Origin of the sequence: Vreelandella glaciei (assembly GCF_013415125.1) — a bacterium.
GTDB lineage: Bacteria > Pseudomonadota > Gammaproteobacteria > Pseudomonadales > Halomonadaceae > Vreelandella > Vreelandella glaciei.
Genome location: NZ_JACCDE010000009.1, coordinates 1 through 57,671, shown reverse-complemented (window position 1 = coordinate 57,671; position 57,671 = coordinate 1). Strand labels below are relative to the sequence as shown.

Below are 57,671 nucleotides of genomic sequence, written 5' to 3'. Positions count from 1 at the left end.
TTCTTTAGTTGCCTATGCCATGCTGATTTCACTGCAACAACTCTTCTCACCAGTCGCAATGGAAAAAGCATATGGCACAGGTCAAAAAGCTAGACCTCGCATTACAAGGTGGTGGCGCTCACGGGGCGTATACCTGGGGCGTGATTGATCGCCTATTAGCGGATGAACGCATTGAAATTGAAGGGATCAGCGGTACCAGCGCCGGGGCGATGAACGGTGTCGTCATGGCCGATGCATTAACACGCGGTGATAAAGAGACGGCTCGCCAGGCGCTGTACGACTTTTGGAAAGCCGTCAGTCGAGCGGGTATGACAAGCCCAATCCGTCGTACGCCCCTGGATATATTGACCGGCAATTGGAGCCTGGATCACTCACCCGGTTTTATTGCTATGGATCTGTTAAGCCGCGTGGCCTCGCCCTATCAGCTCAATCCGCTCAACATTAACCCGTTACGCGATATCGTGGCTGAGCATATTGATTTTGAACGGGTCCGAAAATGCGAACAGCTAAAGCTGTTTGTAGCGGCTACCAACGTGCGCACAGGAAAGCAGCGCGTGTTTCGCCGAGAAGAGATGAGTGTGGACGCCGTGATGGCCTCCGCCTGCTTGCCGTTTATCTTCCAAGCCGTAGAGATCGACGGCGAAGCGTATTGGGATGGCGGCTATATGGGCAATCCGGCACTGTTCCCACTCATGGAAGAGTGCAGCGCACGGGATATTCTGCTGATTCAAATCAACCCCATTAGCCGCAATGATGTACCCACCTCTGCGTCAGCTATTATGAACCGTCTCAACGAGATCACGTTTAATTCAGCACTGATTAAAGAGATTCGCATGATCGCGCTGCTTAAAAATGCGCTTGATGAGCAGGGAATTGAAAATTGCTACCAGCAGGCGCTTTTTCACCGTATCAGCGGTGAGCTGGCGCTTGAAGGACTCTCTGTGTCGAGTAAATCCAATTCCGAGTGGCCTTTTCTATGCCATCTTTTTGAACAGGGCCAGGACGCCGCCGAACGCTGGCTAGGTGAACATTTCGATGCCATTGGCGAATACTCTACGCTCGATGTAGACGCTGTCTATTTACATGAATAGCGGCCTACATGAATAACGGGCTAAGCGAAGAGCGCCGATATTTACCCGCGCGACCGAGGCCCTTTTAAGCACCAAGATGCCGCAAAAAAAGAACTGCATGCCCACTCATGCAGCATATTCAATTTACTCATGTGCTAAAAAAACAACCAAAACAAATTAAGATCATGATTTTTAACAACAAATATTCAACTGGCAAACTACCTGCATATTTTCAGCAGTGGTGGTAGGCGTGGACCAGGCCCAACTGGGTACGAGTGCGTCGAGCCTGACCTTCAATGGAGAAGGCATGTTCTCGTCAATTGCTGGCGCTAAACGCTAATTTTCGCGTTTAGCGTAGTGATCAACTCGTTTTATGCCCCGTGAGGCCATCCCATGGACATACGCAACAAAGCCAACCGCATTCGGCTGCTTAACTTTTCGACCCCTCAAATGCGCGCTTTCCACTTTTCATGGTTTGCGTTTCATATCTGCTTCTTCGGCTGGTTTGGCATCGCCCCTCTTATGGCGATTGTTCGTGAAGACCTTTCACTGACCCAAACACAAATCGGCAATACTATTATTGCGTCGGTGGCGATCACCGTCATTGTGCGCCTAGCCATCGGCGTACTGTGTGACCGTATTGGGCCGCGCAAAACCTATACCGGGTTACTGATGTTAGGTGCTATTCCGGTGATGGGCATTGGCTTAGCCGATAGTTTTGAAACCTTTCTATTAGCGCGCTTAGCCATTGGGGCCATTGGGGCCTCCTTCGTTATTACCCAATACCACACCTCAATGATGTTCGCCCCCAATGTGGTTGGCACTGCCAATGCTACCAGTGCGGGCTGGGGTAATTTAGGCGGCGGTACCACACAAATTCTGATGCCGCTGATTTTCTCAGGCATGCTGATGCTGGGCGTCAACGAAGCCTTTGGTTGGCGCTTAGCGATGATGGTACCCGGCGTTGTGATGTTCTTTACCGGGATCGGTTATTGGTTCTTTACTCAAGATGCACCCAACGGTAATTTCAGTGACCTGCGCGCAACTGGCGAGCTGCCTGAAGCAACCGGTGAAAACGGCGCAAAACATAGCTTTCTAGCCGCCGCCAAAGATATTCGAGTATGGGCGCTGTTTGTTGTGTACGGCCTATGCTTTGGCGTAGAGCTTACGATTAATAATATTGCCGCTATCTACTTTTTTGATAAATTTGACCTCACCTTAGCTACGGCGGGCCTGATTGCTGGCTTATTCGGTCTGATGAATATTTTTGCCCGTACACTGGGTGGTGTCTTTTCTGATTTATTCGCCAAGCAAGGCGGCCTAAAGGGGCGTGTACGCTGGCTGTTCATTGCCTTGATTTGCGAAGGGATTGCGCTGGTAGCGTTCTCGCAAATGCATGTACTCAGCCTCGCGATTGGTATCATGCTGGTGTTTAGCCTGTTTGTGCAGATGGCCGAAGGCGCCACTTATGGGGTCGTCCCGTTCATCAATAAAAAGGCCCTGGGTGCGGTGGCGGGCATAGTCGGTGCTGGCGGCAACGTGGGGGCAGTCGGCGCTGCCTTTCTGTTCCGCAGCGAAAGCCTGAGCTATCAGCAAGGCTTGTTCTACCTGGGAATAACGGTGCTGGCACTGGCATCCTGTGTTTTGCTGGTACGCTTTAGCGACGCCACCGAAGCTGAAGAGGCCAAAGCCTACCGCGATGCAGTTGGTGACGAAGTTGGCGCAGGCGCTCTCTCGCTACGTTAAGCGCTTTCCAATACACTCAAGAACCCTCCCATACGCCCTTATCCAGCTAGGTAGCGATATGGGAGTGTTTACATTTAGGCGGCGAGCCGTTAAGGAAAATTCTATGTCTTCAGCGCAGCAACTGCTCTTAACCGCCCTCCGTTGCGATATCGACAACCTTACTCACCTTGCCACCACCGCCGATATTGTTGGTGACATTAGCCGCTTTATTCATATGCTCCAACGTGAACGAGGAGCGTCAACGATCTATCTAGCCTCTCAAGGCCAGCGTTTTAAAACCCGCCGCGATACTTACCGCCAACACAGCCAGCAGGCGGAAACCTTAATGCGCCAGCGGCTGGAAGCGCTCAGCCAAGAGGCTCGCCCTCAGGCAGCCGCTCGCTTACTACGCCGGATTGCCGCCGTTTGGTATGCCCTTGATGAGCTTGATGAACTTCGTCTGGCTATCGACACCTTTGCCATCTCGCCTGATGCAGCCACTCAGGCCTTTAATCAACTGACCAGTGGGCTGCTAGCGATTGTATTTGAAGCCGCTGACTCCTCTATCGACCCCGATATCACTCGCCATCTGGTTGCCATTTTTCACTTAATGCAGGGCAAAGAATTAGCTGGCCAAGAGCGAGCCTGTGGCGCATTCGGCTTTACCCATGGCCACTTCGATGAAGCGCACCGCGCTTTATTGAATCAGCTAGTGACTGACCAGCAGCGCTGCTTTGACACTTTTGTAGAGTTTGCTACGCCTGAGGCGCAGCAGTCATGGCAAAAGGAGCTTTCACCTCGCACCCTGGCCGGTATTTGCCATTTACGCGACATCGCCTGCCAGCGTCATTCGGCATCACACACACCACCCAAAGACACATCTGATTCACTGGGTGAAACCTGGTACGAACTGACCACGCTACGTATCGACTCGATGAAAACAGTTGAGGATGCACTGATCACTCAGCTGAGTGTGTTTTGTCACCGCAAAATCGCTCAGGCCGAAGATGGATTGGAAAAAGCCAAAGCAGGGCCCTGTCGTCCTACGCCTGCCCCCTGCGAACACTTACTAACGCTGGCGGGTGCGCAACCATTAGGTGACCTGACAGCCAACGCGCTAACCTCACCGCTAGGGCGCTCGCTGATTGAACTTACCCAGGCACAGGCCAGCCGCTTACAAGGGCTTAGCGATGAGCTTGAAAATACCCGTAAAGCGCTGCGTGAACGCAAACTGATTGAACGTGCGAAGGGGCTTATCATGGCTCATCAAGAGATGAGCGAAGAAGAGGCCTACCGGTTTCTGCGTAAAACCTCTATGGATCAAAGCAAAAGCATGGCGGATATGGCCCAAGCTATTCTGGATCTCTCTGCAATGCTAAAACGCAAAGAAGATGGGCACGCCCGCTAACGTTAAGTAGTAGAGCCGTACCGCAATGGTTAGGTAGGTATGTTTGCAGGATGCCACTCCCTTAGCCATGCTAAAGGCTTACTTAGTTAAACGAGCAAGGAGTGCAACCCATGCATAAAGGCGTGTTATTGATTACCGGCGCATCCAGCGGTATTGGCGCGGCTACCGCCCGAGCAGCCTCTCGCGAAGGCTACAAACTGGTGTTGGCCGCCCGTTCTAGCGAAAAACTCACCGCACTTGCTCACGAACTGGGGCCAGAAAACGTACTGACCTGCGAGTTGGACGTGACTAATTTTGAGCAGCAACAGGCGATGGTTGAGCATGCACTGGAAACCTTTGGCCGCTTGGATGCGATCTTTGCCAACGCCGGTCGCGGCGGCTCACCCGGCGGGTTTAGCGGCGCGGATCACGACGCATGGCGTGAGATGATTCTTACCAATATTTATGGCGTTGGGCTCACCATTCAAGCTTGCTTACCCGCCTTAAAGCGTAGCACAGGCCATGTGTTATTAACCGGCTCAGCGGCAGGCCGCACGACCATCCCAGGCTCGATGTATAGCGCTACGAAATGGGCGGTCACGGGGATTGGCTATAACCTGCGTGAAGAGCTACGTGGCACCGGTATGCGCGTGACGTTGATTGAGCCAGGCATGGTCGACACGCCATTCTTTAATGAACCACCAGAGCATGCGCTAGAAGATCGTGATATCGCCAATGCCGTAGTTTATGCGCTTGCGCAGCCTGCCCATGTGGACGTTAATGAAATTCTTATTCGCCCCACCCCGCCGCTAGAGTAAGCATGATCGTACCGTCACTCCGCTCTCACCCAGTCCATACCGGCACATGTCACATCTACATGGCTCAGACCTTGTAATTTATGTTCACTGACCGCATAACGTGTAATTACCAAGCGCGCTAAGTAATTTTTCACTCAATGCGCCCACGAATTAACTTGCAGGTGACCCATGAGCCAACTCGCTTCCGCGGCGCTTTCCGTGCTTGATCTGGCCCCTATCCGCCAGGGCGGCAGCGCCGCTGAGACCTTCCAAGACAGCGTCTCGCTGGCACAGTTAACCGAGCGGCTAGGCTATACCCGTTACTGGCTAGCAGAGCACCACAATATTGCTGGCATCGCCAGCGCTGCCACCGCTGTGCTGATCGGTCATATTGCTGGGCAAACCTCCACCATCCGCGTGGGTAGCGGCGGCATTATGCTACCAAACCACCCGCCACTGGTGATTGCTGAGCAGTTCGGCACGCTGGAAACGCTCTATCCTGGTCGTATAGATTTGGGGTTAGGCCGCGCACCCGGCTCAGACGGTGCGACGATGCAAGCCATGCGGCGCAACGCTCATGCCGGCGTAGACGACTTTCCGCAATTGCTGAACGAGTTGCGCAGTTATCTAGACGATGCAGAGCCCCAGCAACGGGTGAAAGCCGTCCCTGGTCAAGGCACTCATGTGCCTATCTGGCTACTGGGTTCTAGCGGCTACAGCGCACAATTGGCCGCCAAGCTGGGCTTGCCTTTTGCGTTTGCTGCTCAGTTTGCGCCAGGCTATTTATTTGAGGCACTGCGCTTATATCGCGACAATTTCCGCCCTTCCGAGCACTTGGATAAGCCCCATGCGATGGTCGGCCTGCCCGTGATGGCGGCGGAAAGCGATGCGATGGCCCACTACTTGGCCACCACCGCGCAGCAGAAATTTCTGAATCTTATCCGTGGCAAGCCAACCCAGTCGCAGCCGCCCGTGGAGCAACTAGACTGGTCGCCGGTTGAGCAAGCCCAAGTCAGCCAGTTTTTAGGGGCGGCGATTATTGGCGGCCCAGAGACGGTCAAAGCCGAACTTGAAGAGTTCCAAGCGCGTACCGGTGCTGATGAATTAATGATTAACAGCGATTTTTATAACCATGCCGACCGGCTGCGAAGCTACGAGATTGTGGCTGAGGTCGCCCGCTGAGCGGCACTATTATGTCTACGCTTAAGCCTACGTTTATATCTACGTTGCATTTCGCTCCCATGTCGGACGAAGACTTCACCAGTTTTTGGCCTACTTTCAAGGCGATTGTCGTGGCGCAAGAGACTTATGCCATTGACCCCGGCATCAGCTTTGAAGCTGCCCGAGAGCTATGGTGCAGCACGCCTAAAACCAGCGTGGTCGTTAAAGATGAACACGGTCATCTACTGGGTGCTTACTACCTAAAAGCCAACGCGGCAGGCCCCGGCGACCACATCTGTAACTGTGGTTATATGGTGACGCCCGCCGCACGCGGAAAAGGGGTAGCACGCGCCATGTGTGAGCATTCCCAGGCGCAGGCCAAGGAGTTAGGGTTTCAGGCCATGCAATACAACGCCGTTGTAGCAACGAATGAGGTTGCCGTCGTGTTATGGCAAAAGCTGGGATTTCAGATTGTAGGCACCGTTCCTAATGCCTACCGACACGCGCGCCTTGGTTTTGTCGATACCCATGTGATGTATAAGGCGCTATAGCGATTTTGTCAGGCTGTTCTCAATCAGTTTAGACATTGACTCTTTTTGCGACGTTTTGCTGCACATGACACTTTTTCTGACCGTTTCATTGCAGCAAACGTTGCGCATATTGAAAGCTTTTCCGGTAAAGTCATTCTCATAACATAAATTAAACGTTTGGTTGATAAGCATCTATTGATCGCCCTAACCATCCGAGCATGACTCTAACCACGGTAAAGCCTTTTGTAATGTTCTATAGCTCCTCGTTTTTCTCGCACTTCTCGCTGCGCTCGCGTTTTATCATCTTGATTGCCGCCTTGGTATTTACCACGACGCTACTGCTGGGCTGGGTGGCTTCTCGAGAATCGGCTAAGCAAATGGAAGCCAATATTGGCAATGCGGCCTCTGAAGCGGCTTACCAAATGGTTGATAAGCTGGATCGCAGCATGGATGCCCGTATTAAAGAAGTGAAGCTGCTACTGGGTATCCAAGCGCTCAATAACGGTACGGATACTAGCCTGCTACGTGAGCAGCTAGAGCGTTTGCAAGATAATCATAACGTTGTGTCGTGGATCGGCTTCACCGACCCAGAAGGTGTTGTTCAAGCCGCTACCGAGGGGATTTTAGAAGGCGTTTCTATCGCTCAACGTCCGGTATTTCTTGAAGGCCGAAAAGCGATGTGGGTAGGTGACGTTCATGAGGCTGTGATGTTGGCCCAATTGCTGCCCAACCCCAGCGGTGAGCCTCTGCAATTTGTCGACATTGCCACTCCTGTGTATGGTTCCAATGAACAGTTACAAGGCGTTCTGGCCGTTCATTTAAGCTGGCAATGGGCTGAGTACGTCCAACAATCCATGCTTACTCCCTCTGGATATCTGGAAGACACAGAGATACTGCTGCTCTCCGCTAACGGCACGGTGCTATTAGGCCCAGAGACGCTGATTGACCAATCGTTAGACAGCCTGAACCACATACCTAGTTCCACCACGACAGCACCACAATGGGCGATTGAAACATGGCCCAACGGCGAACGCTTTGTGACAGGGTATGCACGCAGCAGCGGCTTTGAAGATTTTCCTGGCTTAGATTGGATAGCGGTTAGCCGTCAACCCGTAGCTACTGCCTTTGCCCCTATTGAAAAACTGCAAGATGCCATTATGGGAACAGGTCTATTACTTGCATTACTGTTTGCTATAGTTGGCTGGATAATCGCGTCAAGACTAGCGGCTCCTCTCACTCGCTTAGCAAATGCTGCCGACAGAATGCAGGATGGCGAACACGCCGATAGCATTCCGCTTGAAGATAGCTCTCCAGAGCTTAAGCACCTATCAACCTCTATGCGCAACATGGTCGCCCGCTTACTGGATCAGCGCAGCACTATTAACCGCTTAGAAGACTTAGCCAATACCGACCCGTTAACAGGCCTGCCGAATCGTGCGTTTTTAAATCGGTACTTAAAGCTTGCGATACCGGAGGCGGAAAGAAACCAACAGAGTATGGCTGTCATCTTTATCGACCTGGATGGTTTTAAACAGGTCAATGATGAGCTAGGCCATCATGCGGGCGACCTACTGTTGATTGAGATTACCCAGCGCTTGAAAAGCGCATTACGCAGCGGCGATGTGGTAGCCCGAATGGGCGGTGATGAGTTCGTTATGGTGCTTAAGACGAAGGAAGAGCATCTTGAAATGCTCACCCATGAGATTAGCAGACGCTTGCTGAGCTCCATCGACCAACCCGTTTTATTACCTGATAACGAGCAGGCACGCGTTGGAAGCAGCTTAGGTGCCGCCTGGTGGCCCCACCACGGGCTCCATATCAATACCGTACTGCAACTTGCAGATGACGCTCTGTATGCGGCTAAAGCGAAAGGCAAACATCAGCTTGTTATTCACTCCGCCTGATTAACAGATTCGAAACAGCGTTGCAGCTGCTGCTCTGCAGTGTCGCTGCCCATCGCCGTTAACTTGGCAATATTGCGTTCGGGAATAGCGTCGGTGTCGCCATAAAACTTGATAGCCTTTTCAACGCTCTCTTCGCGTAGCAGATGCACCATGGCGTAGGGAGAGCGGTTGGTATAATTAGAGGCATCATCGGGTTCGACACCGTCAAAGCAATAATCTGGGTGAAAAGTGGCTAACTGATAAACACCTTCATAGCCCTGATCGACCAGGATGCTTTCAGCAAGCTCCACAAAATCCAAGTAGTGATCAAAGCTTTTGAACAGTGTCGGGAACACCAGCAGCGTGGTTTCTGTTTCGGGGTGCTCATCCAACCACTGCACTTCCACCATCAGCTCTTCAAGCGCCACTTCAATTTTTTTAGAGCGCACCACTTCCACACGAATCGTTTCACGCTCCAACTCCCGCTGCGCAAATGGGCAAATGTCATGCGCCACAATAAAGGTGCGCACCCAGCTCAGCGTTTGCGCGACTATTTGGTTATCTGTGTGCATAGCACTCTCTTTACTCATCTGGACGGCGACGACTGACATTATATTGACAGCAGTTTACACACCGCAGACACGCTGTGTCGTCGCTACCGGGGCAGTTTCTCCTGCTAGGCGTGCTCTTGATAACGTTTTAGGGCAACTTCGTAAGATTTATGAATATGATCATCCATTAATTCACGCGCCGCTTTGGCATCGCGCTGCAGCGCTAACTCAACGAGCTGATGATGCTGCTCGTCCAGCTCTTGGCGAATCGTCGGCATTTTCGGCCCCAGACGGCGGTAGCGGTCAAACTGGTCATGCAACTGCTCAATAAAACGCAATAACCAAACAGAGCCACAGGGGGCGACTAACGTACGATGAAATTGAGTATGTAGATGCTCCCACTCCTCGCCTTTATCCAGGGTGATGTCGGCCCGCTTCAGGCGGTGCGCCGCGGCTAATAAGTCAGCCTCCCAGAGCGAATCACCGTTAGCAATCGCCCGCTCTAACGCCATTCCTTCCATCTCTAGGCGCATGTGGGCTATATCATCGAGCTCTTCCCGGGAAAGCTTCGGCACACGAAAACCACGTTGATTTTCCTGAACTAATAAACCATAAGCCGCTAATTTATTGAGCGCTTCCCGCAGCGGGCTCAAACCAACTTGGTAATGCTCTTTGAGTGCATTGATGGCGAGCTTTTCACCCGCTACAAAGCGTCCACCGACGAGATCCTTACGTAAATTATCAAATACGCGACTTGATGCAGTACCTGCTGGACCTACTGGCGTTGCTACCTTGGGTAAAGAATTATTCATGACGATATCCTTTATTCATCTCAGTTCCCGCTGTCCATTCAGTTTTTCACGGTTGACGTCGGATCGGGCACTACCTATATTCTATTTTAGACAAGATAATCGATTTTTTAACCTACAAACGATAAATAAGGTTTGGTTATGCTTCTGATCTCCTCATTAGCTTTGCGGGATACGCGTTCATGAAAATACGCGGCACCTCCTGGCAACTGTTCTGGGCTTTTTTCCGCGTCGGCATTTTTGGCTTCGGCGGCGGTCCTGCCATGATTCCCCTGGTGCGTGCCGAAGTTGTCATCCGTCATCACTGGCTCACCGATGAAGAGTTCGCCGACGTACTGGCGATCGGCAACACCCTACCCGGTCCTATTGCGACCAAAATGCCTGGCTATATTGGCTATCGCGTGGGCGGTGTGTCCGGCTGTATCGCCGCCGTCATTGCCATCATCTTGCCCATGATTGTGGCTATGATTGTTATGTTAGGCATTTTTAGCCGATATCGCGATGTGGCCTGGATTCGCGGTATGGGCCAAGCGGTCGTGCCTGTGGTAATGGTAATGATGGCACAACTCACCTGGGACTTTTTTGATAAATCACAGGCTGCACTTGGCTGGCTGGTCAGCATTGCTATGGCCGTTATTGCCGCGGGGCTTATCTATTGGCTCGGCATTCACCCCGGCTGGGTCATTGGCGCCATTCTAGTTGCCGCCCTATTGCGCCCCTCTGGCCCTAAATCCTCGAACACTAAAAAAGCAGAGGGGACAGTATGATCTACTGGGATCTCTTCTTAGCCTTTTTTATCCCGAACATTATCGGCTACGGAGGTGGCCCCGCCATCATCCCCCTAATTGAGGCCGAAGTGGTTGGCCGTTACGGCTGGATGACCGCACAAACGTTCGCTGAAACCCTCGCTTTAGGTAACGCGCTGCCTAGCCCTATCGCCACCAAAATGGCGGGCTACGTAGGCTATGAAGTTGCTGGTATTGGCGGTGCTTTCATCGCGGTGTCCGCCACGGTGATTCCTACATTGCTTTTGATGCTCGGCGCGCTAGGGCTGCTGTATCGTCATCGCGATTCTCCCCGAGTTAAACGCATGAGCCAATGGGTTCGCCCGGTCATTGCCATGATGATGGCTTGGCTAACGCTGGGGTTCTTGCTCGAAAGCCTCAACACTAGCGGCACAATTCACACTCTTATCATAGGGGTAGTCGCAGCTATTGCACTGATGCGCTTCAAAACGCACCCCGCCTTTGTCGTCATGGGCGCCCTGGTTTATGGAGGGCTGTTTCTCGGCTAACACTCACTGACACACGATCTCGTAAATAGACGATTGTGTGGTGACAACAAGAACCCGATAACGGGACCACGCGCTCACCACGCCGCTGCAGTTGGAGTGGCATCCCACAACACCAAACTCAATCTATAAAGGTGTACAAGAATGACGCGTTCAACATTTACTCTAAGCACGACGCTAAGTACTACCCTCGCGGCCATCGGACTTGCGTCTAGCATGGCAATCGCCTCCACCGCTCAGGCTGATTATCCTGAGCAGGATATCCGTTTGATCATCCCTTACGGCCCAGGGGGTGCAACCGATATTCTTTTCCGACTCATTTCCCAAGAGGCGGAAAAGACGTTGGGTGAATCCATCGTTCCCGTCAATATGGCGGGCGCAGGGGCGACCCTGGGGTCACGCAACGTGAAAGATGCTGACCCCGATGGCTACACGCTGCTTGGCAGCCACGACACCATTGCGCTTTCTAAGCTAGCAGGCACCGTCGATTACTCGTTTGATGCCTTCGAGCCCATCGCACTACTCACCCAAACCATCAATATTCCAACCGCACATGCCAATCACCCTGTGCAGAGCGCCGATGAAATTGCTGACTATGTGAGTGAAAACCCAGGCCAAGTACGTTTCAGTATGATTCCTAGCTCCACTGACCACTTTTTCTGGGCACAATTTTTCCAGGAAACGGGCATCGATATGGCCGATGTACGCCTAGTTGGCTACCCCGATACGGGCGAACAGGTATCGGCGCTGATGGCGGAAGAAGTCGATTTCGCCATGTTTAACCTACCATCAGGTGGTGCCTTTTTTGAAGACGGTACCTTCCGCGCCCTTGGCATCGCTCATCCCGAACGTCTTGAAAGCATGCCGGATGTCGCCACCCTGCGCGAGCAAGGCATTGAGATGGACCACTCTACCAGTCGCGGCATTTTCGCGCCCAAAGGCACACCTCAGGAAGTCATCGACACCATCGCTAACGCTTATGAACAAGCCCTGGAAAACGAAGAAGTACAGAGCCGTATCGAAAATGAGTTTGGCTCGGTAGTGAGATTTCTAGCAGGCGATGATTATCAGGCGTTCTTGGATGAGAACGAAGCGGCGCTAAGTGCGGCTGCCGAAAACATCGATTTCCAGAACTAAGAACGACTAAGAATGCATTCCCTAGCCCTCGTTTGTACGTGGGCTAGGGTTGCTGGAGGCATCGCTAATGCTAACGCTAACGAAAGACCGCGCCTTGGCGCTGGCGCTGCTCTTGATTGTGGCCGTCATGTGGGTGGAATCAGGCAGCATTGCCCCGCCCACCAGCTGGCAGCCGTATGGGTCAGCGCTGTTCCCACGTATTTTATTGGTAGTGATCGGCGTTTTTTCTCTGCTAATTCTAGTGCGTTCCTTATTGACAAAAGCGCCTGAGCGGGCTGGCGCTAAGCAGCTCATTGGTGAGTGGTTTCAGAGCCGACGCACCATACTCGCTCTGTTCCTGCTGTTTGGGCTTTATGCCGCACTACTTCCAGTGGTGGGTTATATCGCAGCTACCATCGGCTTCTTAGTCGCTTCTCTTGCGCTACTAATGGGTATCAATACACGACGTAAATGGATGATCAACCTCACCCTCAGCTTCACCTTGGCTATCGTGATATTTGTCGTTTTCCGCTATGGCCTGAACGTTTGGCTGCCTTAACCTGGAGTAAATAATGACGAACTTTTTCCTCCAAGCGCTCGCTGAGGTCGGCACGCCATCGGTCTTGGGCCTGATCGTTATTGGCGTACTGTTTGGGATTGTGGGCGGTAGTATTCCTGGTTTTACCGTCACCATGGCCATTTTAGTGGTCTTCCCGTTCACGTTTGCCATGGACCCGGTAAGCGGCGTTTCGCTGATGGTCGGTGTGTTTGTAGGGGGGTACTCGGGCGGCATTGTGTCTGGCGTTATGTTGGGAATACCCGGCACACCCTCTTCTATTACTACCGTTTATGACGGTTATCCGATGGCACAGAAAGGCGAACCGGGCCGTGCCCTGGGCATTGGCGTCGCTTCATCCTTTTTAGGCACCCTCATCAGCGTGGCGGTGTTGGTCTTTTTCGGGCCGCTAATTGCCAGCTTCAGCATGAACTTCCGCCCGTGGGAAATCACCGCATTAATCGTTTTTGCGCTGACGCTGGTGGCAGGACTCTCCAGCGGCGCTCTGCTCAAAGGCCTGATGGCCGCTGCTCTAGGGCTTTTGATTACCACCGTTGGTTATGACCGTAACAGCAATCTGCGCTTTGACTTTGGCCTTCCGGCGATGGGTTCTGGGTTCGAAATTCTCCCCGTGATGATCGGTATATTTGCTTTCTCACAACTGCTTGGAAATATAGAGAAGCTCAAAGATGAGAAAAGCGAAGCCAAAAAAATCGATACCAACGTAACGATTCCCTACGGCCAAATACTCAAAGATATGACGGGGCAAAAGCTGAACACGCTGCGCTCTTCTTTAATTGGCAGCTTGGTGGGCGCACTTCCTGGCACGGGTGGCACCGTGGCTAACTTTTTGAGTTACGACCAAGCCAAGAAATTCTCTCGTCATCCGGAAGAGTTTGGCACCGGCACCCCCAGCGGCATTGTGGCTTCTGAAGCCTCCAATAGCGCGGTAGCAGGTGGTGCGTTTGTGCCAACGCTTGCACTGGGGATACCGGGCGATTTGCCCATGGCGATCATGATGGGCGTACTGATTCTCCACGGCATTACGCCGGGTCCCATGATGTTTGAGCAAAACCCGGTATTGGTGGGCGCTATTTACGCCAGCCTGCTGATCGGTGCGGTGGTCATGGTGCTTTGCAACCTGCTGCTCGTGCGCTGGTTCGCCAAAATATCGCTGATCCCCCAACAGATCCTCGTTCCCGTCGTATTAATGCTGTGTGCCATTGGCGCTTACGCTCTGAATAACAACCTATTTGATATTTGGGTGTTATTCATCTTCGGGATCATTGGCTACCTGCTGTGGAAAGCGGAAGTCCCGCTGACGCCGCTAATACTGGGTGTGGTGCTCGGCGACAACCTTGAGCGACAGCTATTCCGTGCTCTTGAACTTAATGAAAGTTGGATGACCTTTTTAACCCGACCACTCTCTGCGCTTTTCTTAGCGTTAGCCGTCGCTTCCATTCTGTTTTCGCTCTATCAGGATCGTAAGATCCAGCGCTTAAAGAATGCCGCTCTGCGCGAAAACATTTGATATTCAAATAATTTAGATCAACAGCACTGCTTAAAAGGAAACTGGTATGCAACAAGATGCACTTTTCTACCCCAGCGCCTCGCGCCGGATGGCAACCTTCGGCAAACGTGGCATGGTCGCTACTTCTCAGCCATTAGCGGCGCAGGTGGGTATTAGCATACTGCAGCAAGGGGGCAATGCGATTGATGCCGCGATTGCCGCCGCCGCTGCATTAACCGTGGTGGAACCCACGTCGAATGGGATAGGAAGCGACGCCTTTGCCATTGTGTGGGTGGACGGCAAGCTACATGGCCTCAACGCCAGTGGCCCCGCCCCGCAAGCGGCCACCATTGAAGCGCTGAAAGCACTCGGCCACGACACCGTGCCAAATCATGGCATGCTGCCTGTCACAGTGCCCGGCGCTCCTGCTGCGTGGGCAGCTCTGTCGGAGCGCTTTGGCAAGCTGCCGTTTGCTGAGTTGCTAGCCCCTGCCATTGCACTGGCGGAAGAAGGCTTCCCCGTCTCTCCCGTTATTCATCAAATGTGGAAGGATGCCTTCAACAACTATTCAGCCTATAGCGAGGCTTCTTTCAAACCTTGGTTTGATACGTTTGCCCCCGAAGGTCGAGCACCGGAAGCTGGTGAACTGTGGCGCTCGGAAGGTCATGCTAAAAGCCTAAAAGCGATTGCCGATACCCATGCCAAGGCATTTTATGAGGGCGAACTGGCCGAGGCTATCGACGCTTTTTCCCGCGAACACGGCGGCCTGTTGCGCAAGGAAGACCTGGCGACTTACCAGCCGGAGTGGGTCGACCCGATTAGTGTGCGCTACAAAGGCCATGATATTTGGGAAATCCCCCCCAACGGCAGCGGCATGATTGTACTTCAAGCGCTGGGCATGCTGGAGCACTTAGGCGAAGAAGGACGCGATCCGGTGGAAACGCTGCACCGTCGTATTGAAGCCACCAAACTGGCCTATGTCGATGGCTTCGCGCATGTGACCGACCGGGATGCTATGCGCCCCACCATTGATCAGATGCTGGCCGACGACTATTTGAAGTCGCGTGCGGCACTGATTGGCGAACAGGCGGTTGACCCAGTACACGGCAACCCGATCCAGGGCGGCACGGTGTATCTGGCAACGGCCGACAGCGACGGCAATATGGTGTCGCTGATTCAAAGCAACTTTAAAGGCTTTGGCTCGGGCATGGTCGTTCCCGGCACTGGCATTAGCCTGCAAAACCGTGGCTGGTCGTTCTCACTCGACCCACAGCACCCTAATGCTTTGGCGCCCGGCAAACGTACCTACCACACCATCATCCCCGGCTTTATTACCAAAGATAACCAAGCCGTTGGGCCGTTTGGTGTGATGGGCGGCTATATGCAGCCGCAAGGCCATGTGCAGGTGGTAACGGCGATGCTAGAGGATCAGCTTAACCCCCAAGCGGCCCTCGATATGCCCCGCTGGAAGTGGACCAAAGGCAAAACCATTGAAGTGGAAGCCGACTTCCCTAATCACTTAGCGCTTGCGCTGGCCCGCCGAGGCCACGACATCGTCAAAGTTGCTGACTCTATCAGCTTTGGCCGGGGTCAAATCATTCTACGCGACCCTGAAACGGGCGTACTGCAAGGCGGCACCGAGCCGCGCACCGACGGGGCAGTGCTTCCCTGGTAAATCGCTGCCCTGATAAGCATCCATACAGGTAATTTCCTCTCCGCCGCGTTGCCGTTGAAGGCAACCGGCGGTTGAGCTGGCTATCCACGCTTAACCACCGCATTATGGCACTCCTTTTTTGCTAGCTGCTTGCCTGTCCAACTATGTCACCACCACCTTCTGAATCTACTTCCTCCTCACCGCTAAGCGGCTTTTTTGGTGTGTTTCGTTATAGCCGCCGCGCCCTAGGCTTGGTGTGGGAAACCTCCCGCTGGATGATGTTGGGGTTAGCGCTGTGCACCTTGGTCGCTGGGGTGTTGCCCGCCGTGGCAGCCTGGGTAGGCCAATTGATTGTGGATGGCGTGGTAAGTGCCATGGACGCTCATCAAGCTGCCACTGACCCCAACCTGCTAGTGTCCATTGCTCCGGTACTCAAGCTGGTGGGGATTGAAGCCGTTATTATTGCGCTGATTGCCCTAGCTCAGCGCGGGCTTTCGGCCCAGCAGTCGCTGTTAAGAGCGCTGTTAGGGCAGAAGGTTAATGTGATGATTCTCGAGAAAGCTGGCCAGCTGTCACTTAGCCAGTTTGAGGATTCAGAACTTTATGACCAGCTCACCCGGGCGCGGCGTGAAGCGTCTACGCGCCCACTTGCGCTGGTAAACAAAACCTTTGGGTTGCTGCAAAATGCGATCTCCCTGGGTAGTTTTGGGGTACTGCTGGTGCAGTTCTCTCCTTGGGCATTGCTGATCCTGGTAGCTGGCGCGCTGCCGGTATTTGTATCCGAGGCCAAATTCTCGGGCGATGCTTTTCGGTTGTTCCGCTGGCGTTCACCGCAAACCCGTATGCAGATTTATTTAGAGACGGTACTTGCACGGGAAGACAGCATTAAAGAGGTCAAACTGTTTGGTCTTGAAGGGCTGTTTCTTAAACGCTACCGCGATATTTTCACCCAGCTGTTTGCAGAAGATCGTCGTTTAACCCTTCGCCGGGAAAGCTGGGGATTTCTGCTCGGCTTGCTCGGCACCTTAACGTTTTACGCTGCCTACGGCTGGGTGGTGATTGAAACCATTGCCGGGGCACTGACGTTGGGTCAAATGACCATGTATTTAATGGTTTTCAAGCAAGGCCAAGCGGCGCTCTCCGCTAGCCTTACCGCCATTAGCGGCATGTACGAAGATAACCTTTATCTATCCAATCTTTATGAGTACCTGGAGCAACCGGTTGAGGCCGAAAATGGCACGCTCACACAAGGAGCACGGCCTGGGGATGGGCTGCGCTTTGAGAATGTCAGTTTCTCTTATCCTGGCGGCGACTCTGTTCTGCAAGATCCAGTTCTACACGATATTTCGCTGCACCTCTCCCCTGGGCAGAGCTTGGCGTTGGTGGGTGAAAACGGCTCTGGCAAGACCACGCTGATCAAACTTTTGACGCGACTCTACCAACCTACTCAAGGCCGCATTCTATTAGACGGTAGCGACCTACGTGACTGGAGCGCTCAAGCACTGTATGAGCGTACCGGCGTCATCTTTCAGGACTTCGTGCGCTATCAGCTACAGGTGGGTGAGAACCTTGGCGTTGGCGATACCCATGCCTTTGACAATGAACAGCGCTGGCAGCAAGCCGCACGTCACGGCATGGCGGATGAGTTTATTACACGCATGGGGAATGGCTACAAAACCCAACTGGGCCGCTGGTTTAAAAATGGCCAAGAGCTCTCCGGTGGCCAGTGGCAGAAAATCGCCCTCTCAAGGGCCTATATGCGAGAGAACGCAGATATTTTAGTCCTGGATGAACCCACTGCCGCCATGGATGCCGCCGCAGAAGCCGAAATATTTACCCGTTTTCGCGAACATAGCCGCGACAAGATGGCGATACTGATCTCGCACCGCTTCTCCACAGTACGCAGTGCTGATCTCATTTTAGTGATCGACCAAGGGCATATTATTGAACGTGGCACCCATGAAGCGTTGCTGGAAACTGATGGACGATACGCAAAGCTGTTTAAGTTACAGGCGGCAGGATACCGCTGATAAACAGTTGACGCTCATATAACCATCGGTTAAAAGATAAGAGCTGTCTTTAAAGAGCAGCTTCATTATTTAACGATATTTTCTCAGAGACCTCTCATGCGCTGGCAAATCCCCGCGACACGAATGAATAAGCTGCATCGCATTATTAATAATGCGGTATCAGCTTATTATTGTCGCGCGCCAGAGATGTAGAGAGGAAATTGGCCGCGGCAAGTGTCGCGGCCATGTTGTTTTATCGTTACCTTTGAGACTCCCTGATCGCGATGTTGCCCGGCCTCCTAACCCAGGAGACCGACCCCATGGCAATCGCAACCATTACCCGCAAACTACTCAGCGCTTTCACCCACTATCGTACCCAGCGGCGCTTTTACGAAGACCCGCGCTTTCATGACCCGCACCTGTTAAAAGATATCGGTTTACGCTGGGAGCAGGGCCAGCTGGTATCCATTCATGGTGTAGAGGAACCAAGTCAGCGCAACCAACGCCATCAGGCTGAAACCCGCGACGCCTACGAAAAATGTCCACACTGTGGGAGTAGGTTGGCATAGCCAACGCCCCGGTCACAGGAAGTGGCCGGGGCGTTTTCAGTGGCGTGCCACGCCTGGCGCGCAATAAAAAAGCCGATCCATTGGATCGGCCAAGCTGATGGGATATTGCACAGTATGGGGAATACTGTGCAGAGATGCCTGGGGAGAGCATCGCCAAAACGCCGGGTTAGGCGGCTTGGCGATGCCCTCCCAGAGAATTGCGTCCTTTCCGGGAGTAGCTCCCTTTACCTTTTTTCGGGGTTTGCTGCTGCATTTTAAACATCGGCGTTCGCAGCTGCGCTTTTAAAGCGTTGTCTTTTATCTTGCGCTGTTTCATCGTTTTCTCCATTCTTTTAAAGATGCCTGCCTGGGCAGGCATCTACTACGACACATACTATTAATTGAAGTTCATCGTTTAGCGTTTCAAGTTCTGGTTATTCATTCCTCTTACTCATCCCAGAGCGGCGCTATTTCAGGGTTGGCGATACGCTCTTTACGATCCAACTTGGCGATTTCCGTCATCTCGCTGTCGCTCAAGACTAAGTCAAAGGCGGCAATGTTGCTTTGAATATTTCGCGCCTTGGTCGATGAAGGAATCGTAATCATATTGCGCTGTTTTACCCAAGCAAGGGCAATTTGAGCGGGCGTAACGTTATGTGCGTCGGCGATCTGCTTAAGGGTCGGGTCATCCATTACTTTGCCCACGGCCAGGGGCATAAAGGCAGTAATCTGAATGCCATGCTGCTTGCAGTGATCGACCAGTTTACGGTTCTGTAAGAAAGGATGAACCTCGATCTGGTTGGTGAGAATTTCACCTTTACCCAAAATGCTGACCGCTTCATCCACCTGTGCGATGGTAAAGTTGGAAATGCCGATATTGCGCGCTTTCCCCTCGGCTTTGACCTCTTTAAGCGCCGTCAGGTAATCGACCATCGGCACTTCATCCTCTGGGGACGGCCAGTGGATCAGCAGCAGGTCAACGTAATCGGTGCCTAATTTCTGCAGGCTTTCGTCCACGCTGGCTTTAAGCGTTGCAGGTTCAAGGTTGTCGAACCACACCTTGGTGGTTAGGAAAATATCGCTGCGTGGCACGCTGCTGGCGCGAATCGCCTCCCCTACCCCTTTTTCATTGCCATAAAACTGTGCCGTGTCGATGTGCCGATACCCGACCTCAAGCGCTGTGTGGATACTCTGCTTGAGCGTATCGCCTTCCAGGCGAAAAGTACCAAAACCGGGGTTGGGTATCACAGTCTGCATCATTAACGTCCTTTTCTATTGATAGCGTGTTAACTAACATGGGGTGACAGCCTCCCCACTTCAACCCCACTGTTTGTTGTTTCCTGATCAGAGACCGCGCCATCACCGCAATAACAGCGCGATAACCACTAGCGCCAATACTAGTGAAACGCCCTTCCAGAACAGCACCGGGTCGCGCTCCAGCAGCGGTAATTGGGCACGTTTCAGCACTTCTTGGCTTGGCGAGCGTAGCTCGAAAATAAACTCCGAAAGTGCCGAAAAACGTTTGTGGGGAGTGGGATGTAGTGCCTTTTTGAGCACCTCATCTACCCAAGCGGGCAGTTCACGGTTCTCGCTAAGCGCCGATTGGTAGGCAAGCTTATGTTGCGCTGCCCGAGTGCGGGTTTTGGCCACCTCGGTGCCATAGGGCAGCGTACCGGTTAGCATCTGATAGGTAATCACTGCCAGTGAGTACTGATCCGAACGGGGTGTGCCACCTTCACCCAGAAAATACTCCGGCGCGGTGTACTGGGCAGTGCCTAGAATGTCGTCGCTAGTCGCATTGACCTCTTCGGCAAGACCCGCCACCTTGGCAGCGCCAAAATCGATCAGCTTCACCGTTCCGTGGCTATCGATCATGACGTTATCAGGGCGTAAATCCTGATGCAGCATTTCCAGACGATGAAAGGCGCGCAGCCCCTTGGCAATCTGCTCGACGATGGGACGAACGCTGGCTAATTCAGCGTTGGGGTGGTCGCGCATCCACTGGGTCAGGGTTTGCCCTTCGATATACGCCAGCACGGTGTAAAGGTAGCGGCGAGGGTGCTCTTGGGTGGGGGCTTTAAGCACGTGCTGATTATCGATGCGCCGTGCAATCCACTCTTCGCGCACAAACCGCTCAATACTCGCCGAGTCTTGGCTTAGCTCGGTTGAGAGGGTTTTTAGTGCCACCTTCTCGCCACTCGCTACCTCTTCCGCCAGGTAGACATGGCTGCGACTGCTGGCATGCAGTTGACGCACAACGCGGTAGCCGTCCAGCTCGCTTCCTGCACGCAATTCAGACGGTGACGGCAGGGTGCTAAGCGCCGCGTAGAGTTCATTAGCGTGGCGCTCAGGCAGCGTATCAATGCGCACAATTTGCACGGTGAGGTTGTCGTCGCTGCCATTATCGATAGCGGCAGCGATTAGCGCCTCAGCAGCCGCGTCGAGATCGCCCCAGTGGGCGTGAATCAGCGCGGCCATTTCGGTGCCGGTTAGCCACTCATAAACACCGTCGGTAGTGAGTACAAACACATCGCCCACACTCAGCGATACCGAGGAATAATCCAACTCCAGGTGCTGGCTGGCCCCCATGGCGCGGCTTAAATGACTGACTTCCCGGGATGCCCAAAAGCGATGATCCTCGGTCAGTGGCTCCAGCGTCTTGCCGGCGAGCTGATAGATGCGGCTATCGCCAACGTGAAACAGGTGCGCAGTGGTGGATTTAATCACCATCGCGCTCAGGGTACACACATAGCCACGATCCAGGTTGTAGCGGTACTGGCTCTGCCGGGTTTGGGCGTAAAGCCACGCATTGGTGGCCTGCAGCACCCTCTGGGCGGAGGTTTTAACCGCCCAGGTAGCCGGGGTGGCGTAGTAGTCTGTTAAAAACCCACCCACCGCCGCTTCACTCGCTTCCCGGCTCACTTCGCTGCTGCTGATCCCATCCGCTAACGCGATCGCAATGCCTTTGGTGGCGCGCTGGGGGTCGCTGGGTAGATAAGCGCCGTAAAAATCCTGATTGCTTGGCTTGCGCCCTTTATCAGAGTGCTGGCCGAGCGAAATGGTCAGCGCTGCCATTATGCTTCCCCTAAAAAAGCCTCCGCCGGAGCGAAGGCTTGGATAAGTGACAAACTGCTGCCTATCAGATCATAGGGCTTTTTGCGGCGCGGTACGCACGTGGGTGGTGTAGAGCGTCAGGCCAGTTAACGCCAAACCACCGATCAAGTTACCCAGCACTACCGGAATTTCATTCCAAATCAGGTAATCCATAATCGAGAAGTTACCGCCCATCATCAGCCCGGAGGGGAACAGAAACATGTTGACCACCGAGTGTTCAAAGCCCATACCGAAGAACAGCATGATCGGCATCCACATGGCAATCACCTTACCGCTCACCGTGGTTGAGATCATCGCGCCCACTACCCCCAGCGAAACCATCCAGTTGCACAGTATGCCGCGGATAAAAATCGTCGCCATGCCGCCAGCGCCATACTCTTTATAACCCACGGTGCGTCCTTCGCCCACTTCACCAATGACCCGCCCCACTTCGCTGGGTTCGGTGCTAAAGCCGTAGGTGAACACAATCGCCATGAGAAAGGCAACCGTTAATGCCCCACCAAAATTACCGATAAACACAATGCCCCAGTGCTTGAGAATACGATTAATCGTCACCCCAGGCCGTTTATCCAGCCACGCCAGCGGCGTTAACACAAACACCCCGGTCAACAGATCAAAGCCCATTAGATAGAGTATCGAGAAGCCCACCGGAAACAGGATGGCGCCGATAATCGGGTAGCCGGTTTGCACCGCTACGGTCACCGCAAACACCGCCGCGATGGCCAAAATAGCCCCCGCCATAAAAGCGCGAATCAGTGCATCACGGGTAGACATGTGAAGCTTGGCTTCGCCAGCATCGACCATCTTGGTAGCAAATTCAGCAGGCAATAAGTAGGACATAGAGAGCTTTTCCTTTGTTGTGGGTTTTAAGGGACAGAAGGGTTAGCAGCATAAAACGCGCACAGCAAACCCTGCCGTTAAGGCGTGGTTTGCGGTGCAGAGCAAAAATTGGTGGCTGCTAGGGCAGCGGGCGTCGTGGCGACTCTTTGCACCACACTGCCCACCACAATCAAACAGGGTGACGGTAAGGGAGTTGCGGCGAGTTTTTCGGGCATATCCGCCAGCGAGCCCACCAGCGACTGCTGTTCACTCTGGCTGGCGTTAGCCACCAGCATGATCGGCCACTCATCCGGCAGGCCTGCTTGGCGTAGGCCGTGGCAAATTGCATTCACTTTGGAAAGCCCCATGTAAAACACCAGGGTTTCATCTTTGCGCGCCAGTGCTTGCCAGTCCGGCGTGCCGTCTTCGCGGCATAGCTGGGCGGTAACAAAGCGCAGTTGCTGCGCATGGCCACGATCGGTGAGCGGGATACCCATGCAGGCCGCGGCGGCAGAGGCCGCGGTAATTCCCGGCACAATAGTGGCAGCCACCTGGGCGGCGGCCAGGGCATCCAGCTCCTCGCCCATGCGCGCAAACACAGCCGGGTCGCCGCCCTTAAGCCGCACTACCGATTTCCCTTCGCGGGCGAGTTTTACCATCAGCCCACCGATTTCCGCTTGCGGTACGCTGTGATGGCCACGGGCTTTGCCAACGTAGTAGCGCTCGCTGCTGCTAGGAATCAGTGCCAGAACGTCATCCCCTACCAAGCGGTCATACACCACGGCGTCTGCCTGCATAAGTAAGCGTGCAGCCTTGAGGGTTAACAGCTCTGCATCGCCGCTGCCCGCGCCGACCAAGTAAACCTGCCCGGCGCGGCACTCGCCACGCAGTGGCAAACGTATGTCAGCAGCATGCTGAACCAACGGCGTTAACGCGCGGTGCGATAACCGCATAAAGGCGTTAAACCACTTCTGTAGCAAGGGGTTGCTTAGTGCGGGCATTGGGCCGCTCCTCTTCAATCAGTGATTTCAATTCGGGAATACAGCTACCGCACTGGGTGCCGCAAGCGAGTCTGGCGCCCAACGCTTCTACGCTGGTGTCGCCCTCGCGGATAGCATTGACGATGGTGGTTTGGCCTACTTGGTGGCAACTGCATACCACCGGGCCGGTATCCGCAGCGCCGTCGTCACAGCCGGCTAATAGGCGGCGGCGGTGGGTATCGCTCAGCGCCGCCTCGTTAAAACGCGCTTCCAGCCACGCTAACCCTGGCAACTCGTTGGGCGGGCCAACCATCAGCCACCAGCGCAACTGACCGTTTTCCACGCAGGCGGCACGCAGACGTGCGTTAGTGGGGTCTTGGCTGACCACCGCCACTTCCCCAGGCAGCCACTCTTTCAACTGCGCCAACCAATCGTTAACCGACTGCGTATGGGCAAGTTGCCAGCGCTGGCAGCCGCGCATGGGAATACGTGTCCAATAGGCACTGGTGCACCAAGGTGTTGATTCCGTTGCCCCTCCGGCGACCAGTAGAGTGGCCTGCCAATCAGTAGCCAGAGGCGCCAGCGCCACGGCGCCGTGCTTAGATTCAGGCTGCCCAGAGAGCGGGTCGGTAATGCTGTCGATCAGCGCGCTGCTTCTGGCCTGCTGGGTAAAGCAGTCAGTCCAGTGGATGGGTACGAAAACCTCACCGCGGCGTTGGGCATTGGAGACCCGCACCCGAGCGCGAAATTCGCCTTTCGCGGCGGTTAACACTGCCAGCCCTTGATCCATAACACCGGCGGTGTGGGCATCCTCTGGGTGCACATCCATAAAGGGTTCGGCGCGGTGATTCATTAACCGCGGTGAGCGAGCGGTGCGGGTCATGGTGTGCCACTGATCACGAATCCGGCCGGTGTTCAGACGCAGTGGGTAAGCGGTACTCAGCGCCTGTTCAGGCCCTTGGGGCGTGATCGCCAGCAGCTTGGCGCGACCATTCGCGGTGGCAAATTTGCCATCCTCAAACAGCCGTGCCGTGCCATGGGGGGCGGTCTTTGTGACCGGCCATTGAATCGGTGCTAAGGCGTCGTAACCATCCCGGCCCAGGCCCACCAAACCTGATATATCAAACAACCGCTGCGGGCTGCCGGGCACTGTGCTGTTATCAACTCCGTTTTCAAGCCCGTTTTCAAACCCAGAGAGACGAGCGTGCTCGTCGAAAATCTCCCAGGGATGCGCATAGTTAAACGCCTCGGCAAACCCCAGACGATTCGCCACCTCACACATTATCCACCAGTCGTGGCGGGCTTCACCTGGGGGTGGCAGCATGCCCCGCTGGCGGGAGATGCGCCGCTCGGAGTTAGTCACGGTGCCATCTTTTTCCGACCAGCCCGAGGCTGGCAGCACGATATCTGCATAAGGCAGCAAATCAGTATGGGCGGCACACTCAGAGACAATCACCAGCGGGCATTTTTCCAGCGCAGCGCGCACCCGCGCGGCATCGGGCAGGCTAATCGCGGGATTGGTGGCCATCACCCAGAGCGCTTTTATCTCGCCTCGCTCAATGGCTTCAAACAGTTCCACCGCTTTATAACCCGGCTCTTCCGGCAGAATGGGCGTGAGATTATCGGTCGCCCAGAAACGGCTGACCAGATCAATGGCGCCGGGGGTGTGGTAATCCATATGCGCAGCTAGCTGGTTTGCCAGCCCACCTACTTCGCGCCCGCCCATGGCATTGGGTTGGCCGGTAATCGAGAACGGCCCTGCCCCCGGCAAACCGATTTTTCCGCCCGCCAGGTGGCAGTTAATAATCGCATTGCATTTATCGGTGCCGCTAGCGGATTGGTTAACGCCTTGGGAATAGAGCGTGACCACATGCAGTTGGCTGGCAAACCAGTAGTAGAAGGTTTCCAGACGCTCGGGGTCGACATCACAGGCAGCCGCTACTTCCGCCACCGACCCAGCGGTTTGTTGAGCTGCCGCTAAGGCCTTTTCAACGCCTTCGGTGTGACGCTCAAGATAGAGGGTATCGAGCTTGCGACGCTTTGCCATCCACGCCAGCAGACCATTAAATAGGTAAGCATCGCTGCCCGGCTTAATCCCCAGGTAGAGGTCAGCGATTTCACAGCTATCGGTCACGCGCGGGTCGATGACGACCAAGCGCATCAGAGGGTTGCGCTCTTTAGCGATTTTTATGCGTTGGTAAAGCACCGGATGGTTCCAGGCCAAGTTGGAACCCACCAACACGACCAACTCCGCCTCTTCCAAGTCTTCGTAGTTGCACGGCACCGCATCCGCACCGAAAGCACGCTTATAGCCAGCCACCGCAGAGGCCATGCACAGTCGCGAGTTGGTATCTAAATGAGGCGTGCCCAAAAAGCCTTTAAACAGCTTATTGGCCACATAGTAATCTTCAGTTAAGAGCTGCCCCGACAGGTACGCCGCTACGCTATGATTGCCATGCTCGGCCCGCAGGGCGTTTAAACGCTCAGCGGTGATGTTCAGTGCGGACTCCCAGGCAACCTCAACGCCATCTACACGTGGGTGAGTCAGGCGGCCCTGCTCACCCAACGTCTCATGCAGCGCAGAACCTTTGACACACAGCCGACCATAATTCGCAGGGTGCTCACGGTCGCCTTCTACAGCGCTCAGCGTGCCCGCTTCAATGGTCGCCGTCACGCCACAGCCGACGCCGCAGTAGGGGCATGTGGTTTTGGCCTGAGTCATAGCTACTCCTCGGATTCCTCATTCGCGCCAAGCATAAAAAAACGCCCAGTCCCGTTCTCTAATGCGCTCTATAAACGCATTTAGAGAAGAGGGCTGGACGTCGTTGCCACAGCGCACCTTCTTCGGTGCAGTACTCTTTGCAGTAGTCTCTTCAAACAATTGAAGACTTACTAACAGCTACACATTTTCTAACGGCTAGTTGTTTTTCTAACGGCTTTGGAATTGTTCGCTGCCATCGCCAAACAATGAGCGCTTATTCCTTGTTAACTCACTTATTGCCTTGATAGCTGCAAGAGCCAAGCCGACAACCGGCCTATTGAAAATTAACTACTGAAAAACAAATAGTTAAAAAAACAAAAGGTCTTCACGCAACGCTCTTTTTGGCACGGTGGTCACGCTAAATGGCGTGTGAGAGTGCACACCGCCTCCCTTTTCGCACCATCGCTGTGCAGCTTGCTCTAACAGCGATGCGACTGTTCCCCTACCATCATTTCCTAAACAACTGACGTGCTTGGATAAATGGTGATTAATGGCCAGTTGGCTAGTTCCTTGCTTTATACACGGTAAGGTTTTTAATCAGCTGGCAGCCAATGGCGGTTGCCGCGCGTTTAAAGCATAGATTTTAAACAACGCTATCGGGCAACGACGCCCCTGATGCTCCCTCTTTCTCCACATTGTGGAAAGGAAGGTGCGTTAGGGGCGTTTTTTGTTTGGTGCTCAAGAAGCCACAAAGACACAGAGGAGCCACCCATGGAAACCACTTCCCGGTGCTCACACAATGATCATCTCAATGACCACCTGGTGATTATTGGCAACGGCATGGCCAGCCACCGCCTGATTGAGGCGTTGGTGAAACTACCCACGCGTCCTCAGCACATCACGGTGATTGGCGCTGAGCCAACTCCCGCTTATAACCGTATTCTACTCTCGCCACTGCTGGCCGGCGAGATGACTCAGGACGCACTTACTCTGCGTGATACTCAGTGGTACGAGGACCAGGGTGTCACGCTGATTCTTGGCGAAAAAGTCGACGCCCTTCATCGCGACCGCCGAACCGTGGTCACCCACACCGGCCGCACACTGCCTTACGACCACCTAGTGCTTGCTACCGGCTCGCGCCCAGCGATGCCCGATGTACCTGGGATTGAGCTTGCGGGCGTGCACGGTTTTCGTGACTTGCAAGATGCTGATGCGCTGACCGACATCGCTCAACGCGGTGGTGAGGCAGTCGTGATTGGTGGCGGCCTGCTAGGCCTGGAAGCTGCCGAGGGGCTGCGTAAGCGCGGCAACGATATCAGCGTCAGCGTACTCCAGCGCAGTGAACGCTTAATGAATCGCCAGTTGGATACCACCGCCTCACACCTGCTTGAAAACGAACTGTCCCAGCGCGGCTTGAAGATTATTACCGGCGCCCAGCTAGCACGGCTTGAGGGCGACGCCCAAGGACAGGTCAGCAAGCTTCATCTTGATGATGGCCGCCAACTGGCTGCCACGAGCGTCATTGTTGCAGCGGGCATTACACCTAACGCAGCACTTGGCCACCAGGCAGGCCTGACCACCGAGCGCGCTATCGTGGTGGATGAGTTTCTCACCACCAGCGACCCAGCGATTTCAGCACTGGGTGAGTGCTGCCAATTTGATGGCACTACGTACGGCTTGGTGGAACCGATCTGGCGTCAGGTGGAAGTACTCGCCGCCCGGCTAGGTGGCACACCTACCCTTGGCTACGCGGATGCTCCCAGCGCCACCAAACTCAAAATCAGCGGCGTGGCGCTCTATGCCTTTGGCCCCACCAAGGCCAGCGCCGAGCACGAAGTGCTGAATTACCACGATATTGAGCGTGGTGACTACCGCCGCCTGCTGCTACGCAACGGCCAGATTGAAGGCGCTGTGCTTTACGGCGACACCAGCCAAGGCCCCTGGTACTTCGAGCAGGCGCTCGCAGGTAACGATCTCAACGCTTACCGCCACGCCCTGCTGTTTGGTGCCGCTGATGTTGAAGTACTCCAGGCCAACATAGCGGAACAGCAGAGCGACACTCCCCATTTATCGACCTTAGAGGTGGCATAATGTCTAGCCCAAAAACGGCAGCTCCCGAACAGCTTATTATTATCGGCAACGGCATGGTCGGCCACCACCTGGTCGAGCAGCTCGTCGATAACGGTGCCCTTGAGCGCTATCAGGTCACCGTGTTTGGCGAAGAGCGCCACCGCGCTTACGACCGGGTACATCTATCTGAATACTTCAGCGGCCGCGACGCCGATTCGCTCGCGCTTTGCGAAGCGGATTACTACACCGTAAGCGGCGTGGAACTGCGCACTGGCGAGGCTGTAATCGAGATCGACCGCAACGCGCAAGAAGTGGTCACCGACCAAGGCCGTTACCCGTATGACCGCTTGGTGTTGGCCACCGGCTCCTTCCCCTTTGTGCCGCCGATTCCCGGTAACGACCGCGATGGCTGCCTGGTTTACCGCACCCTGGACGACCTGGACGCCATTCAGGCCGCCGCCGAAAACGCTACCACCGGCGTGGTGGTGGGCGGTGGCCTGCTCGGCTTGGAAGCGGCTAACGCCCTGCGCGGCCTAAACCTGGATACCGCCGTGGTGGAGTTCGCCTCACGCCTGATGCCCATGCAGGTGGATAATGAAGGCGGCGAGCTGCTGCGCGAAAAAATCGAAGCCCTGGGTGTACAGGTGCTCACTGAGCGTGCCACCCAGCGCATTGAAGATGGCGAGGCGAGCCGACACCGCATGGTCTTCCAGGACGACAAAGTATTGGAAACCGACCTGATCGTGTTCTCGGCGGGCATTCGCCCCCGCGATCAACTAGCCCGTGACTGCGGTCTGGAAATTGGCGAACGCGGCGGCGTGGTAGTGGATAACCAGTGCCTCACCAACGATCCGGCCATTCTGGCGATTGGCGAAGTCGCACTATGGAACCAAAGCATTTTCGGCTTGGTGGCACCAGGCTACCAGATGGCCAAAACGGCGCTGTCGACGCTAACCGAAGGCGATATCCAGTTTGGCGGCGCCGATATGAGCACAAAGCTCAAGCTACTGGGCGTGGATGTGGGTTCGATTGGCGATGCTCACGGTACCCAGAACCCCGGCGCGCGGATGTTTCGCTACCTGGATCCCATCAAGCAGGAGTACCGCAAGCTGGTAGTCTCCAGCGATGGTAAAAAACTATTGGGCGCCATGCTGGTCGGCGACAACGGCGTTTACGACACGCTGCTGCAGTACTATTCCAACGGTATTGAGCTGCCCGCTGAACCCGCCTCGCTGATTCTGCCGCAAAGCAGCGGCGCCGCGCCAACGCTCGGCCCCGGTGCACTGCCCGAAACTGCCACCATCTGCTCTTGCCATAACGTCACCAAGGGCGACATTTGCGCCACGATTGACGGCGGTGCGGTAGATCTTGGTGGCGTCAAAGGCGCCACCAAGGCCAGCACCGGCTGCGGCGGCTGCACCGCGCTGCTTAAAAGCGTGGTGGATCACGAGCTGGAAGCCCGCGGCGTGGAAGTCGATAAATCGATTTGCGAGCACTTCGCCCATACCCGCCAGGGACTTTACGATATCGTCCGTGTAGAGGGCATTAAAACCTTCACCGACTTGATTGAAAAACACGGCAACGCCGACACCCACCGTCTGGGCTGCGACATCTGCAAACCCGCCGTGGCGTCCATTCTGGCCTCCTGCTTCAATGAGCCGATCACCGATGCGGCGCATATCCCGTTGCAGGATACCAACGACACCTTTATGGCTAACATGCAGAAAAACGGCACCTACTCGGTGGTGCCGCGTGTGGCTGGTGGTGAGATTACGCCCGACAAACTGATCGCCCTGGGCGAAGTGGCCAACAAATATAGCCTCTACTCCAAGGTGACGGGCGGCCAGCGTATCGACTTGTTCGGCGCGCGGCTGGAAGACCTGCCGGATATCTGGAGCGAGCTGATTGCCGCGGGCTTCGAGACCGGTCACGCCTATGGTAAATCGTTGCGCACGGTGAAATCTTGTGTGGGCAGCACCTGGTGCCGCTACGGCGTGCAGGACAGCGTTGGCATGGCGATCCAGCTGGAGAACCGATACAAAGGCCTGCGTTCCCCTCACAAGATCAAATTCGGCGTTTCCGGCTGCACCCGCGAGTGCGCCGAGGCCCAGAGCAAAGATATTGGCATTATCGCCACCGAAAACGGCTGGAATTTGTACGTGTGCGGTAACGGCGGCATGCGCCCTCGCCACGCCGAACTGTTCGCTACCGACCTGGACGACGAGCAGCTCTACCGCACTATTGACCGCTTCTTAATGTTCTACGTGCGCACCGCCGACCGGCTGCAGCGCACCTCGGTATGGCGTGAAAATCTTGACGGCGGCCTGGAGTATCTTAAAGAGGTGATTCTGGAAGATAGCCTGGGTATCAACGACGAGCTGGAGCGTCAGATGCAAACCGTGGTGGACACCTACCAGTGCGAATGGGCCGACGCCATTAGCGACCCGGAAAAGCTCAAGCGCTTCCGCAGCTTCGTCAACGACGACCGTCCGGATCCGTCCATCATTATGACCAGTGAACGTGGCCAGCTTCGGCCTGCTTGATTGATGCGTTAACTGACTCTGAATAAAAACGAGGCAACTCATGACCGCAACGGCACTGAAAAAAGAGATGGATACCATGGCGGAACAAACCACCAAGACGTGGCAAAAGGTCTGCACCAAGGCCGATCTTGTCGAGTTTTCGGGCGTCGCCGCCTGGATTGAAACCGCCGATGGCCCCGCCCAAGTGGCTATTTTTTACTTGCCAGGGCTGAGACAAGGAAAGGATCACGAACTTTACGCCCTCGACCATTTTGATCCCTTCTCCAAGGCCAATGTGATCGCCCGCGGCATCGTCGGTGACCTTAAAGGCGCCGCCGTCGTCGCCTCGCCTATCTACAAGCAGCACTTCCGTCTTGAAGATGGCCAGTGTCTGGAGGATGAGAGCGTCAAACTGCGCGCCTGGAAGATCGAATTTAAAGGTGATGAGGTGTGGGTTGAGGGGTAAATTATCCTTCGCACCAATCTAGTGTTAAAGGCATATGGTCGCTGAGCGAAAGCCAGTCGACCATATCGCCAATAGTTAATTCGCTGCTATTTTTCATATCAGTCGAAGTGAAAATATAGTCAATATGATATGGCCTCTCTACTTTCCTGTGCATTAAAAATGTTGGTATTGATTCTTCTCCTTGACGCTCATCAGCCTGTTTGTGATATTGACTCTCAAAGCCCATCTCTTCAAGCTCACCAACAACATCCGAATGGTTCCACCAGCAATCCGAGCGATCCCAACGAGAGTTACTGTTAAAGTCCCCCAGGATAATCGTTTTATGACGACAAATATCTACTCTATGCAATTGAATATACTTCCAAATTTGGCCTATATAACCAAACTTATGACTGTCTATCCCCTTACTCCATACCGCTAACACATTGATCTTGTCATCGATAGTAAAAGGCAAGAACAGCTTTAGGTCATCAGTTCGCCATGTCAACGCATGACTCTTACTGTAGCCAATAGCTAATGTGTATTCGCTGCTCCAATCTAGTTTTTTTACCTTGTGACCATTCTTAGCAAATACGCCAATCCCTTTGTTTTTAGAATCGCCTACCCACAAATAGTTACCAGCCCATTGATGATAAGCCGATATTGAACGGGATGGATCTTCACATTCCTGAACAATTAAAACGTCGCTATTTAGTCTATCAGTCGCATGCAGCTTATTTCGTAATCCACCGCTACAATTCCAAGATACGATTCGCACGTATATATCCTTTTACGCATTCCTGCTCTACTTAAAAATGAACACCCCAAGGGAGGTGTCCATTCTATAACATGATCCAAATAAAAATTAGCTATCCAGAAATTTTATCAGCACCTGATTAAACTCATCCGGATGCGTGGCATTGAGGCCATGCGGAGCACCCTTGATCACTTCCGTCTTCGCGTTGGGCAGTAGCTCCTGGGTTCGCTTGCCGCTGACCTCAAAGGGCACGATACCGTCTGCATCACCGTGCAGCACTAGCGTGGGGATATCGATCTTAGGCAAGTCTTTGCGAAAATCGGTGTAGCTGAAGGCTTTGATGCAGTCGTAGGTCGCTTGGGGTGATGCAAAGGCGGCAATATCGCGATGGTACTGGCGGTTCGGTTCACTGATTAAATCGCTGCGCTCACCGGCAGCAAAGAAGTTCTTGGTAAACTCCTCCAGGAAGGCGATACGGTCACCTTTCACCCCCTCCAGAAACTGATTGATCGTCGCGTCATCCAGGCCACCTTCGGGGTTGTCGTCAGCTTTATACAGGTAAGGCGGCACAGCAGCGGCAAACACGGCTTTACTCACCCGGCCAGTGCCGTAGCTTGAGAGGTAGCGGGCCACTTCGCCGCCGCCCATGGAAAAGCCCACCAGGGTGGCATCGTGTAGATCCAGTGTGTCGATCAATTTTTTAAGGTCTGTTGCGAGCGTATCGTAGTCGTAGCCGCCATCGGCCTGCGTCGACCAACCAAATCCCCGGCGGTCATAGGTCACGACTTTATAGCCTGCCTCAACCAGCGCTGGCACCTGTTTTTCCCATGAACGACCACTGAGTGGCCAGCCATGAATGAGCACCACGGGCTTACCTGCCCCACGTACTTCGTAATAAAGCTCTACCGGCGTGCCCTGCTCCGTTCCTACGCTCAGCATTGGCATCGTCTCACCCTCCTGTTTGGCTTAACGTGAATCAAACAAATGTGCTCTAAGGTTAGTAGAACTAGCGGTGCTGTCCAAAGGAAGGCGTTGGGCAGTCTGGTCAGAAAGCAGGGCGAAAGACATCAGCACGGCGCCGTCGATAAGTCGCTAACAAAATTGCTATCCTTAGCGGCTATTTATACGGTGTGCACTCTGGAGCAGAAACGTTTGTGAAGACAGAATCGAGTACCTTGGCCTTCTCCGCTTTTATGGCGCTGCTCATTGGTTGTGCAGGCATTGTGGCCACGCTGGCCTCTAACTCCCAAGCGATCTTGCTGGATGGGCTATTTAATCTGATTTATTTCAGCGTTGCCCTCGTGACCATTAAGGTCAGCAAGCTTGCCAGCCGCCCGGACAGCGAATCCTACCCTTTTGGCTATAGCTACTTCGAGTCGCTGGTCAATCTTTGCAAAGGGCTGCTGATTTTAGGTGTTTCCATTTTTGCACTGGTGGATGCTGTCGCCGCGCTACTAACAGGCGGTCGTGACATTGCCGCTGGGCTTGCCGTTATCTACGCCCTCTTTGCCACTGCGGCCTGCTCGCTTACCGCCTGGGTCATGCACCGCAGCCAGCGCCATGTCAGTAGCCCCCTGGTGGCAGCAGACAAACTCAACTGGCTGGTCAACAGCGTCATTTCTGCCGCCGTACTCGCGGCGTTTTGTTTGGTGATGCTGTTTGAACACCTGGGCTGGCTGGCCATTCTGCCCTACGTGGATGCGGTATTGGTGATTGCGGTGGTGGTGCTGTGTTTGGGCGTACCGGTGCGCATGGCTTCCCAAGCACTGCAGGAACTGCTTAACAAGACCCCGGAGGAGGCCATCGCAGCACCCGTCCGCCGCGCCGTTGCGAATGCCCTGGCGAGCACTGACACGCAAGAGGTGCGCGTGCGTATGGTTCGCCCTGGCCGCCTGCTGTATGTGATGGTGCATGTGGTATTGCCAGAGGAACCCGATCTAACCATCATTCATCAAGATGCGCTGCGCGCACGCGTCGATGAAGAAGTGCGCCGTTACTATTCGCTGGTGGTGTGTGATGTAGTGTTTACCGCCAACACCCGCTGGGCCGCGCCCTCTTGCGGGCTGTTGGTAGAAAAAGGGTAGCTTGAGTAGTCGCCCATCACGTGAGCGCTCTGCGCAGCAATACGAGCGCCGTGATCACACCGCCTAATAGCGCAAAACCAAACAGCGTTAGCGCCAGGGTATGCCCCACTGCATCAATAAGCGCCCCGGTCGTGATCACCGGGAGGCTGAAGCCAACATACGCCATCAAAAAATAGCCTGCGCTGGCCTCGGGCGCGGACGCATCGGCCGCTGCCAACACGCCACTCAACCCACCCAGGTAGATAAACCCATAGCAGGCGCTACTGGCGGCCACCGTACCTAGCAGCACCGCTGCTAGGTAGCCTTGAAGGGCTCCCCAGGCGATCAGCGCATAGGCAATCGGCAAAATCACCAGCCCCAGCAGCGTCGCCCTTCTTGGCGCGAACCTTCTTGCCCAGGGCTGAAACAGCACCCCACAGCTGCAAATCCCGAACGTGGCGAAGCCGCTCCAGGCGGATAAACCGTGTCGCTGCAGGGCGGAAGGGAGTATCGCAATCACTAATCCCACCGTCGCCCAGGCCAGCAAAATAGCCAACCCAAAGGCAAATGCGCCCCGAGGGTAACTAGGCAGACGCAGCAGCGAGCGGTGAGTGTCACTCGGCGGGCTATCCTCCAATGTGGTGACCACCATTAGCGCCAGCGACGCGGCGACCAGGTAAATCCATAGGCTGGGCGGCGACACACTGGGGGTATGAAAAAGAAACAGGCTGGTGACCGCTGCTCCCAGGCCAAACCCAAGCGAGGTGCTGGCCGTCACGTAATTGGTGGCGAGGCGATTATCATCCCCATCCACGAGCAGTTGCATATACGCAGGCGCCACTGCCGACGTTAATCCCATGCTAATACCCAACAGGAAGCGGGCAACCCCTAGTGCCACTAGGTTGGGAGCTATCAAGATCATCGCCGTCGCCATCAGGCTTAACAGTAGTGCAGCAATGATCAATGGCTTGCGCCCCACCCGATCTGCCAAGCCATTTAAGCCCAGCAGTACCGGCAAGACACCCGCCACATAGCAAGCGAAGGCAAGCGTGGTTGCCCCTACCCCCAAGCCGTCGCGCGCCGCCAGTGCATCGTAGAGCGGCGCCTGTAAATTAACTGCCGTGGTAATCATGCACAGCGCAAAGGCCAGATAAACGGCGCTACGTTGGGTGATGGTTCGATTTAAAGCGCGTTTCATAGCGTTATCCGAAATAAGTAAGTATTTGAACCACTAAGCTCCCACGCTTGCCGATCACCGGTAAGGTACACTTAACCACTACTTTCAAGACACTGTTCCGCTCTTTTCAAGAACAGTGGTGAGCCACAGGGTCAGCTATGAAGCTTAAGGTTAACCGCGACGCCCGTACGCCCATTGCACAGCAGATTGAAGCCGGCATTCGCACCTGGATTGCCGCGCACGGTGCCGGTGGTGGCCGTCGTTTACCCTCTATTCGCCGCTTGGCCGCGACCCATCATATTAGCCGTAACGCGGTGATTGACGCCTATGAGCGCTTGGTGGCTGCCGGTTTGGTGCGCTCACGGCCCGGGTCAGGTTTTTATGTGGCGGATAGCGCGGCAGCCCTGGTATCGCAGCCAGCAGCCACGAGCGGCTTGGAAGAGGTCACCAATGGCCTGTGGGGGCTTTTCAGTGCCAATGAGCACACACTTAAGCTGGGCTGCGGCTGGCTACCCAGCCACTGGCGCGAGGGCGATGACCTGATCCATGCCATTCGCCAGGTCGCGCGTAAAAGCCGCTCGGGAATTTTCGAGTACAGCACGCCGCAGGGGCCTGAAGAATTACGCCGCCTGATCCAAGAGCGTCTGCGCCCGCTAGCGATCAATGCCGACGCCCAGCAGATCGTGATGACCGGCGGCGGCAGCCATTCGCTGGATCTATTGGTAAGGATGCTGCTTGAACCGGGCGATGTGGTGTTCGTGGAATCACCGGGTTATTACAACCTGTTCGGCCTGCTGCACTTGCAGCGCATCCGCGTGATTGGCGTACCGCGATTGGCCGATGGGCCAGATATCGAACGCCTGGAAGCGTTACTGGCGCAGTACCAACCCAAACTGTTTTACATTAACAGCGTGTTTCATAACCCCACGGGCAGCACCCTCACACCAGCGATTGCTCACCGGGTGTTGCAGCTCGCCGAACGACACGATTTTCAGATTATTGAAGACGATATCTACGCGGATTTTCAGCACGCACCGACGACACGCCTTGCCGCTTTAGATGGCTTGAATCGGGTGCTCTACCTTGGCAGCTTCTCAAAAAGCCTCTCCTCTTCGCTGCGGGTAGGCTTTATCGCCTCACCCCCCTCTCTGGTGCAGCGGTTGGTCGATATCAAGATGCTGACCAGCATTTCTGCGTCGCGCTTTGCGGAGCAAGTGGTCACTACCATGTTACAGAACGGCAGTTATCGAAAGCTGACCGAGCGGCTGCGCACCAAGCTCGCCAATCAAATGGCGTTGGCGCTAAGTATTCTCAAAAAGTCGAACTGGGAGGTTTATACTGAACCGGCAGGAGGAATGTTTGTGTGGGCCAAGCCACCGGCCACCATCACGCCAGAGGCGCTGTCTGAGCTGGCGGACCGGTGCGAGGTAATGCTGTCACCAGGACATCTATTCTTTGCGGATCATCAACCAACCCCCTGGCTCCGGCTAAACGTTGCCTATATGCAGGATCCCAGGGCGAAGGCGTTTATTGATGCAGTCCGTGAACCTACCCTTCCTTGACCTCTTTCACTGGCCATACATCCGCATCCACAAGCTCTGGGCGTTTCAGTATGACAGGGTCAAATATCGGTTCTTTAATACCGTCGCGGCGCTGACGCTCATAATCTTTCAGCACGGCTACAGCAATTGGCCCCATGATCAAAATGGCAAACAGGTTAGTAGTTGCCATTAGCCCCATGGCTAGATCGGCAAAGTCCCATACCACGCTAAGTTCAGCGACGGAACCCAGCAGCACCATAGCGATAATAATCACCTTGAATACGCTTACCGCCTTTGCGGCATGACGACGAAATAGAAATTCGATATTCACCGATGAGAACGAGAAGTTGGCCAAAATGGAGGTGAACGCAAAAAACAGAATCGCCAAGGCGATAAATATCTCCCCAAAGCCGCCTAAGTGGTCGACCATGGCATCTTGAGTAAGCTGAATGCCTTCGATGCTGTCTCCTGGAGACTCCGACATCAGCCGCTCGTAAACGCCGGAGAGCAGAATCACCACCGCCGTGCAGCTACAGATAACGATGGTATCGACAAATACCCCAAAGGATTGCACCAGCCCCTGGGCTGCCGGGTGTTTGACCGTCGCCTGGGCCGCCGCATTCGGGGTGGAACCCATGCCCGCTTCATTGGAGAACAGGCCACGCTTGACGCCGTTTTCCATCGCCGCTTTGATCGCATAGCCAGCTGCGCCGCCTACCGCTGGGCCAAGCCCAAAAGCACTCATCACAATCAGCGAGAGCATGTCAGGCACGGCAGAAAGGTTAGTCACCAGAATCCATAGCGCCACGAGCAGATAAGCAATCGCCATCGCTGGCACAATTTTCTCAGCGGTACGCGCTACCGACTTGAGGCCACCATAAATAACAAAACCTGCCAAGATGGCAATCACGACGCCCGTCAGCCAATTGGGAATGCCAAAGGCGCCATTCATCCCTTGCGCGATAGTATTGGATTGCGCCGCGTTAAACGCCAAGCCATAAGCAATAATCAGAAACACTGCGAACAGCGCGCCTAACCAGCGCCACCCCAGGCAGCGTTCAATATAGTAAGCCGGCCCGCCACGGAATACGCCATCCTCGTTGCGATGCTTATAGACCTGGGCCAAGGTCGACTCGATAAACGCGGTGGCAAAACCCAGCAGCGCGGTCACCCACATCCAGAAAATCGCTCCCGGCCCGCCAATCCAGAGCGCCAGAGCCACACCGGCTAGGTTACCGGTACCGACCCGCGCTGCCATCGACGTCGCAAAGGCCTGAAAGCCACTGATACCATCCCCAGCTCCGCGGGCAGTGAATGTCACATACGCCATGTGCCTAAACAAACGAAACTGCATACCTTTGGTCATGATGGTAAACAGCAGGCCAGCGCCTAGCAGTAGATAGACAAGAATGTAGCTCCAAATAAAGTTACTGACAGGCATCATGATGGTATAGAGACCATCGCGCAGCGGGGCAATGAGTAATTCGAGGGTCTCCATGGGAATGCTCTCCAGTTAGCGTTTGTTCACACCCGGGTTCCCAGAAAATCCCTAGCCCGAGGTGTTGAAATGGCCGCCGAAAACACGACGCCACCCCCCGATTCTAGCCAGTTTTTGTAGCAGCCCCAAAAAACGCCTTAAAAAAACCTCGCAGCTTACCCTTAATGATTGCGACGTTAGCTACTCGCTAATGCCTTGAGCTCGTCATACAACACCTGAGGGAAAGTGATGCCATTTACTTGGCTTCGCTCTCTTGCCTCAAAGCGGCGCTGGGAAGGCAAGCGTGCACCTTGGCCCAGAATGCTCTCGAAAAGGACTTCAGCGTGGTTGAGGTGGCCCTCTGCGCCCTTGCCCAGAAAAGCCTCAGGGGACATCGCGATAATCAGCTCGCCATGAAAGGGTTTGCCGGTTTTTTCGGCATTCGCCGCCTGGGTTTCATGGCCTAGCAGATCACCAATCAGCGGGCCTGCCAATAGCTCCACCATGGTGGAAAGCGCAGAGCCTTTATAGCTGCCAAAAGGCAACATGGCGCCAGCGAGGGCTGCCACAGGGTCAGTCGTCGAGTTTCCCTCATCATCCATTGCCCACCCTTCAGGAATAGATTTACCCGCACGCCGATGTAGCTCTATCTCGCCACGGGCGACCACGCTGGTGGCAAAATCAAACGTATAGGGTGTCTTCCCTGGGCGAGGCCAGGAAAAGGCAATGGGATTGGTACCAAAAAGGGGCGAAGTACCACCCGCCGGAGCAACAAAAGCATGGCTTGGGGTCATGGCTAACGCCACAAGCCCCTCTGCTGAAAGTGCTTCAACTTCGGGCCACAGTGCTGAGAAATGGAAGCTATTATTAATGGCAAGCGCCGCAATCCCATTGTGTCTAGCTTTTTCGATTAGGTAGGGCTTACCCCTTTCAAACGACAGCAGCGAGCAGCCCTTATTAGCGTTAACTTTGACGACACTTGTTGCTTGGTCAGTGATAGTCGGCTCGGCTTGGGTATCAACCCCGTCATTCAAGGCGGTTTGGACACACCCAATCAGCCGGTATAAACCGTGGGAATGGCACTCATCACGCTGGGCCGCCATGACGCTGCGGGTAATCGCGTCGGCGTGGGTTTGGCTAAAGCCATTATGGGTAAGCACCTTGTTACTCAGCGCTTCGGCTTCTTGTAGAGAAATAGTAATAGCATCACTCATAGCATCACCTTACACACTCTTGTTGTTACTTCTTTATTTACAACCGCCCTTAAAAACCGCACTAAAAAAGCAGGCAATGAATGCCTGCTTGTGGAATGCGCGATAATGACAGCTATTTTTTAAAGTTCGCGTTTGCCGTCGACTAGCCGCGAAACCTTCAGCGGATTACCCTCTTTAAGCGCGTCCGGCAGCAAGCCTTCTGGTAATGACTGGTAGCATACTGGCCGTAGGAAACGGTGAATGGCCGCCGAACCTACCGAGGTAGTACGCGAATCAGACGTTGCTGGGAACGGCCCGCCGTGCACCATGGCATGGCATACCTCAACCCCGGTGGGCCAGCCATTGGCGAGAATACGGCCTGCTTTACGCTCAAGCGTCGGCAGCAGTGCTTTAGCAGCCTCGATATCCGCATCATCCATATGCAGCGTAGCGGTGAGCTGGCCTTCTAGCTGCTCAGCGACGCGCTTAACCTCAGCCGCATCGGCACATTCAACCACCAATGAACTGGCACCGAACACCTCGGCTTGCAGCGCTTTTGATGCGAGGAAATCGCTCGCAGAGGCGGTAAACAAACCGGTTTGGCACTGATAGTCGCTGCCAGTTTGGCCACGGGCGATTTCACGCACGTTGGCTGCGCCGCTCAGGCTGGAAACGCCCTCTTGATAGGCGCGATGAATACCCGGCGTCAGCATGGTCTGCGCGCCGCTGGCTGCCACTGCACCACGTGCTGCCTCAATGAACGCGTCAAGCTCTGGGCCTTTAATGGCGATAACCAGACCGGGGTTAGTGCAAAATTGCCCCGCGCCCATATTGAGCGAACCGACAAACGCTTCACCCAGCGCTTTACCACGCGCTTTAAGGGCTTCCGGCAGCAAGAAGACGGGGTTAATGCTGCTCATCTCAGCATAGACCGGAATCGGCTGGGGGCGTGCTTGGGCTGTTTTCATCAGCGCCATGCCGCCACTGCGCGAACCGGTAAAGCCCACCGCTTGAATACGCGGGTCATCGACCAGCGCCTGACCAATTTCATTACCGGCACCAAACAGCAGCGAGAAAACACCTTCCGGCAAATTGCAGGCTTTTACGGCTTTTTGAATCGCCTGCCCGACGAGCTCAGAGGTACCCGGGTGCGCCGAGTGGCCTTTCACCACGACCGGACAACCAGCGGCGAGCGCTGACGCGGTATCACCACCGGCCACCGAAAACGCCAGCGGGAAGTTGCTAGCACCGAATACCGCAACTGGGCCTAGGGCGATATGGCGCTGACGCAGATCCGCTCGCGGCAGTGGCTGGCGATCTGGCATTGCCGGATCGATACGTACATCTAACCACTCACCCGCACGTACGACCGAAGCAAACAGGCGCAGCTGCCCGCAGGTTCTGCCCCGCTCACCTTCGATCCGTGCTTGCGGCAGGCCGGTTTCGGCCATGGCGCGCTCAATCAGCTCGCTACCGATGGCTTCAATTTCACTGGCGATGGTCTCTAGAAACGTCGCCCGCTCTTCGAGGGGCGTTTCACGATAGGTGCCATAAGCTGCCTCGGCTAGTTCGCAGGCTTGCTCAACATGGGCCCGACTGCCACCCACATAAACGGGCTCTAGCTTTTCACCGGTGGCGGGGTTCACCGCTTGAATGTTGGCTTGGGTACCGGTCACTGCTTGTTGACCAATTAGCATTTCGCCTCGAATCGTCATAGGTCGCTCCTTATAGGGGTCAGTGATATCACTGTTCGCGATACTGGGCATACGTGTTGCGCGCCCGGTTGAGGTGCTGAAACATCGTTTCGCGGGCGGCTTGAGCATCGCGGGAAAGAATCGCTTCAAGTATGTAAGAGTGTTCTTCCTGCACTCGTTCTAAATAACGTTCAGAGGAGATCGGATTAATATCAATGCTTAACAGCTTGGCGCGAGGAATGACGCTCTGGCTCCACTGCTTATAAAAGGATTGAAAGAAGGGATTTTTGGTCGCTGTGGCAATCGCAAAATGGAAAAGATAATCTTCTTCGCGCGCTTGTGATTTGGCAGCGTACGTTTTACTAAACGCAGCGTGCTGCGCTTCGAGTCGCTGACGATCTTCATCATCGTAACGTAATGCTGCCAGCTCAGCCGCAGTGGGCTCTAGCGTTAAACGTAGCTCCAGCAAATGTAAGATATCTTCGACGGTGGTCGGATTAATGCGCTCAGCAGGCCGCGCCTCTACGGTAGATGAGCGCAGCACCGATGTGCCGACACCCCGTCGAGTCTCCACCAGCCCCAGCGATTTAAGGTGGGTAATCGCCTCGCGTATTACCGTGCGGCTAACGCCAAAGGAGTCACACAGGCTGTTCTCGGTGGGTAGTTTATCCCCCACCGCAACCTTGCCCTGAGTGATCAACGCTTCCAGTTGGTCAGCCACGTGAACGGACAAGCTGCCCTGCTGCGTCACTTTGCTTACTTGAAGCGGTTTTAGAGCAGAAGCCGTTGCGCTAGGTTTGGCCATGAAAGCTGTCCTTCGTTAATGCCTAAAGTTGTATTATATCGTACAACTCAGGACTTATAAGTACTATTAAACGTCGTCTGGGTGCCCTGATTTAGTAAATTTACCGCCTTGAAAACGTACAGCCAAATCCTTGCTATCAATGGTCCGATCAAGCTGCTCGGTCTCTTCCCGCCAAGGCTCTGAGCTGTCTTTAGGTGCCCAACCCAAAAAGCTGGCATGGGAGTTATCCCACCATTTTTCAGCATTATCCGATGCGCCGTAAATTACTGTATGCCCTAAACTCGGCGTCACAAAAGCACGCTGCAAAAGACTGACAAAATCCGCCAAGCTCAGCCACGTTGCCATCATGCGGGTATCAACAGGCTTATCGAAGCACGAGCCAATTCTCACGCTAAGCGTCTCTACACCAAACTTGTCGTGATAGAGGCTAGCGAGGTTTTCACCAAAGCATTTTGAAACACCATAAAGGGAATCCGGCTTTTGAACTACCTGGGTATCGATACGCTGATGGCGCTCATAAAAACCGATGACGTGGTTGGAGCTGGCGAACACAATCCGCGGCTTCCCTTGTTTACGGGCCGCTTCATAAAGGTGATAAGTGCCCATGATATTGGCCTGCAAAATGGCCTCCCAGGGGCTTTCTACCGACATGCCGCCTAGGTGAACGATACCATCGCAGTCGCGCACCAGTTCTGAGACTGCCTGCATATCGCTAAGATCGGCTTGAACTAGCTCTTCACCTTCACCCGCCTCGCCTAATGGCGCCACATCAGATAAACGAACATGCTTGGCGAGTTTGGATAAATGAGGCCGCAAGCTGTTGCCCAGACCACCCGCCGCACCGGTAACTAAAAGTCGATTTAACATAAGAACTCCTTACTGTTTTGTATAAACCATTAAATAAAGCGTTGTTTTAGAAGCCGTCAGTTTTAAAAGCCATCTGTTTTAAAAGCCATAGAGCGCGGCAGGATTATCCACCAGAATCTTTTGGCGAATGCTCTCATCGGCCCAATGCAGCAAGACATCCAGTTGTTCAGCATCGTCGGGATACTGCTCTCTGGGGACGCCAACATGGGGCCAGTTTGAGCCCCAGATCACCCGCTCAGGGGCATGCTGGATAAGCCGCTTAGCAAGCGGGCTAACATCAGCATACTCAGGCCCGCCGCTTAAACTGGTTTCATAACCGCCGCAGATTTTTATCCATGCATTACCACGATCCAGCAAGCTTAGTATTTGCGCTACCCTAGGATCATCAGCAACTACCGGCGGCATAAATTTACCGATGTGATCAATGATGTAATCGGTTTCGATCGCTTGCAGCGTGGCCATGTAGTTATCGATCTCATGGCTATTGAACTGCACCATTAAATGCCAACCAAACGCTTTTACCCGCGCCTCCACTGCGGCTAACCCCTCCATCCCGACGGCCCCACCGGGTAGCTGCATAATTCTGGCACCCCGAGCACCTTGAGCATGTAGCGTTTCAACCTGTGATTCAGAAATATCCGTGGGGACTGCCACAACCGCTCTGGCGCGCGCCTGCCCAATGTCCGCCACGCCTTGCAAAATCGAGCGATTATCAAACTGGTAAGCGTTAGATTGCGCTACCACAACGCGCTCCAGCGAAAGCCGCTGCTGAACTTGGCGGTAGTCGGCCACTGTCGCCAACTCGGCAATGTTTGGGCCACCCGCCTGCGCTTCATAGCCGGGCAAATATAAATGCATATGGCAATCGGTTGCCCCTGCAGGCGCCTTTAAAGCAGGCGGCGGCCCTGTTAGCGGACGTGTATTGGCGGGGATAGACAACGTTACTTCTCCCTAAGTGCATAGGTGGATAGCGCATCACGGTTAATTTCAATCCCCAGCCCGGGGCCATCAGGGATCGTCATCACGCCCTGATGATGCTCTAAAGGGGTTTGTACAACGGCTTGGCGGAAGGGGTTTTCAGTGCGGTCGAACTCCATAATGGGCTCGATAGGCTTGCGGCGTGGTGGGTTAGGCGGTAGCGCGGCCATAAACTGCAGGCTTGCCGCCAAACAGACCGCCGTTCCCCATACGTGTGGTACCAAGCGAACGCCATGCAGGGCGGCCATATCCGCCACCCGGCGCATTTCGCTGAACCCGCCGACGCCACAGATATCCGGCTGCACAATATCCACAGCGCGACGGGCCAGCGGCTCGTGCATGGCATAGCGACCATGCCAGTTTTCACCACTGGCAACAGGAATCTGCTGACCGGCACGAACCGCTTCATAAGTAGAAATTTGTTCAGGTAGAACGGGCTCTTCAAACCAATCGATACCGTATTGCGCGGCGCGCTTGCCCAGCTCAATGGCTTCCAAGTAATCGTAACCGTGATTGGCATCAATCATCATGCGCATATCCGGCCCAATGGCATCACGTACGGCGGCAATCACCGCAAGATCTTCCTCGACATCGAAGCCAATTTTTATCTTAACGGCGTGAAAACCATCGCGACGGTAGCCTGCTACTTCTGCAGCTATATCCGTGACGCGATCAACGCCCTCACGGCGGAAAGAGCCGGTGGCGTAGGCGCGCACGCTGTCGCGAAAACGTCCACCCAGTAGCGTCGAGATAGGTACACCAAAGTGCTTGCCTTTGATATCCCACAGCGCAATATCAATACCGCTTAAGGCCGTCACGGTTAAGCCACGCTGACCTTGGTCGCGTAACCGGTTATAGAGCGTTAACCAAACTTTCTCTGTTTGGAGAGGATCTTCGCCTACGAGCGATTGGGCGTAGACCTCCACAATGGCGGCATTAGGCTTCGCGGGGCCCAAGCACTCGCCCCAACCGATGGTGCCATCGTCACAAATGACTTCGACTAAGCAGTGTTGGCGGCGCGAAAAATGCATAGAGGCACTTTCAAACGCCGTCTCAAGCTGATAATCAAGTATATGGGTGTTTACAGCGACGACTTTCATGATCTGTCTATCCTTGTTAGCGATTTTAATCAAACGGACTTATTGAAAAAAGCTGGGTAGCGTCAAAGAGATAGCGGGCACATAGGTCACCAGCATCAAGGCCACAAACAGCGCTAAGAAGAACGGCCAAATAGTGCGCACTGCTTCCTCAATTTTGATTTTGCCGATCACGCAGCCGACAAACAGGCAGGCCCCAACGGGAGGTGTACATAGCCCTAGCCCCAGGTTCATCATTAAAATAATGCCGAACTGGATCGGGTCCATGCCGAACTGCATGGCCACCGGAAGAAAAATAGGCGTACAGATAAGAATTAACGCCGCCATATCCATAATCATCCCTAAAATCAATAGGATGATATTAAGCATGAGGAAAATAACCAGCGGCTTATCGGAAATAGCCATCAGGCCTGTTGTCAGCATTTCCGGAACATTATAGAGCGCTAGCAGGTAGGAAAAGGCCGATGCACACCCGACCAAGATCATCACCAGCGAGGTGGTTTTTACGGCTTGAATCACGGCTGACTTAAACGATGCCCAGGTCAATTCGCGGTAAACCAAACCGGTCACCACAATGGCATAGATAGCCCCGAAGGCGCCCGATTCCGTGACGGTTAGGATGCCTGACAGCACCCCACCAACGATTATTACAGCCGTCATCAGGCCAGGCAGCGAGGCGACAAAACTAATCATCAGTGCATACCAACCAGGGAATGCTTCACCTTTGTAGCCGCGTTTAACCGCAACGATGTAGGCCGCAACGGCTAGGCTTATGCACATCAAAATTCCCGGAACAATACCGGCGATAAACAATTGAGTAACGGAAATGCCACCGCCTGCTGCGACCGCATAAAGAATCATGTTATGGCTAGGAGGAATCACGACACCCGCAATTGATGATGTCACGGTGACGTTGACGGCATAGTCGGCATCGTAGCCTTTCTCTTTCATTACCGGGATCAGGATAGAACCCAAAGCAGAGGTATCCGCTACTGCCGAGCCGGAGATTCCCCCGAACAGCATGGAAGAGCTGATATTCACCATTCCCAAACCACCGCGCACCTTACCGACCATCGCCGATGCTAAGCGCACCAAGCGAGTGGAGATACCGCCGTGCATCATTAGCTCACCGGCAAAGATAAAGAAGGGAATTGCGAGTAGTGAAAAAACGGAAATACCGGAGAGAATGCGCTGAAAGGCCACAAACAGCGGCAAGCCTTCATACAGGAAGGTAACAACGGCAGCTAAACCAACAGCAAAAGCAACCGGTGCGCCAACTATAAGGCCTAAGAAAAAGATCCCGAAAAGAATAATAAGACCCATCGTTTATACCCTCTTAACTTTTCGAGTCAGTAAGCGCTGCGCTATATCAGAGGCTGCAAAAAGCATGATTAATACACCACATATTACTAGCGGGGCTGCACGCCAACTTTCTGATAGTCCTATCATCGGGATAGGTCTATTCAGGTTTGACATGACTAATGTCCATCCCTGAAAGGCCATAAATCCGCCAAAGGAAAGAATAAAAAGGTCAGCAAGGTGATGCATTAAGCTACGTAAAGGGCCGCTAAAGCTCTCGCGTATAAAATCGATATTAAGATGACTATGATGCCTGACACCTGCCGCTGCGCCTAAACAGGTGATATACACAACCAGCACTAGTGAGGCCTGTTCAACCCACGTAGGGGTATTGTTAAGTACATATCGGCCAAAGACTAACCATCCAAAGATAGCAATCAAGGCAACTAACAAAATACCCGCCACCAGAATGCATAAACTGGCAACACTATCTAAAATTCGATTCAGTGAGCCGCTATGTTCTGCGTCTTCTTTATCGACCGACGATTCAAGTTCGATACTCACGGCACGTTTCCTTTTTAACTTCCGACAGCGGCTACATAACCGCTAGCTAACTGCCGGAAGCGTATGGGTGTCAGTATTACTCGGTGGCGCGAATTTCCTCGATCAGTTCACCCGTGCCAGGGTTGTTGGCGATAAACTCCTCATACATAGGCTCCATAAGGGCCTGGAAGGCGGCTTTATCGTCTACTTCGTTAATCTCAACACCATAGTCGAGAACAATCTGACGACTCTCTTCGGAGCTTTCCACCCATAGCTCGCGCTGACGCGCGGAAGCCTCTTCGGCTACTTCACGAACAATTTCCTGGTCTTCTTCCGAGAGTTCCTCCCAGCTGGATTTAGCCACGCACAGACACTCAGGAATAATCAAGTGCTCGGTTAATGAGTAGTACCCCGTTGCTTCATAGTGATTGCTTGACTCAAAAGAGGGATAGTTATTTTCAGCACCATCAAGTACGCCGGTGGTTAAGCTTTGGTACACCTCACCATAAGACATCGGCGTGGCGTTACCGCCCATGGCGGCAATCATGTCGACGTAAAGATCGTTATTCATCACGCGAATCTTTAACCCTTCAACGTCTTCAGGGGTTTTAATAGGGCGTTGGGTGTTATATATGCTGCGGGCACCCGAATCGAACCACGAAAGCACCACTAAGCCTTTATCTTCTAAGGCGTCCGCAAAACGCTCACCTATTTCACCATCCATTACCGTATGCATATGTTCAACATCATTGAACAGGAAGGGTAACGAGAACACATTGGTTTCTGGAACGATCGGGCCCATCGGCCCCATATTAAAATTAGCAAAATCCAGCGCCCCGTTGCGGGTTTGCTCGATAGCGTCGGACTGATCCCCCAGCACCGCATTGTTATAAACACGTGGGTTAACGCGCCCTTCCGTTTGCTCCGCCACGGCGTCGGCAAACTCTTCTAGCGCCATGGTATTGGGGTAACCGTCAGGGTGAATATTCCAGCCACGCCAGTCTTCAGCTTGGGCAGGTAGCGCAATGGCGACTAATACAGCCACGCTGGCAATGGGGGCTAACGTTTTTAAAGTGCGGTTTTTCATAGGGCTTGCGCTCATGCAGTTGTTATGTGTACGCATGTCTAACATCCTCTTATTATTGATAGTTATTTATTAGTTAATGCTGTTTTATAGCATCAATGACGTATTAGTACTTTTTTGCTACCTTGATAAGGGCTTCAAGCAACAGGCACTCCTCGTTGGTTGGCATTACCAGCGGTGCGCGAACATTGCCCGCTGGCCTACCGACAATGGCAGCACCTGCTTTGATGAGGCTAACGGCATAGCCTGCTTTTCGATCCCTGAGATCCACGAAAGGAATAAAAAAGTCGTTGGTAATCTGCTTCACGACGTCCTTATTGCCTTTACGCAACTCCTTGTAAAACGTGACAGCCATTTCCGGTACAAAGTTAAAAACGGCTGAGGAATAAGTATTCACGCCAATGGACACATAGGCTTCAGCAAAAATTTCTGCCGTAGGCACGCCGCCGATATATACCAGCCGGTCGCCCACGGTTTTGACGATTTTGTTGAGCGCCTGAATATCGCCTTTGCCATCTTTCAGCCCCACCAAATTAGGGCAGTGATCGGCGAGTTGCTGAACAGAGGAAGCGTTCAAAATGCCATTGCCGCGGTTGTAATAAATCACGTTGATGGCGGTGGCATCACAGATCTGGCGAGCATACTCAACCAGGCCATCCTGCGGGCACTCAGTGAGGTAGGGAGGCATTAAAAGGATGCCGTCAGCACCCGCCTCTTCTGCCGCTTTTGCAAAGGCTTTGCCTGTCTCTACGCTTAACCCCGCGCTGGCGATTACCGGCAAACGTCCGTCGATTACCTCAACAGCAACACGAACAATGTCACGATACTCATCAATTGAGAGACTGAAAAACTCGCCCGTACCACCCGCCACGAAGACTGCGGAAATTTCATGGCTAATAAACCATTCGAGCCGTTTACGATAACTCGCTTCATCAAAACGGCCCTGGCTATCAAAGTCCGTGATGGGGAACGATAGCAATCCATCACCGATGGCATTGATTACTGCTTCTCTTGAAAACGTCACGTTGCGCCCTCTTTGTAAATGCGCTGACCATTGAATGAGCAGACTCCATCGGCTGGCCAACATCTTATGTAATACATCATACAACCAGGAAGATAAGTATCGAGTCGATATGGCGCAAGCGAAAGTAGCGTAACTTAAACCAAAGTAGAACTTCTTCGTAAACCCAAACAGTCACCCGAAACAGCCAGTAGATAGATGCAACCCAATGAAATAAATAATTTTTTATACGTCAATCACCCAATCTGGCTTAAATAGCTCAGGAGTGAACTCATAAGGATAACCACCGGGGTTGGCGATAACGCGCGTACCATTACGCAACATATCTATTGGTTCATGAACATGCCCATGCACCCACACATCCATCTTGCCCATCAGGTGCGGCAGGTTTGAAGCAAACGCGGGGGATAACGCGTCGCCTAGGTATTGGCCAGGAATACACCCATGCAGCGGTGCGTGATGGCTGATCACCACCTTAGGGCCGTCAAACGGTTGGGCCAGTTGGCTTTCAAGCCATGCTAGCGCTTCAGCATGTAGCTGGCGGCTCGCCAGCGGGGTGAACGTTATGCCGGGAGAGGTTTGGACGATTTTGAAATCGGGCATATAACGCAGTGCTTTTGACTCGGCATGGGCAGGGTTTTGGGTCGGGTCATTGGCATAGAGCGCGAAGTCCGTCCACAGTGTTGTGCCGTAAAAGCGCACGCCGTCGAGGGTTACCGCGCGATTATCCAAAAGCTCGATATTGAGGCGCTCGGCTTCGCGCGCCAACTCTCCACGCAGCTGCGGCATGCACGTGCCGTAGAATTCATGGTTGCCAGGTACATAAATAATAGGCATATCCGGGAAGCGGTAACGCGCCCAGGCAAGCCCTTCGCTCTCGCGATGAATATCGCCAGCTAGAATCACCACGTCGGCATCCACTTCTGGCAGTTCGCGGTTGCCATCGAAAAACTCCAAGTGTAAATCAGACAAAATACGCAGGCGCATAAGGCTCCTTGTGGCTTTCATCACGGTAGCTAGCGTGAACGACATTCAACAAACCGGCTGACCAGACTCACTACATCGGCTTCACACTCACGATGAGGGACGTGGTGAATATTGGCCAGCATTTCGCCGTGTGCAGAGCCGTTAATATAGCGAACAATACGCTCCGGCTGACGGTGCGAGCCATACTCATCTTTCTCACCATGAATCACTAAGCTGGGGCACGTCACCTGCGCCAATGCTGGCGTTAATGTCCAGTTTTCAAACGCTGGATTTAACCAGGTTTCTGTCCAGGCCTTGAGTACCCAATGGGCTTTATCACCATGATATCTTTCCAGCTTGGCAAGCTGTTCTGGCGCCTGAAATACCTCTTTGGCTCCCACAATACCGTTTCGCGTTCGTGCTTCGTTAAACGCCTGGGCAGAGATGGTAATCAAACCATCGCACTCATCGGCATATATCCCCGCGCAGTGAACAGCCATACAGCCGCCTACGCTATGCCCAAGGGCAATAAAGCGCTTAATACCCAATGCATCACGAAGGGCAGAGAAACCTTGAGCTGGTTCATCATCAATAAAACTCAATGGCAACGTGTCGTGGCGGGCATCAGAGCGGCCGAAACCCAGGCGATCATAGGCGACTACCGTGCGATGGGTGGCTGCACACAGCGCAGCAGGAAAGCTACGCCATAGTTCAACGCAACCTAGTGAGTCGTGCAGCAGCACGATAGGGCTTTGTTCAAGGGACTGGGCACTGGCTGGTTGCCAGGCACGTACAAATAGTCGCCCACCTGGGGCGTCTATCATGCTGTCATGGTGTACAACCGAGGCGGAAGAGAGATAAGTCATTAGAAGATACTATCGTTATCTTTAGTCGTTTATTAACAATAACATATTTTATTTTAAGCCTGTTTCTCTTTACCCAGAGGTTTTTATAACAATTTTTATGCTGCATCGCAGCATAAAGAGACTATACTCCATATGTAGTCCCACTAGGAGGACCACATATGACATTTCTAATAACGCCCCCTGCACGCGATAAAGAAGTTCTAGAGTTCTGGAACTTGAACGCCCAATGGAATCGTGCCGCAGCAGAAGCGCTGAAAGCCTATTTAGGTTAATTCAGGTGCTTTATCCCCTTAAGACTGAAAGATAAACACAGAAGCCGGGGTAACTCCCGGCTTTTTATGTCTATGAAAACCTTTTCCATTCAATTGCCTAGAGGTATATATGGCTTAATTGTAAGCAAATGCTTACACGTAATAGCAAATCACCTACATCTTTTGAACTAGCCGTAGCCAGGAAAAGCCCTTACTATCGTTACCCACAGCTAAAATACTGCTTTGCAAAAACTAACATGTGTATAAGAAATAAGCTGTGAATTAAAACGCTTTTCACCTAACCCCTGAAAAAGGAGCGGTCGCCATGCAGCACTCACTCAACCACGGACAGTCGATGGAAGCCGATATTATGGAAGTCTGGGCTAAACGTGCTCAACAGCAGCGTGCGGCGCTTGATGCGATCAAGGCCTATCTCGGCTAAGCGTAAGCCCTGTTTTGCACCCTGCGATGTCAGCTACATATCACGCCTCGTCACAGCGAGGCGTTTTTTTTGGCTATGTTCACAGCCAGTTAGATTCGGGCGCTTCGGTGGTATCAAGCTGATCTAGATAAGTGCCCTGCAAGATAAACATCCGCTTCACATCCCGATACTTGCCATTGATAAAGAACTCCTGCACTAGATGACCCTCTTCAATAAAACCGCTCTCTTCGTAAAGGTGGATCGCTTTAACGTTCTCCACCGCCACAATGAGATAGACCTTATGCAGGTTTAGGATAGTGAAGGAGTAGTGCAATGCTTGGCGAATCAACGAACGGGCAAACCCTTTACCCTGATGGTCCGGAGCAATGATGATTTGAAATTCGGCACTGCGATGGATGTAGTCGATCTCAATCAGTTCAACCAAGCCAATCGCGGTACCGTGGCTATCTTCGGCGACAAAGCGCCGCTCTGCATTGTCATGAATATGCTTGTTATAGAGCTCCTCTAACTCGTCAAATGACTCGTAGGGTTCCTCAAACCAGTACGACATGATGCTCTGGTTATTATTGAGCTCGTGGACAAAGCGCAGTTCATTGCGCTCAAGTGCCCGTAAATACAGTGTATGACTCATGGCCCTCAATCCTTGTGAATATCCCTTCAGAATACTCGTTTTCCACTGACGCACCGCTAGATTTTATGACTGGTTTTAAGGCCGAGACCAAGATCGCTTTTACTGTTCCGTTATTTTGGCTAGGCGCCGGAATGAAAACTGTTCTGCCAGCGGATGCTCCTCTCCTTCAATCAGCGCCCGCAGTAATGTTGCACCGATCATGCTATAGCTAATGCCGTTACCGCCATACGCCATGGCGAAATGTACCCGTGGCCCATGAGCTTCATGGGGGCCAAAAAAAGGCAGGCCATCATCGGTTTCGGCAAAGGTACCTCCCCATGAGAACGTCGGGTTGATATCGAGCTTAGGCCATAGTTCCTCTACCTTCTGAGCCAGCCCTTCGGCTTTCTCTTCCACCCGAGCATCGCGACGCTTGGGAATATCTTCATCATCGTCGTCGCCACCCACTAAAAGGCGACCATCGCAGGTCGTACGCATATAAAGGTAGGGCCGCGCGGACTCCCACACCATGGTATGACGCAATTTACCTAATGCCTCCGGCGGTAGCGGGTCGGTAATCAGCGCATAGCTACTGCGGTTAATAGCGACCTTCTCAGGCAACCAGGCTTGTGACTCATAGCCCGCCGCCATTACCACGTACTGGCAGCGCAGGGTGGCACCGTTGGTAAGCGTGAGCGTGACTCCCTGTTCGTCCGGCGTCATCATCTCCATCTGCGTACGGTCATACACTTCCCCACCGCGCTCGACTAACTTGGTAAACAGCTGATAAGCCATGCGGTATGGGTCAATACTGGCGGCCAATTGGGTCAGTATCGCGCCGGGGGCCACAAAGCCGTACTCCGCCAAGATAGCCTCACTTTCAAGCCAGGAAGCGTCAAAGCCGTGCTTTAAACGTAGCGCCAGCTCCTCTTTTAATGACGCTACATCCTCTTCGTTACTGGCATAGTAAAGGCTCTGCTGACGTTCAAAATCGACATCTCCCAGGCCAGCCGCCAAGGTTTCAAGCTCACCAATGGCATCGGCACAGGCGCGGTAAGCAAGCACCGCGTCGGCTTCACCGTAACGCTTCGCTAGTTCCGTCATATGCGTATCAATCTCATACTGCAGTAAGGCGGTGCTCGCAGCGGAGCTGCCCCACCCCACATCGCGCCGTTCAAGCACGACCACATGGTGGCCGTGGCGGCTGAGCTCATCGGCAATCAGTGCACCGGTAATACCACCACCAATCACCACCACTTCGCTTTGGTGGTCTCGGGTAAGCTTTGGAAAGGTTTTCAACAGGCCGTTTTTTACAGCCCAAAAGGGGTAGCCACTTTTTAGGTCCATCGGGATGCCTATGCTGGAGAGACTTGCAGTATGCTGTTAACCATAGATGGTTCCTCAAAACTTGCTCGATAAATAGCCCTAAGTGGGCGCTCTTAAACAAAAAAGGAGTTCCACATGATTGATTTACGCAGCGACACGGTCACGCGCCCCACTCCCGAGATGCTTGAAGCCATGATGTCCGCGCCGTTAGGTGATGATGTGTGGGGCGATGACCCAACGGTAAACACTTTCCAGGCAAACTTGGCCGAACTGGCAGGCAAAGAAGCAGCGCTACTGTTTCCTAGCGGTACGCAAAGTAACTTGGTAGGGCTCATGGCCCACTGCGAACGCGGTGATGAGTACATTGTGGGTCAGTCGGCGCACACTTATCGTTATGAAGGCGGCGGCGCAGCCGTCTTAGGCAGTATCCAACCTCAGCCAATTGAAAATGCGGCCGATGGCACGCTGCCACTGGAAAAAATAAGCGCTGCCATCAAAGCTGACGATTGTCACTTTGCCCGTAGCAAACTGCTGGCGTTGGAAAATACCATTGGCGGTAAAGTGCTGCCCGAAGAGTACGTTCTAAAAGCGACAGAACTCGCTCGAGAACGCGGCCTAACAACGCATTTAGATGGAGCACGTCTGTTTAATGCTGCCGTCGCAACCGACAGGTCGCTTAAGCAGCTCTGCCTACCTTTCGATAGCGTTTCATTATGCTTTTCAAAAGGCTTGGGAACACCAATGGGATCGGCATTAGTGGGCTCTCAAGCACTGATTGATAAAGCTCGCCGTCTACGCAAAATGGTGGGGGGTGGAATGCGACAAGTAGGCATTATCGCGGCGGCCTGTCAGTACGCCCTCGATCATCATGTGAGCGATTTAAACGAGGATCACCGCCGCGCCGCACGGTTGGCCGTAGGCTTGGCAACACTGCCGGGGGTCGACATCACCTCACAGGCAACCAATATGGTGTTCGCACGCTTTCCCGACAACCATGTGCAGCCACTTTCCGCCTGGCTAAAAGAGCACGGCATTTTGATTGAGCTACTTTACGCCACCCGCTTTGTTATCCATCGCGATATTAACGATGCGGACATTGATAAAGTCATCGCGGTCATGGAGGCCTACTTTAGTCGTCATTAAACATTCGCCGCCATAAAACGCTCAGCTGCTTAGCTGAGCGACGCCGCGCCAAGCGCAAGATGAATGGCAATGCCTGCCATCATCATGCCAATCAATCCGTCAATGACGCGCCACGCAATGGGCTTTGAGAGCCACGGTGAAAGCGCGGCGCCGCCCCAAGCCAGCAGGCTAAACCACAGGATTGAAGCCGTGGAGGCACCCGCTACAAAAATGCCCGCACTTTCCTGCTGGGCGCCAATGGAGGGTATCAGCAGCAGCGTATCCAGATACACCTGGGGGTTAAGCACGGTGACGGCAAGGGTAGCGAAAATCACTTTGGTTAAGCTGCGCGCTTTGCCCGCTTCAGCGCTTAACCCTTGCCGCCCACTAAAGGCTCTAAACAGCGCCTGAGCCGCCAGCCAGCTTAAAAACACTACACCCACCCAGCGCATTGCCTCCAACGCGTTGGGCATCGTCAGCAGAAAAGCACTCACCCCAAACATGCCCGCCGTGAGCAGAATAATATCCGCGCTGATGCACAACCCTGCCGACCACCAGTGGTACTCACGACGAATAGCCAGCCCAAGGATGTAGGCGTTTTGCGCGCCAATCGCCATAATAATCCCACCGCACACCACCAGCCCGGTAATATAACTTTCCCACATTGCTCTGCCCTCATTGCCGGAATTAGCGTCGTGTTGATAAATCCTGACACTAAGGTAACGGGCAGCACGAATAACTAAAAATCATTCTACTAATGGGGTATTAGTTTTTCTTATGATGGAGGTATTGATTGGATTTATTAAAAAGCATGGAATTCTATACGCCCGCAACACTCCCTGGGAGCAAGAGAGTTAGCGGTGACGCTTTGCTTGACAATTCTCAGGTTTCAAAGGGCAGGCGGCGCACAACGGCTCATTTGGAAGGCGATACTTGATACAGCACAAGCGTCGTACGCGATTGGGAGTATCGCCACCCAATTCAAGATAACGCACTGGTTGATAGAGTGGATTGCGCCGCCCATCCGGTAACATGGGTGTATCAAGAAAGCGAAGTAGCGGTTCACCGGCATTGTGAAAAGCTGAATGTCGCGAACAAGACTGACCCAAAATTTCCACGTAGTGGCCGAGATTACTCCAGTACACTTTGGGTGAAAGCCCCGATAGCTCAACTAGCACATCGACTAACGGAGCGCACAGCCCCTCGAAAAGCGGCGCAAAGCGTTCATGAAGAGCCTGAGATGCCAGAGGTTGCCCTCCATCGCGTAGCCACAGCCGTTTCACTTGGCTTCGCTCACCCAGTTCCACTTGTAACTGATCTGGCTGCAACGGAAACCCTTGCCTCAATAGGAGGTTAGCTGCCAATATAGGCGTCGACACCAAGCTAAAAAAATGCTTCGACCATATTGAGGCCGACGCCTTGCAATCGGCTCTGTCGCCATAAATTGCAGTGTGCTGTCGCAGCAACCTATCCATAGTTTTACGTTTAAAGAGCGCCGCGACCGGAAGCGTCGCAGCATCCGGTTGGCCAAAGCCAGGTGCCTTCATTTTATCCATGGGCGGTTGGCGATAGAGCGCCAAAAGGGCCTCTATCGGATCACCAAGCCGAATGGAGTCTTCCATTATCGACACTCCTGCTGCTTTGCCAGAGAATCGTTATCCATACATGGATTAATAACCTGTTCACCGACCTCATCTGCGGCTAATGCATTAACCAAGGATTCGGCGAAACCTAGAGCAGAAGGAAGAGCGCCAAAATGGTTAAAGGTCGCTGGTAAGAAGATGGCATCGCCGCGTTTTATGATAGGCAAATGTTGCCACATTCCACTTACGGTGAATTGTTCACGACTGGAACTGGTAGCGTAAGGGCTTTCTAATATCACTAGGCGGGAATTGATATCGACTAAGGAGTCGATACTAACCATTGTGATTCCAAAGTGACTCTCGGGGCCTTGCCAAGCATTTGACAGCCCCAGCTGATCAAGGGAACCTTGGAAAAGACTGTTACTACCAAACACCCTGGCATGTTTATGATCCATCAAGCGAACAATCAATAAAGGTGGCATTTGATCACCAGCTATCCTGCTTCTCAATGATTGGAAATGCGACTCGGTTTCTTTAATCATGTCCTCCGCAAGATCCGTAGATCCGATGGCCTCTCCCACCCGTCTTGTGAAAGAGATCATTCGTTGCCAGCTACTTGCTCCGCTTTCTGAGCTATAAGGAGCTAGGCTTTTTACCTTGGCAATACCTGACAGTCGAGGGACCATGTGCATGAATTCCGGCGATGTCAGAACCAGCTCGGGTGAGACTTGATCAAGAAGTTCAAGGTTGGGCTGGATAATGGTTCCGAGATTGATGGCTTGCGCCGCTCCCTCTAGCGTGGAGTAGGGAGTGTCTGGATCTATGACGGCGCTAGGTACTATTCCCATCGACAATAATGTTTCAGTACAGCGATAATCAAGAGAACCAATGGAGGGTATGTCACGGGAAGCAATTGCCAAGCCAGGAATAGGAAGTGCAAGGCACGCAGTTGGAATTATTATTACCATACAGCGATATAGAAGCATACGTACGATACAGATACGGAGCATGACAATCCTTGCTTGATCTTAGTAAAGCAACTGAGGCTTTTGTGCTGCTGAAAGCGGTCTCTCTAAGCCCATCAAGGGTAGGCATAACTATTGTTATAGCAGTAATATCTAAGAATTATTAATAACTCTCCACCCCGCCGGCATCAGCGGGGTAACGACTTAAAACTAAAATTCCATAGTCGCCGACAGCACCACACTTCTTGGCTCGCTAAGTCGAAGCCTTCCGCCGCTCCCACCAGCAGATTCCCAATAATCCTTACCTAAGAGATTATTTACATTAGCTCTCACTGTTATAGGTTGATCATCAAATTGGTAACCTGCCCCAATATCCCATCGTGTCCACCCTGGAATCTCTTGAGCGTTACTGGCATCAATGTATTGAGAGCTGCTGCTGACAACACGTGAATTCAGAGTCAATCCAGAGATAGGGGCATTCCACTCAACGCTTACATTACCTAACCACCTTGAGATACCTGGCGCTTGATTCCCGTCATTAACGCCATCTTGTGTTTCAGTTAGAGTTGGCTGTAGTGAACCGCCCCGGCTTTACCGGAGACTCCATATCTTGAGAGGATGGAGTTATGAACTCACCAAAACGATATTCCCCAGAAGTCCGGGAGCGAGCTGTTCGATTAGTCCTTGAACAGCAAG

General features: G+C 53.6%; 50 protein-coding genes and 1 pseudogene. 21 read left to right on the top strand and 30 right to left on the bottom strand.

The features are described from left to right. The first annotated feature begins 71 nt into the window (after positions 1–71). The 7 genes from HZS80_RS07940 (at position 72) to HZS80_RS07910 (ending at position 8,574) form a co-directional block, all read left to right on the top strand. Entirely contained in the window at positions 72–1,091 is a 1,020-nt protein-coding gene (locus tag HZS80_RS07940; RefSeq protein ID WP_179915724.1) for a patatin-like phospholipase family protein, read from the top strand. Between the two features lie 372 nt (positions 1,092–1,463). Next, the gene (locus HZS80_RS07935) at positions 1,464–2,816 is read left to right on the top strand and encodes an MFS transporter (RefSeq protein ID WP_179915723.1); all 1,353 of its coding nucleotides are present in this window, start codon (positions 1,464–1,466) and stop codon (positions 2,814–2,816) included. 103 nt (positions 2,817–2,919) lie between these two features. Beyond that, complete coding sequence (locus tag HZS80_RS07930; RefSeq protein ID WP_035559245.1) at positions 2,920–4,203, top strand: nitrate regulatory protein; 1,284 nt, start codon at positions 2,920–2,922, stop codon at positions 4,201–4,203. Positions 4,204–4,313: 110 nt separating this feature from the next. Beyond that, positions 4,314–5,000, top strand: coding sequence for an SDR family oxidoreductase (locus HZS80_RS07925; RefSeq protein ID WP_179915722.1), 687 nt, complete (start codon positions 4,314–4,316; stop codon positions 4,998–5,000). Between the two features lie 168 nt (positions 5,001–5,168). Beyond that, a complete protein-coding gene (locus HZS80_RS07920) occupies positions 5,169–6,161 on the top strand; it encodes an LLM class flavin-dependent oxidoreductase (protein WP_035559243.1) in 993 nt (330 codons plus the stop codon). An 11-nt stretch (positions 6,162–6,172) separates the two neighbouring features. Next, positions 6,173–6,691: a GNAT family N-acetyltransferase gene (locus HZS80_RS07915; RefSeq protein WP_179915721.1), complete on the top strand. Its 519-nt coding sequence runs from the start codon at positions 6,173–6,175 to the stop codon at positions 6,689–6,691. A 227-nt stretch (positions 6,692–6,918) separates the two neighbouring features. Then, positions 6,919–8,574, top strand: a complete 1,656-nt coding sequence (locus HZS80_RS07910) for a sensor domain-containing diguanylate cyclase (protein WP_179915720.1) — start codon at positions 6,919–6,921, stop codon at positions 8,572–8,574. Here HZS80_RS07910 and HZS80_RS07905 read toward each other — a convergent pair. Beyond that, positions 8,562–9,125 carry a DUF1415 domain-containing protein gene (locus HZS80_RS07905; protein WP_179915719.1) on the bottom strand — a complete coding sequence of 188 codons (564 nt, stop codon included), beginning with the start codon at positions 9,123–9,125 and terminating at the stop codon, positions 8,562–8,564. The two genes, HZS80_RS07910 and HZS80_RS07905, sit on opposite strands and share 13 nt — an antisense overlap. A 104-nt stretch (positions 9,126–9,229) precedes the next feature. Then, positions 9,230–9,916 carry a GntR family transcriptional regulator gene (locus HZS80_RS07900; RefSeq protein WP_179915718.1) on the bottom strand — a complete coding sequence of 229 codons (687 nt, stop codon included), beginning with the start codon at positions 9,914–9,916 and terminating at the stop codon, positions 9,230–9,232. Positions 9,917–10,095: 179 nt separating this feature from the next. Here HZS80_RS07900 and HZS80_RS07895 point away from each other — a divergent pair, with 179 nt between their 5' ends. The 8 genes from HZS80_RS07895 (at position 10,096) to HZS80_RS07860 (ending at position 18,618) form a co-directional block, all read left to right on the top strand. Further along, a complete protein-coding gene (locus tag HZS80_RS07895) occupies positions 10,096–10,680 on the top strand; it encodes a chromate transporter (protein ID WP_179915717.1) in 585 nt (194 codons plus the stop codon). Continuing rightward, the gene (locus HZS80_RS07890) at positions 10,677–11,207 is read left to right on the top strand and encodes a chromate transporter (RefSeq protein WP_035559233.1); all 531 of its coding nucleotides are present in this window, start codon (positions 10,677–10,679) and stop codon (positions 11,205–11,207) included. Before HZS80_RS07895 ends, HZS80_RS07890 begins: the two co-directional genes overlap by 4 nt. Before the next feature lie 141 nt (positions 11,208–11,348). Then, complete coding sequence (locus HZS80_RS07885; protein WP_246361810.1) at positions 11,349–12,341, top strand: Bug family tripartite tricarboxylate transporter substrate binding protein; 993 nt, start codon at positions 11,349–11,351, stop codon at positions 12,339–12,341. Positions 12,342–12,408: 67 nt separating this feature from the next. Beyond that, positions 12,409–12,879 (top strand): tripartite tricarboxylate transporter TctB family protein, encoded by a 471-nt coding sequence (locus HZS80_RS07880; protein ID WP_179915716.1) that lies wholly within the window; start codon positions 12,409–12,411, stop codon positions 12,877–12,879. Positions 12,880–12,892: 13 nt separating this feature from the next. Continuing rightward, on the top strand, positions 12,893–14,407 hold the full coding sequence (locus tag HZS80_RS07875; RefSeq protein WP_179915715.1) for a tripartite tricarboxylate transporter permease: 1,515 nt from the start codon (positions 12,893–12,895) through the stop codon (positions 14,405–14,407). 46 nt (positions 14,408–14,453) lie between these two features. Then, the gene (locus HZS80_RS07870) at positions 14,454–16,061 is read left to right on the top strand and encodes a gamma-glutamyltransferase family protein (RefSeq protein WP_179915714.1); all 1,608 of its coding nucleotides are present in this window, start codon (positions 14,454–14,456) and stop codon (positions 16,059–16,061) included. Positions 16,062–16,204: 143 nt separating this feature from the next. Then, positions 16,205–18,070: an ABC transporter ATP-binding protein gene (locus tag HZS80_RS07865; RefSeq protein WP_179915713.1), complete on the top strand. Its 1,866-nt coding sequence runs from the start codon at positions 16,205–16,207 to the stop codon at positions 18,068–18,070. Between the two features lie 299 nt (positions 18,071–18,369). Continuing rightward, entirely contained in the window at positions 18,370–18,618 is a 249-nt protein-coding gene (locus tag HZS80_RS07860) for a hypothetical protein (protein WP_008957723.1), read from the top strand. A 166-nt stretch (positions 18,619–18,784) separates the two neighbouring features. On the opposite strand, the gene arfA is transcribed toward HZS80_RS07860, so the two are convergent. The 6 genes from arfA to HZS80_RS07830 all read right to left on the bottom strand — a co-directional run bounded on the left by arfA (position 18,785) and on the right by HZS80_RS07830 (position 26,232). Further along, a complete protein-coding gene (gene arfA / locus HZS80_RS07855) occupies positions 18,785–18,934 on the bottom strand; it encodes an alternative ribosome rescue factor ArfA (RefSeq protein WP_008957724.1) in 150 nt (49 codons plus the stop codon). A 110-nt stretch (positions 18,935–19,044) separates the two neighbouring features. Beyond that, positions 19,045–19,854, bottom strand: a complete 810-nt coding sequence (gene dkgB, locus HZS80_RS07850; protein WP_179915712.1) for a 2,5-didehydrogluconate reductase DkgB — start codon at positions 19,852–19,854, stop codon at positions 19,045–19,047. A 102-nt stretch (positions 19,855–19,956) separates the two neighbouring features. Beyond that, positions 19,957–21,672 (bottom strand): bifunctional protein-serine/threonine kinase/phosphatase, encoded by a 1,716-nt coding sequence (locus HZS80_RS07845; RefSeq protein WP_179915711.1) that lies wholly within the window; start codon positions 21,670–21,672, stop codon positions 19,957–19,959. Between the two features lie 69 nt (positions 21,673–21,741). Next, positions 21,742–22,551: a formate/nitrite transporter family protein gene (locus HZS80_RS07840; RefSeq protein ID WP_008957727.1), complete on the bottom strand. Its 810-nt coding sequence runs from the start codon at positions 22,549–22,551 to the stop codon at positions 21,742–21,744. A gap of 77 nt (positions 22,552–22,628) precedes the next feature. Beyond that, on the bottom strand, positions 22,629–23,531 hold the full coding sequence (gene cobA / locus HZS80_RS07835; protein WP_179915710.1) for a uroporphyrinogen-III C-methyltransferase: 903 nt from the start codon (positions 23,529–23,531) through the stop codon (positions 22,629–22,631). Further along, a complete protein-coding gene (locus HZS80_RS07830; RefSeq protein ID WP_179915709.1) occupies positions 23,491–26,232 on the bottom strand; it encodes a nitrate reductase in 2,742 nt (913 codons plus the stop codon). The genes cobA and HZS80_RS07830 overlap by 41 nt, the downstream gene beginning before the upstream one ends. Before the next feature lie 750 nt (positions 26,233–26,982). Between HZS80_RS07830 and HZS80_RS07825 the strand changes: the two genes are divergently transcribed. From HZS80_RS07825 to nirD, 3 genes are read left to right on the top strand one after another with little or no spacing between them, the layout of a single operon-like run. Further along, positions 26,983–28,302, top strand: a complete 1,320-nt coding sequence (locus tag HZS80_RS07825; RefSeq protein WP_179915708.1) for an NAD(P)/FAD-dependent oxidoreductase — start codon at positions 26,983–26,985, stop codon at positions 28,300–28,302. Continuing rightward, positions 28,302–30,824, top strand: a complete 2,523-nt coding sequence (nirB, locus tag HZS80_RS07820; protein WP_179915707.1) for a nitrite reductase large subunit NirB — start codon at positions 28,302–28,304, stop codon at positions 30,822–30,824. Before HZS80_RS07825 ends, nirB begins: the two co-directional genes overlap by 1 nt. Positions 30,825–30,864: 40 nt before the next feature. Next, positions 30,865–31,269: a nitrite reductase small subunit NirD gene (gene nirD / locus HZS80_RS07815; RefSeq protein WP_179915706.1), complete on the top strand. Its 405-nt coding sequence runs from the start codon at positions 30,865–30,867 to the stop codon at positions 31,267–31,269. 1 nt (position 31,270) lies between these two features. Here nirD and HZS80_RS07810 read toward each other — a convergent pair whose 3' ends face one another. Beyond that, positions 31,271–32,026 carry an endonuclease/exonuclease/phosphatase family protein gene (locus HZS80_RS07810; RefSeq protein ID WP_179915705.1) on the bottom strand — a complete coding sequence of 252 codons (756 nt, stop codon included), beginning with the start codon at positions 32,024–32,026 and terminating at the stop codon, positions 31,271–31,273. Between the two features lie 87 nt (positions 32,027–32,113). After that, entirely contained in the window at positions 32,114–32,950 is an 837-nt protein-coding gene (locus tag HZS80_RS07805; RefSeq protein ID WP_179915704.1) for an alpha/beta fold hydrolase, read from the bottom strand. Between the two features lie 209 nt (positions 32,951–33,159). Between HZS80_RS07805 and HZS80_RS07800 the strand changes: the two genes are divergently transcribed. After that, positions 33,160–34,089, top strand: coding sequence for a cation diffusion facilitator family transporter (locus HZS80_RS07800; RefSeq protein ID WP_179915703.1), 930 nt, complete (start codon positions 33,160–33,162; stop codon positions 34,087–34,089). Between the two features lie 16 nt (positions 34,090–34,105). On the opposite strand, the gene HZS80_RS07795 is transcribed toward HZS80_RS07800, so the two are convergent. Beyond that, positions 34,106–35,266 (bottom strand): MFS transporter, encoded by a 1,161-nt coding sequence (locus tag HZS80_RS07795; protein ID WP_179915702.1) that lies wholly within the window; start codon positions 35,264–35,266, stop codon positions 34,106–34,108. A gap of 137 nt (positions 35,267–35,403) precedes the next feature. Between HZS80_RS07795 and HZS80_RS07790 the strand changes: the two genes are divergently transcribed. Continuing rightward, positions 35,404–36,807, top strand: coding sequence for an aminotransferase-like domain-containing protein (locus HZS80_RS07790; RefSeq protein ID WP_179915701.1), 1,404 nt, complete (start codon positions 35,404–35,406; stop codon positions 36,805–36,807). On the opposite strand, the gene HZS80_RS07785 is transcribed toward HZS80_RS07790, so the two are convergent. The 15 genes from HZS80_RS07785 to HZS80_RS07715 all read right to left on the bottom strand — a co-directional run bounded on the left by HZS80_RS07785 (position 36,794) and on the right by HZS80_RS07715 (position 53,326). Beyond that, positions 36,794–38,284 (bottom strand): alanine/glycine:cation symporter family protein, encoded by a 1,491-nt coding sequence (locus tag HZS80_RS07785; RefSeq protein ID WP_179915700.1) that lies wholly within the window; start codon positions 38,282–38,284, stop codon positions 36,794–36,796. The two genes, HZS80_RS07790 and HZS80_RS07785, sit on opposite strands and share 14 nt — an antisense overlap. Positions 38,285–38,460: 176 nt before the next feature. Continuing rightward, positions 38,461–39,477 carry an Ldh family oxidoreductase gene (locus tag HZS80_RS07780; protein WP_179915699.1) on the bottom strand — a complete coding sequence of 339 codons (1,017 nt, stop codon included), beginning with the start codon at positions 39,475–39,477 and terminating at the stop codon, positions 38,461–38,463. 119 nt (positions 39,478–39,596) lie between these two features. Further along, on the bottom strand, positions 39,597–41,171 hold the full coding sequence (locus HZS80_RS07775; protein ID WP_179915698.1) for an aldehyde dehydrogenase (NADP(+)): 1,575 nt from the start codon (positions 41,169–41,171) through the stop codon (positions 39,597–39,599). A gap of 28 nt (positions 41,172–41,199) precedes the next feature. Then, positions 41,200–41,955: a FadR/GntR family transcriptional regulator gene (locus HZS80_RS07770; RefSeq protein WP_035559175.1), complete on the bottom strand. Its 756-nt coding sequence runs from the start codon at positions 41,953–41,955 to the stop codon at positions 41,200–41,202. A gap of 66 nt (positions 41,956–42,021) precedes the next feature. Continuing rightward, a complete protein-coding gene (locus HZS80_RS07765; RefSeq protein ID WP_179915697.1) occupies positions 42,022–42,822 on the bottom strand; it encodes an NAD-dependent epimerase/dehydratase family protein in 801 nt (266 codons plus the stop codon). Between the two features lie 78 nt (positions 42,823–42,900). Next, positions 42,901–43,761: an amidohydrolase family protein gene (locus tag HZS80_RS07760; protein WP_035559172.1), complete on the bottom strand. Its 861-nt coding sequence runs from the start codon at positions 43,759–43,761 to the stop codon at positions 42,901–42,903. A gap of 2 nt (positions 43,762–43,763) precedes the next feature. Further along, complete coding sequence (locus HZS80_RS07755) at positions 43,764–44,900, bottom strand: mandelate racemase/muconate lactonizing enzyme family protein (protein WP_179915696.1); 1,137 nt, start codon at positions 44,898–44,900, stop codon at positions 43,764–43,766. Positions 44,901–44,939: 39 nt separating this feature from the next. Next, positions 44,940–46,220: a TRAP transporter large permease gene (locus HZS80_RS07750; protein ID WP_035559168.1), complete on the bottom strand. Its 1,281-nt coding sequence runs from the start codon at positions 46,218–46,220 to the stop codon at positions 44,940–44,942. Between the two features lie 3 nt (positions 46,221–46,223). Beyond that, on the bottom strand, positions 46,224–46,760 hold the full coding sequence (locus tag HZS80_RS07745; protein ID WP_179915695.1) for a TRAP transporter small permease: 537 nt from the start codon (positions 46,758–46,760) through the stop codon (positions 46,224–46,226). 76 nt (positions 46,761–46,836) lie between these two features. Further along, positions 46,837–47,826 carry a TRAP transporter substrate-binding protein gene (locus HZS80_RS07740; protein ID WP_179915774.1) on the bottom strand — a complete coding sequence of 330 codons (990 nt, stop codon included), beginning with the start codon at positions 47,824–47,826 and terminating at the stop codon, positions 46,837–46,839. A gap of 103 nt (positions 47,827–47,929) precedes the next feature. After that, on the bottom strand, positions 47,930–48,847 hold the full coding sequence (gene kdgD, locus HZS80_RS07735) for a 5-dehydro-4-deoxyglucarate dehydratase (protein ID WP_179915694.1): 918 nt from the start codon (positions 48,845–48,847) through the stop codon (positions 47,930–47,932). Between the two features lie 222 nt (positions 48,848–49,069). Beyond that, complete coding sequence (locus HZS80_RS07730; RefSeq protein WP_179915693.1) at positions 49,070–49,831, bottom strand: metallophosphoesterase; 762 nt, start codon at positions 49,829–49,831, stop codon at positions 49,070–49,072. A 29-nt stretch (positions 49,832–49,860) separates the two neighbouring features. Continuing rightward, complete coding sequence (locus HZS80_RS07725) at positions 49,861–50,676, bottom strand: alpha/beta fold hydrolase (RefSeq protein WP_179915692.1); 816 nt, start codon at positions 50,674–50,676, stop codon at positions 49,861–49,863. Positions 50,677–51,448: 772 nt separating this feature from the next. Further along, on the bottom strand, positions 51,449–52,000 hold the full coding sequence (speG, locus tag HZS80_RS07720) for a spermidine N1-acetyltransferase (RefSeq protein ID WP_179915691.1): 552 nt from the start codon (positions 51,998–52,000) through the stop codon (positions 51,449–51,451). Between the two features lie 99 nt (positions 52,001–52,099). Continuing rightward, positions 52,100–53,326 (bottom strand): NAD(P)/FAD-dependent oxidoreductase, encoded by a 1,227-nt coding sequence (locus HZS80_RS07715; protein ID WP_179915690.1) that lies wholly within the window; start codon positions 53,324–53,326, stop codon positions 52,100–52,102. Between the two features lie 114 nt (positions 53,327–53,440). On the opposite strand from HZS80_RS07715, the gene ltaE reads away from it, so the two are divergent. Beyond that, positions 53,441–54,448, top strand: coding sequence for a low-specificity L-threonine aldolase (ltaE, locus tag HZS80_RS07710; RefSeq protein ID WP_179915689.1), 1,008 nt, complete (start codon positions 53,441–53,443; stop codon positions 54,446–54,448). A gap of 29 nt (positions 54,449–54,477) precedes the next feature. On the opposite strand, the gene HZS80_RS07705 is transcribed toward ltaE, so the two are convergent. The 4 genes and pseudogenes from HZS80_RS07705 to HZS80_RS24090 form a co-directional block, all read right to left on the bottom strand. Next, positions 54,478–55,092: a LysE/ArgO family amino acid transporter gene (locus HZS80_RS07705; RefSeq protein ID WP_179915688.1), complete on the bottom strand. Its 615-nt coding sequence runs from the start codon at positions 55,090–55,092 to the stop codon at positions 54,478–54,480. Positions 55,093–55,281: 189 nt separating this feature from the next. Beyond that, positions 55,282–56,049, bottom strand: coding sequence for a siderophore-iron reductase FhuF (fhuF, locus tag HZS80_RS07700; protein WP_179915687.1), 768 nt, complete (start codon positions 56,047–56,049; stop codon positions 55,282–55,284). Further along, the gene (locus HZS80_RS07695) at positions 56,049–57,020 is read right to left on the bottom strand and encodes an ABC transporter substrate-binding protein (RefSeq protein ID WP_246361807.1); all 972 of its coding nucleotides are present in this window, start codon (positions 57,018–57,020) and stop codon (positions 56,049–56,051) included. Before HZS80_RS07695 ends, fhuF begins: the two co-directional genes overlap by 1 nt. Before the next feature lie 165 nt (positions 57,021–57,185). Beyond that, a pseudogene (locus HZS80_RS24090) lies at positions 57,186–57,515 on the bottom strand (TonB-dependent receptor domain-containing protein); the annotation flags it as partial. Positions 57,516–57,671: the final 156 nt, after the last annotated feature.

Coding starts and splice junctions, on each gene's coding strand:
- HZS80_RS07940 (WP_179915724.1), top strand. CDS start 72: ATGGCACAGGTCAAAAAGCTAGACCTCGCATTACAAGGTGGTGGCGCT.
- HZS80_RS07935 (WP_179915723.1), top strand. CDS start 1,464: ATGGACATACGCAACAAAGCCAACCGCATTCGGCTGCTTAACTTTTCG.
- HZS80_RS07930 (WP_035559245.1), top strand. CDS start 2,920: ATGTCTTCAGCGCAGCAACTGCTCTTAACCGCCCTCCGTTGCGATATC.
- HZS80_RS07925 (WP_179915722.1), top strand. CDS start 4,314: ATGCATAAAGGCGTGTTATTGATTACCGGCGCATCCAGCGGTATTGGC.
- HZS80_RS07920 (WP_035559243.1), top strand. CDS start 5,169: ATGAGCCAACTCGCTTCCGCGGCGCTTTCCGTGCTTGATCTGGCCCCT.
- HZS80_RS07915 (WP_179915721.1), top strand. CDS start 6,173: ATGTCTACGCTTAAGCCTACGTTTATATCTACGTTGCATTTCGCTCCC.
- HZS80_RS07910 (WP_179915720.1), top strand. CDS start 6,919: ATGTTCTATAGCTCCTCGTTTTTCTCGCACTTCTCGCTGCGCTCGCGT.
- HZS80_RS07905 (WP_179915719.1), bottom strand. CDS start 9,125: ATGCACACAGATAACCAAATAGTCGCGCAAACGCTGAGCTGGGTGCGC.
- HZS80_RS07900 (WP_179915718.1), bottom strand. CDS start 9,916: ATGAATAATTCTTTACCCAAGGTAGCAACGCCAGTAGGTCCAGCAGGT.
- HZS80_RS07895 (WP_179915717.1), top strand. CDS start 10,096: ATGAAAATACGCGGCACCTCCTGGCAACTGTTCTGGGCTTTTTTCCGC.
- HZS80_RS07890 (WP_035559233.1), top strand. CDS start 10,677: ATGATCTACTGGGATCTCTTCTTAGCCTTTTTTATCCCGAACATTATC.
- HZS80_RS07885 (WP_246361810.1), top strand. CDS start 11,349: ATGACGCGTTCAACATTTACTCTAAGCACGACGCTAAGTACTACCCTC.
- HZS80_RS07880 (WP_179915716.1), top strand. CDS start 12,409: ATGCTAACGCTAACGAAAGACCGCGCCTTGGCGCTGGCGCTGCTCTTG.
- HZS80_RS07875 (WP_179915715.1), top strand. CDS start 12,893: ATGACGAACTTTTTCCTCCAAGCGCTCGCTGAGGTCGGCACGCCATCG.
- HZS80_RS07870 (WP_179915714.1), top strand. CDS start 14,454: ATGCAACAAGATGCACTTTTCTACCCCAGCGCCTCGCGCCGGATGGCA.
- HZS80_RS07865 (WP_179915713.1), top strand. CDS start 16,205: ATGTCACCACCACCTTCTGAATCTACTTCCTCCTCACCGCTAAGCGGC.
- HZS80_RS07860 (WP_008957723.1), top strand. CDS start 18,370: ATGGCAATCGCAACCATTACCCGCAAACTACTCAGCGCTTTCACCCAC.
- arfA (WP_008957724.1), bottom strand. CDS start 18,934: ATGAAACAGCGCAAGATAAAAGACAACGCTTTAAAAGCGCAGCTGCGA.
- dkgB (WP_179915712.1), bottom strand. CDS start 19,854: ATGCAGACTGTGATACCCAACCCCGGTTTTGGTACTTTTCGCCTGGAA.
- HZS80_RS07845 (WP_179915711.1), bottom strand. CDS start 21,672: ATGGCAGCGCTGACCATTTCGCTCGGCCAGCACTCTGATAAAGGGCGC.
- HZS80_RS07840 (WP_008957727.1), bottom strand. CDS start 22,551: ATGTCCTACTTATTGCCTGCTGAATTTGCTACCAAGATGGTCGATGCT.
- cobA (WP_179915710.1), bottom strand. CDS start 23,531: ATGCCCGCACTAAGCAACCCCTTGCTACAGAAGTGGTTTAACGCCTTT.
- HZS80_RS07830 (WP_179915709.1), bottom strand. CDS start 26,232: ATGACTCAGGCCAAAACCACATGCCCCTACTGCGGCGTCGGCTGTGGC.
- HZS80_RS07825 (WP_179915708.1), top strand. CDS start 26,983: ATGGAAACCACTTCCCGGTGCTCACACAATGATCATCTCAATGACCAC.
- nirB (WP_179915707.1), top strand. CDS start 28,302: ATGTCTAGCCCAAAAACGGCAGCTCCCGAACAGCTTATTATTATCGGC.
- nirD (WP_179915706.1), top strand. CDS start 30,865: ATGACCGCAACGGCACTGAAAAAAGAGATGGATACCATGGCGGAACAA.
- HZS80_RS07805 (WP_179915704.1), bottom strand. CDS start 32,950: ATGCCAATGCTGAGCGTAGGAACGGAGCAGGGCACGCCGGTAGAGCTT.
- HZS80_RS07795 (WP_179915702.1), bottom strand. CDS start 35,266: ATGAAACGCGCTTTAAATCGAACCATCACCCAACGTAGCGCCGTTTAT.
- HZS80_RS07790 (WP_179915701.1), top strand. CDS start 35,404: ATGAAGCTTAAGGTTAACCGCGACGCCCGTACGCCCATTGCACAGCAG.
- HZS80_RS07785 (WP_179915700.1), bottom strand. CDS start 38,284: ATGGAGACCCTCGAATTACTCATTGCCCCGCTGCGCGATGGTCTCTAT.
- HZS80_RS07780 (WP_179915699.1), bottom strand. CDS start 39,477: ATGAGTGATGCTATTACTATTTCTCTACAAGAAGCCGAAGCGCTGAGT.
- HZS80_RS07775 (WP_179915698.1), bottom strand. CDS start 41,171: ATGACGATTCGAGGCGAAATGCTAATTGGTCAACAAGCAGTGACCGGT.
- HZS80_RS07770 (WP_035559175.1), bottom strand. CDS start 41,955: ATGGCCAAACCTAGCGCAACGGCTTCTGCTCTAAAACCGCTTCAAGTA.
- HZS80_RS07765 (WP_179915697.1), bottom strand. CDS start 42,822: ATGTTAAATCGACTTTTAGTTACCGGTGCGGCGGGTGGTCTGGGCAAC.
- HZS80_RS07755 (WP_179915696.1), bottom strand. CDS start 44,900: ATGAAAGTCGTCGCTGTAAACACCCATATACTTGATTATCAGCTTGAG.
- HZS80_RS07750 (WP_035559168.1), bottom strand. CDS start 46,220: ATGGGTCTTATTATTCTTTTCGGGATCTTTTTCTTAGGCCTTATAGTT.
- HZS80_RS07740 (WP_179915774.1), bottom strand. CDS start 47,826: ATGAAAAACCGCACTTTAAAAACGTTAGCCCCCATTGCCAGCGTGGCT.
- HZS80_RS07730 (WP_179915693.1), bottom strand. CDS start 49,831: ATGCGCCTGCGTATTTTGTCTGATTTACACTTGGAGTTTTTCGATGGC.
- HZS80_RS07725 (WP_179915692.1), bottom strand. CDS start 50,676: ATGACTTATCTCTCTTCCGCCTCGGTTGTACACCATGACAGCATGATA.
- speG (WP_179915691.1), bottom strand. CDS start 52,000: ATGAGTCATACACTGTATTTACGGGCACTTGAGCGCAATGAACTGCGC.
- HZS80_RS07715 (WP_179915690.1), bottom strand. CDS start 53,326: ATGGACCTAAAAAGTGGCTACCCCTTTTGGGCTGTAAAAAACGGCCTG.
- ltaE (WP_179915689.1), top strand. CDS start 53,441: ATGATTGATTTACGCAGCGACACGGTCACGCGCCCCACTCCCGAGATG.
- HZS80_RS07705 (WP_179915688.1), bottom strand. CDS start 55,092: ATGTGGGAAAGTTATATTACCGGGCTGGTGGTGTGCGGTGGGATTATT.
- fhuF (WP_179915687.1), bottom strand. CDS start 56,049: ATGGAAGACTCCATTCGGCTTGGTGATCCGATAGAGGCCCTTTTGGCG.
- HZS80_RS07695 (WP_246361807.1), bottom strand. CDS start 57,020: ATGCTCCGTATCTGTATCGTACGTATGCTTCTATATCGCTGTATGGTA.